Annotated in this window: 46 protein-coding genes and 1 pseudogene; 33 read left to right on the top strand and 14 right to left on the bottom strand. The window is 69.2% G+C overall.

Annotated elements, in window-relative coordinates; translation table 11 throughout:
• Positions 1–1778 (top strand): tetratricopeptide repeat protein (locus FB384_RS25545; RefSeq protein ID WP_183787403.1); only part of this gene is annotated, 1778 nt, incomplete at its 5' end.
• Between the two features lie 119 nt (positions 1779–1897).
• Here FB384_RS25545 and FB384_RS25540 read toward each other — a convergent pair.
• Both FB384_RS25540 and FB384_RS25535 read right to left on the bottom strand, forming a co-directional pair.
• A complete protein-coding gene (locus FB384_RS25540) occupies positions 1898–2185 on the bottom strand; it encodes a putative quinol monooxygenase (protein ID WP_183787402.1) in 288 nt (95 codons plus the stop codon).
• Positions 2182–2739: a dihydrofolate reductase family protein gene (locus FB384_RS25535; protein WP_183787401.1), complete on the bottom strand. Its 558-nt coding sequence runs from the start codon at positions 2737–2739 to the stop codon at positions 2182–2184. Before FB384_RS25535 ends, FB384_RS25540 begins: the two co-directional genes overlap by 4 nt.
• Positions 2740–2864: 125 nt before the next feature.
• Between FB384_RS25535 and FB384_RS25530 the strand changes: the two genes are divergently transcribed.
• Together FB384_RS25530 and FB384_RS25525 are read left to right on the top strand one after the other, a co-directional pair.
• The gene (locus FB384_RS25530; protein WP_183787400.1) at positions 2865–3455 is read left to right on the top strand and encodes a TetR/AcrR family transcriptional regulator; all 591 of its coding nucleotides are present in this window, start codon (positions 2865–2867) and stop codon (positions 3453–3455) included.
• Positions 3456–3972: 517 nt separating this feature from the next.
• Entirely contained in the window at positions 3973–4320 is a 348-nt protein-coding gene (locus FB384_RS25525; protein ID WP_183787399.1) for a hypothetical protein, read from the top strand.
• A 78-nt stretch (positions 4321–4398) separates the two neighbouring features.
• Here the strand turns inward: FB384_RS25525 and FB384_RS25520 are convergent, their stop codons facing one another.
• Entirely contained in the window at positions 4399–5037 is a 639-nt protein-coding gene (locus FB384_RS25520; RefSeq protein ID WP_183787398.1) for a prepilin peptidase, read from the bottom strand.
• 423 nt (positions 5038–5460) lie between these two features.
• On the opposite strand from FB384_RS25520, the gene FB384_RS25515 reads away from it, so the two are divergent.
• The 21 genes from FB384_RS25515 to FB384_RS25415 all read left to right on the top strand — a co-directional run bounded on the left by FB384_RS25515 (position 5461) and on the right by FB384_RS25415 (position 23738).
• Complete coding sequence (locus FB384_RS25515; RefSeq protein WP_323985434.1) at positions 5461–5847, top strand: hypothetical protein; 387 nt, start codon at positions 5461–5463, stop codon at positions 5845–5847.
• Positions 5841–6893, top strand: a complete 1053-nt coding sequence (locus FB384_RS25510) for a hypothetical protein (protein ID WP_183787397.1) — start codon at positions 5841–5843, stop codon at positions 6891–6893. Before FB384_RS25515 ends, FB384_RS25510 begins: the two co-directional genes overlap by 7 nt.
• 117 nt (positions 6894–7010) lie before the next feature.
• Positions 7011–7709, top strand: a complete 699-nt coding sequence (locus FB384_RS25505) for an SAF domain-containing protein (protein WP_183787396.1) — start codon at positions 7011–7013, stop codon at positions 7707–7709.
• Positions 7709–8629 (top strand): carbon monoxide dehydrogenase maturation protein, encoded by a 921-nt coding sequence (locus tag FB384_RS25500; protein WP_183787395.1) that lies wholly within the window; start codon positions 7709–7711, stop codon positions 8627–8629. Before FB384_RS25505 ends, FB384_RS25500 begins: the two co-directional genes overlap by 1 nt.
• On the top strand, positions 8626–10011 hold the full coding sequence (locus FB384_RS25495) for a CpaF family protein (RefSeq protein WP_183787394.1): 1386 nt from the start codon (positions 8626–8628) through the stop codon (positions 10009–10011). The genes FB384_RS25500 and FB384_RS25495 overlap by 4 nt, the downstream gene beginning before the upstream one ends.
• Positions 10008–10910 carry a type II secretion system F family protein gene (locus tag FB384_RS25490; RefSeq protein ID WP_183787393.1) on the top strand — a complete coding sequence of 301 codons (903 nt, stop codon included), beginning with the start codon at positions 10008–10010 and terminating at the stop codon, positions 10908–10910. Before FB384_RS25495 ends, FB384_RS25490 begins: the two co-directional genes overlap by 4 nt.
• Positions 10907–11800 (top strand): type II secretion system F family protein, encoded by an 894-nt coding sequence (locus tag FB384_RS25485; protein WP_323985433.1) that lies wholly within the window; start codon positions 10907–10909, stop codon positions 11798–11800. The genes FB384_RS25490 and FB384_RS25485 overlap by 4 nt, the downstream gene beginning before the upstream one ends.
• A 56-nt stretch (positions 11801–11856) precedes the next feature.
• The gene (locus FB384_RS25480) at positions 11857–12048 is read left to right on the top strand and encodes a hypothetical protein (RefSeq protein ID WP_183787391.1); all 192 of its coding nucleotides are present in this window, start codon (positions 11857–11859) and stop codon (positions 12046–12048) included.
• Position 12049: 1 nt separating this feature from the next.
• Positions 12050–12514 carry a TadE/TadG family type IV pilus assembly protein gene (locus FB384_RS25475; RefSeq protein ID WP_183787390.1) on the top strand — a complete coding sequence of 155 codons (465 nt, stop codon included), beginning with the start codon at positions 12050–12052 and terminating at the stop codon, positions 12512–12514.
• Positions 12515–12541: 27 nt separating this feature from the next.
• Positions 12542–13441: a hypothetical protein gene (locus FB384_RS25470; protein ID WP_183787389.1), complete on the top strand. Its 900-nt coding sequence runs from the start codon at positions 12542–12544 to the stop codon at positions 13439–13441.
• On the top strand, positions 13438–13911 hold the full coding sequence (locus tag FB384_RS25465) for a TadE/TadG family type IV pilus assembly protein (protein ID WP_183787388.1): 474 nt from the start codon (positions 13438–13440) through the stop codon (positions 13909–13911). Before FB384_RS25470 ends, FB384_RS25465 begins: the two co-directional genes overlap by 4 nt.
• On the top strand, positions 13908–14357 hold the full coding sequence (locus FB384_RS25460) for a pilus assembly protein TadG-related protein (protein ID WP_183787387.1): 450 nt from the start codon (positions 13908–13910) through the stop codon (positions 14355–14357). Before FB384_RS25465 ends, FB384_RS25460 begins: the two co-directional genes overlap by 4 nt.
• A 39-nt stretch (positions 14358–14396) precedes the next feature.
• On the top strand, positions 14397–14837 hold the full coding sequence (locus FB384_RS25455) for a hypothetical protein (protein ID WP_183787386.1): 441 nt from the start codon (positions 14397–14399) through the stop codon (positions 14835–14837).
• Entirely contained in the window at positions 14834–17647 is a 2814-nt protein-coding gene (locus FB384_RS25450; RefSeq protein WP_183787385.1) for a BTAD domain-containing putative transcriptional regulator, read from the top strand. The genes FB384_RS25455 and FB384_RS25450 overlap by 4 nt, the downstream gene beginning before the upstream one ends.
• Before the next feature lie 895 nt (positions 17648–18542).
• A complete protein-coding gene (locus tag FB384_RS25445; protein ID WP_183787384.1) occupies positions 18543–18695 on the top strand; it encodes a hypothetical protein in 153 nt (50 codons plus the stop codon).
• Positions 18696–18730: 35 nt separating this feature from the next.
• A complete protein-coding gene (locus FB384_RS25440) occupies positions 18731–19057 on the top strand; it encodes a hypothetical protein (RefSeq protein ID WP_228726694.1) in 327 nt (108 codons plus the stop codon).
• Positions 19058–19131: 74 nt separating this feature from the next.
• A complete protein-coding gene (locus FB384_RS25435; protein ID WP_183787383.1) occupies positions 19132–20298 on the top strand; it encodes an AAA family ATPase in 1167 nt (388 codons plus the stop codon).
• Between the two features lie 39 nt (positions 20299–20337).
• Positions 20338–22107 (top strand): VWA domain-containing protein, encoded by a 1770-nt coding sequence (locus FB384_RS25430; RefSeq protein ID WP_183787382.1) that lies wholly within the window; start codon positions 20338–20340, stop codon positions 22105–22107.
• A 99-nt stretch (positions 22108–22206) separates the two neighbouring features.
• The gene (locus FB384_RS25425) at positions 22207–22533 is read left to right on the top strand and encodes a hypothetical protein (RefSeq protein WP_183787381.1); all 327 of its coding nucleotides are present in this window, start codon (positions 22207–22209) and stop codon (positions 22531–22533) included.
• Between the two features lie 80 nt (positions 22534–22613).
• Positions 22614–22796: a hypothetical protein gene (locus tag FB384_RS25420; protein ID WP_183787380.1), complete on the top strand. Its 183-nt coding sequence runs from the start codon at positions 22614–22616 to the stop codon at positions 22794–22796.
• 204 nt (positions 22797–23000) lie between these two features.
• Positions 23001–23738: a hypothetical protein gene (locus FB384_RS25415; RefSeq protein WP_183787379.1), complete on the top strand. Its 738-nt coding sequence runs from the start codon at positions 23001–23003 to the stop codon at positions 23736–23738.
• A gap of 100 nt (positions 23739–23838) precedes the next feature.
• On the opposite strand, the gene FB384_RS25410 is transcribed toward FB384_RS25415, so the two are convergent.
• The 8 genes from FB384_RS25410 to FB384_RS25375 all read right to left on the bottom strand — a co-directional run bounded on the left by FB384_RS25410 (position 23839) and on the right by FB384_RS25375 (position 35583).
• The gene (locus FB384_RS25410; RefSeq protein WP_183787408.1) at positions 23839–24819 is read right to left on the bottom strand and encodes a C40 family peptidase; all 981 of its coding nucleotides are present in this window, start codon (positions 24817–24819) and stop codon (positions 23839–23841) included.
• 36 nt (positions 24820–24855) lie between these two features.
• Positions 24856–25938 carry a replication-relaxation family protein gene (locus tag FB384_RS25405; RefSeq protein ID WP_183787378.1) on the bottom strand — a complete coding sequence of 361 codons (1083 nt, stop codon included), beginning with the start codon at positions 25936–25938 and terminating at the stop codon, positions 24856–24858.
• Between the two features lie 109 nt (positions 25939–26047).
• Positions 26048–28606 (bottom strand): type IV secretory system conjugative DNA transfer family protein, encoded by a 2559-nt coding sequence (locus FB384_RS25400; protein WP_183787377.1) that lies wholly within the window; start codon positions 28604–28606, stop codon positions 26048–26050.
• Positions 28607–28685: 79 nt separating this feature from the next.
• Positions 28686–30650, bottom strand: coding sequence for a VirB4 family type IV secretion system protein (locus tag FB384_RS25395; protein WP_183787376.1), 1965 nt, complete (start codon positions 30648–30650; stop codon positions 28686–28688).
• 4 nt (positions 30651–30654) lie between these two features.
• Positions 30655–31866 (bottom strand): PrgI family protein, encoded by a 1212-nt coding sequence (locus FB384_RS25390; protein WP_183787375.1) that lies wholly within the window; start codon positions 31864–31866, stop codon positions 30655–30657.
• A 13-nt stretch (positions 31867–31879) separates the two neighbouring features.
• Positions 31880–34150 (bottom strand): hypothetical protein, encoded by a 2271-nt coding sequence (locus tag FB384_RS25385; RefSeq protein ID WP_228726692.1) that lies wholly within the window; start codon positions 34148–34150, stop codon positions 31880–31882.
• Positions 34151–34153: 3 nt separating this feature from the next.
• Entirely contained in the window at positions 34154–34459 is a 306-nt protein-coding gene (locus FB384_RS25380) for a pilin (protein WP_183787374.1), read from the bottom strand.
• Positions 34460–34545: 86 nt separating this feature from the next.
• The gene (locus tag FB384_RS25375; protein WP_183787373.1) at positions 34546–35583 is read right to left on the bottom strand and encodes a sigma-70 family RNA polymerase sigma factor; all 1038 of its coding nucleotides are present in this window, start codon (positions 35581–35583) and stop codon (positions 34546–34548) included.
• 830 nt (positions 35584–36413) lie between these two features.
• Here FB384_RS25375 and FB384_RS25370 point away from each other — a divergent pair.
• From FB384_RS25370 to FB384_RS25360, 3 genes are all read left to right on the top strand, one after another.
• Positions 36414–37187 (top strand): hypothetical protein, encoded by a 774-nt coding sequence (locus FB384_RS25370; RefSeq protein WP_183787372.1) that lies wholly within the window; start codon positions 36414–36416, stop codon positions 37185–37187.
• Between the two features lie 71 nt (positions 37188–37258).
• Complete coding sequence (locus tag FB384_RS25365; RefSeq protein WP_183787371.1) at positions 37259–38293, top strand: TRM11 family SAM-dependent methyltransferase; 1035 nt, start codon at positions 37259–37261, stop codon at positions 38291–38293.
• Positions 38294–38728: 435 nt separating this feature from the next.
• Entirely contained in the window at positions 38729–39847 is a 1119-nt protein-coding gene (locus tag FB384_RS25360) for a tyrosine-type recombinase/integrase (RefSeq protein WP_183787370.1), read from the top strand.
• Positions 39848–40074: 227 nt separating this feature from the next.
• On the opposite strand, the gene FB384_RS27580 is transcribed toward FB384_RS25360, so the two are convergent.
• A complete protein-coding gene (locus FB384_RS27580) occupies positions 40075–40278 on the bottom strand; it encodes a hypothetical protein (RefSeq protein WP_407676115.1) in 204 nt (67 codons plus the stop codon).
• Between the two features lie 1119 nt (positions 40279–41397).
• Here FB384_RS27580 and FB384_RS25350 point away from each other — a divergent pair.
• Complete coding sequence (locus FB384_RS25350) at positions 41398–41589, top strand: hypothetical protein (protein WP_228726691.1); 192 nt, start codon at positions 41398–41400, stop codon at positions 41587–41589.
• A gap of 251 nt (positions 41590–41840) precedes the next feature.
• On the opposite strand, the gene FB384_RS26595 is transcribed toward FB384_RS25350, so the two are convergent.
• Positions 41841–42743: an MOSC domain-containing protein gene (locus FB384_RS26595; RefSeq protein ID WP_221213669.1), complete on the bottom strand. Its 903-nt coding sequence runs from the start codon at positions 42741–42743 to the stop codon at positions 41841–41843.
• Between the two features lie 201 nt (positions 42744–42944).
• A pseudogene (locus FB384_RS25340) lies at positions 42945–44115 on the bottom strand (IS3 family transposase).
• Between the two features lie 527 nt (positions 44116–44642).
• Here FB384_RS25340 and FB384_RS25335 point away from each other — a divergent pair.
• The 5 genes from FB384_RS25335 to FB384_RS27410 all read left to right on the top strand — a co-directional run.
• Entirely contained in the window at positions 44643–45260 is a 618-nt protein-coding gene (locus tag FB384_RS25335) for a helix-turn-helix domain-containing protein (protein ID WP_221213668.1), read from the top strand.
• The gene (locus FB384_RS25330) at positions 45253–45975 is read left to right on the top strand and encodes a B3/B4 domain-containing protein (RefSeq protein WP_183787369.1); all 723 of its coding nucleotides are present in this window, start codon (positions 45253–45255) and stop codon (positions 45973–45975) included. Before FB384_RS25335 ends, FB384_RS25330 begins: the two co-directional genes overlap by 8 nt.
• Positions 45969–46877 carry an EamA family transporter gene (locus FB384_RS25325; RefSeq protein WP_228726690.1) on the top strand — a complete coding sequence of 303 codons (909 nt, stop codon included), beginning with the start codon at positions 45969–45971 and terminating at the stop codon, positions 46875–46877. The genes FB384_RS25330 and FB384_RS25325 overlap by 7 nt, the downstream gene beginning before the upstream one ends.
• Positions 46874–47113: a hypothetical protein gene (locus FB384_RS25320; protein WP_221213667.1), complete on the top strand. Its 240-nt coding sequence runs from the start codon at positions 46874–46876 to the stop codon at positions 47111–47113. The genes FB384_RS25325 and FB384_RS25320 overlap by 4 nt, the downstream gene beginning before the upstream one ends.
• A gap of 125 nt (positions 47114–47238) precedes the next feature.
• A partial coding sequence (locus FB384_RS27410) for a PhzF family phenazine biosynthesis protein (protein WP_183787368.1) occupies positions 47239–47385 on the top strand: 147 nt, incomplete at its 3' end.

The following is a 47385-nucleotide window of genomic DNA, read 5'->3' as shown; positions in this document are numbered from 1 at the left end:
GCACCCTCGCCGAACGGGCCGCGCACTACCGGTCGCTGCTGGCCCAGCGCCCGGCCGTGGTCGTACTCGACAACATCGCCAGCTACGACCAGGTAGCCGATCTACTGCCAGGCGCGGGCAGCGTCGTGGTGCTGACCAGTCGGGAACGCCAATCCTCGCTACTTCTGCGCACCGGTGGCGTGCACATCACCCTCCCGCCCCTGACCGCCCACGAAGCATTGACCCTGCTACGCATGCGAGCGGGCCACGCCCGCATCGACGTCGAGCGCGATGCCGCCATCAGGATCGCCTCCCGCTGTGGACACCTGCCCATGGCGATCCTCATCGCAGCCGAACGCATCCAGCAACACCCCCGCGAAGCCCTACAGACGCTGGCCGAACGCCTCGACAGCGATACCCGACGTCTCGACGTCTTCACCTCATCCGACCCCGCGGTGAACGTGCATGCCGTCATCGACCTGTCCTACCTCGCGCTCACACCCCAAACCCGCCGGGTCTTCCGCCTTGCCGGCATCATTCCGGCCAGCCTGATCAGCGCCGACGCCGTCGCTGTCCAATGCGGGCTGCCTGCCACCACAGCCCTCGACTCACTCGACGAACTCCGTCGCGCCCACCTGGTTGACGACGCCCCGGATCATTCCGACCAGGTACAGATGAACGATCTCCTGCGTTCCTACGCCGCTGGGCGGGCCATCGTGGACGACCCGTTGTCGGAGATCGAACATGCTCATGACCGACTCCTGCAGTGGTACGCCGCCACGGCATGGCGAGCAGCAAACGCGTTGGCGCCCGGATGGGCCGACCCCGTCCTCGAATGCCCGTCCCCAGTCAGTCCGCCGTTTCCCGCCGGCGACTACGAGGCCGCTCTCGCGTGGTGTGACAAGGAAGCACACACCATCATCGACATCGCCCGTCACGCCCGATCCCACAACGCGAAGGACGCAGCCTGGATGCTGCCCACGCTCTTGCAGCCCTACTTCCAGCTCACCGACACCTGGACGACGTGGCTCACCGCTGCCGCGGAAGGCCTCGCTGCCGCTCGCGATCTCGAAACCGACCTCGGCATCGGCCGCTGCACCCAAAGTCTCGGATGGGCACTACATCACGCCGGGCACACCGACCATGCACTCGACCACCTTCGCCGAGCCGCGGATCTGCAGGCATCATCGGGTGACAGAGCAGGACTGGCGTGGAGCGAGTTCGCGACCGCTACTGCCTACTCTTCAGCCGGACACCATGTCGAGGCGCGAACCGCCTACGAACATGCCGCTCAGTTGTTCGACCAGACCGAGTTCCCGCTCGGCGCCGCGATAGTCAGAGCCCTGCTCGCCGCCACGCACGAAGCCCTCGGCAACGACGATCGCGCTCGTGCCTACGCCAACGATGCGCTCGCTTGCGTGTTGACCATCGCTCCTCGACACCCCGCAGCCGCCCTGGCCCATCACCAGCTCGGAATCGTTCTGTCAGCACAACAGCAACCACGTGCGGCGCTCACGCATTTCGACGCAGCACTGACCATTCATCGCCACAGCCACCAGCCACGTTTTCATGCCGAGACTCTGGAAGCGCGGGGCAATGCTCTACTGGCACTCGGGCTCGTCGACGCCGCGCGAGCTTCCTATCGGGACGCGATGGAACTCTGGCAGAAGCTCCACGACCGTCGCGGATACGAACTCCACGCCAGGATGGCCACGCTGAGCCCACGCGACGGCGAGGCACGCGCGGCAGCCACCATCTCGCCCGATGGCGCTGACATCAGACCAACCGCCGGGCCGTAGGTGCGGCAAGCACACCCCGGCCGCGGCAGGCGGACGCCCGTGGCCCCAGCGCCCGGGCACACAGTTGGAGGAATCGTCACGGTCCTTCTGGACCGAGGGAGTATCACGGCAGTCGGTGTTCATCCTCGCGCATCTGATGGAACCGTTGTGAACTCTTGGATCTCGGCGTTGGCGATCAGTGCTGCGATGTCGTCGCTGGGACCGTCACCGCGGAATGCTTCCAATGTGTCGCGGTCCGCCCAGCGTTCGTAGATGTTCACGCGGTCGTCGTCGACGGGATCGGCGGAGACGGCGAAGTCGTGGGATCCGGCGGTCGTGCGTGCCGCCGAGACGGCGGGACGGGACAGCTCCAGGAAGCGGTCGCGGTCGTGCGGGTGAACGCGGAGGTGGCCGGAAACGATGATCATCGGGTTCTCCGTTCGTAGGTGAGTACCGTTGCACCAGAGGCGAACGGGCGGTTTGAGGTCAAGCGCCAGGTGCTGATCGGGTACGAGCCGGCGAACAGTCGTGTTCCTCCGCCGATCAGGATTGGATTGAGGACGAGGCGGACTTCGGCCAGCAGCTCGGCCTCTAGGAGCGAGGTTGCAGCGGATCCACCGGCGAATACGGCGATGCCGCGTCCGGGTTGCATTGTGAGCCGACGGATCTCGGTGAGTGGCTCCTCGCCGAGCAAGTGGGTGTTGTACCAGTCGGCCGCTGTCAGTGTCCGGGACAGGACGTATTTGGGCAGCTCACGCATTCTGGACCGCTGAACGATCGATACCTCGTCTCCCGCCGTCGGCCAGTAGGCAGCGAGCTGTTCGTAGGCCACACGACCGAACACCATGCCGTCGATCGATTCCAGCAAGCCGTCCAAATACTGCTGGAACTCCTCATCCGAGAAGTGCCAGTCGATATGGCCCGCCGTGTCGCAGATGAAGCCGTCCAGCGAGACGTTGGTGTGTAAGAACAGCGGCTGCATTAGTTGCTCCTCCCAGTGGCGTGCTGGCCGCTATACGGCCGTTTGGCACCAAATTTATGAACGCATGACCAAGAAGACTCTGGCACTTCTTGGCCGAAGGGTCAAGAAGTCGTACGATGCACGTTGTGACACGAACCGGCCGGCCCCGCGGCTTCGACGAACGGCACGTCGTCAGTGGTGCGAAGGACATGTTCTGGCGACGCGGCTATGCCGCCGTGTCGCTGCGAGAGCTGGCGACCGAGCTCGGTGTGTTGCCCGGGAGTCTGTACGCCGCCCTCGGCAACAAGCACGACCTGTACCTGCGCGCCCTGCACGACTACGTCGAAGACACCCGTGCCGCCGCGGCAGCGCTCGCGTCGCAACGGTCACCGCTCGCGGCTGTGCGCACGCTGCTCGGCAATGTGCTGGATGCCGCGGTCACCGACCCCGGCCGGGGCTGCATGCTGGGCAACACCGCGGCCGAGCTCCTGCCGAACGACGAATCCGCCCGAAAGATCGTCCGGTCCGGACTGCACGTCCTCGAAACGGGAATCGAACAGGCGCTCCGTGAGGCCCAACGCGCCGGCGAGATTCGTGACGACATCGACTGCGCAGCCCGGGCGGATCTGCTCGTCGTCCTCCTCCAGGGCCTGCACATCACTGCGAGGGCCGAGTCCGAGCCGCATCGGCTCCACCAGGTCATCGACACCATGCTGGACTCGATGACGTCGTCGTAGAGCGAGTCCGACCGTTGAGGCGATGCGGCGGTTCAGGTCGTCAACTCCTGAACCGCAATAACCAGCGTTGTCAACGGGTGGTCACCAGTGAAGCTGGAGACAGCGGACTATCGGTCCCGTCGAGAGTTTAGCTCCCCGCGGGCCGGCCGTCGACTCTTGTCCAGATGACAATGATGTTCATCTAGACAGAATGGACACAGGATGAGCACCCAAAGTGCACACCATTGTCCATTGTGAACCGTGGCCGTGGGGCTGGTTCACGGTCACAGTGGACTCATGGGAAATCGTTCACCTCCGGCGTTGATGCGCTGCAACTGACCGGTTGTTACGTGACAGGTGCCTTGCCCTCCCCAGGTGGCCACGTGTCCACTCAATCAAGGCGCTCCGCGTGCTGCGGTGGCGTGGGTTGATGTGCCCCCAGAGCCTACGCAGCTCACCGCAGCACGCGGAGCGCCCTCCCTCCTCCCCATCAGTACGCACTCGTGATGCTGGTTCATGTCCTGATTGGAGGAGGGTGATGGCGTATTTCCTGTTGCAGTGCGGCCATACGCACTCGTTGGACGAGGTCGCTGAGCACGATATCGCCGAGCTGATCGCCCAGCCCGACATGATTCCCCGCCTGTCTTGGTGCGAGGGCTGTCGCCAGTGGGGCCGGGTCCACGAACTGGTTCCCACATCGCGACCTGGTATCGCCGCTGACATGCCCCCCGAAGCGGCCCTGCCAGGAGATGCCGGGCCTGGAGGCGATGTCGCGGTCCCCGGCCCCCGCAGCGAACCATCATCCGTACCTGCTGCGGGCGGGTCCTTCTCCGACGAGCTTGACCACGAGCTGGCCGGTCCGACTGGCAAGCAGGTCGGCGAATGAGTGCCCCCCGTGACGCGATCGGAGCACACTGAGATGACGGCGAGGACCACCGAGCCAGCATTGGCTAGCCCGGCGGCGTCAGGCGCCGACGAGCACCATGAGCAGGGCCCCGCAGAACAGGAACGGCCCGAAGGGCACCGTCGCTGGTCCCGGGTGAGTCCGGTGTTGGCGGGCCGGCACGGCTACCACCAACGCCAACACCGACGCCGCGATCAGCGCGCCGGCGACGTGGGGCCAGTCGATCCACCCGGTGACGAGTCCGACCAGTCCGGCCGCGGGCAGATCCCCTGCCCCGACCCCGCCGCCGCTGGCCAGCGCGAGGAGCAGAAAGAAGACCATGGCAGCGGCCGCCGCAGCAAGCGCTCGCAGCCCGGGTTCGGGAGTGTTACGCACCAGCGCCACCGATGCCAGTGCGAGGGCTGTAGCGCCCAGCTGTGGCCAGGCCAGCACGCGCGGCAGGCGGTGCTCGCACCAGTCGATGATTCCCAACGGAATCGCCACCCCCGCGGCGAGGCCGAACGCGACCAGCTCACCACGCCCGGCCAGTCGCCAGGCCAGCACCGCGAATACGACGCCGGTGAGCGCGGCGCCGAACCACCCCGAACGCGCCCAACGCCGCTTGAGGCTGACGAAGCTGCGAGTTGCCGTGCTCGCCGCCGCCCCCACACCGAGGCCGGCCGCGGCGGCGGCGACCACCCACCACCCACTCGCGACCATGCCACCTCCGTGTCCCGCGGCGCGTACGTGCTCATCCTGACCGCGGTCGCTGTGGGCTCGCGGCGCCGGCGGGACAGTCTCCACCCAACGGGTGAACTTCCTGGCAGTCGCGTCGTCGGTGAGGAAGTACGCGCGAAAGTCGTTTTCTGGGCCGGTGCCGGCGCGGGGGAGTGGTGCCCCGGTGTGCGGGGCCGGTGTGGACAGCGATCGTTGATGCTTTGGGGGACCGTGATGACTCATTACCGCACCACCCGCTTCGTCGTGGCCGTCCTCGTCGGAGTCGTGGTGAGCGCATGCAGCTCGGCCACCGGCGGGAACGCGCCGTCCTCACCCCCGCCGCCATCGGGGCCGGCTTCGACGAGCACCCCGCCGACCACGGCTACCCCCGTGCCCGCTGAAACTGCTGGTCGCCAGGCCATCCGGGTGTATCTGGGCATGTGGCGCGACATGGCCGCAGCTGCGAAGACCTCGGACTGGCGCTCACCAAAGCTGGCGCGCAATGCCACAGGGAAGGCGTTGTCGCGGATCTCGCGTGGCTTGTATGCCGACCACTACAACGGACTGGTCACCAAGGGCGAGCCCCGCAACAGCCCTGAAGTGGACGCCGTCACACCGCCCGACAAGCCGACCACAGTGGACATCGTCGACTGCGGCGACGACAGCGACTGGGTGAAATACCAGGCCGACAGCGGCAAACCAGCCAATGACGGCCCGGGTGGGCGGCGGCACATCACAGCGCGGGTCGAAAAGGCCGTCGATGGCTCGTGGAAGGTCACCGACTTCGCCATTCAGGACGTGGGCACATGTTAGCCCGCACGATCGGTATCGCCGGGGTGACTGCGACGTTGGTGTGGTGCGCAGCCAGCCCCGCATGGGCAGGCGGGTGGGGCAGTGTGGATTGCAACAGCGATCCCACGCCCTACTGTGACCTCGGCGCCGGCAGTGCCCCCAATCCGCCCTCGGCACCTGATCCTGCGCCGCCGCGCCCGCAGGTCGCACCGCAGCCGGAAGGCGGCGGTGGGACGGCGCCCGAGCAGGAGCAGCCGCAGGGGGACCGGATCGTCGGCGGCAGCGACACCGAGGCCGACTGCTCCTACGTGCTCAGCGACTACCAACCACCAACGGGCGGTGTCCAGACCATCACTGTCCCCCGCTCGTCCGGGCCACCGGGCGATGTCCGCCCGATTGCCCACACCACTGGCACCGCCGTCGCCGAAGCAGGATCTCGCGGCCGGGACGTGGTGTTGGCGCAGGACGGGGACAGGGGCGGTGGCTGGTATGTCTACCGGTGCAGCAGCGAGGGCACTCGCGACAGCCTGTACCGGGCGCCGGTATGGATCCCGGCGAACCAGGCTCCGGCCGACGCGGAGCCGCCGGCACCGTCACCACAGAATCTGGCCCGCCAAGCCCGCTCACAGCTACGCCTGCCCAATCCGACGATCGGCTCGAACCCGGCCGGTACCCAGCTGGTGCGAGTGCCCACCTGGCTGTGGATCGACAGCAGGCTGTGGCGCCCGCATACCGCCACAGCCTCCGTCCCAGGCGTATCGGTCACCGCTACCGCCCGGCCGACATCGGTGTCGTGGTCAATGGGAGATGGCACCACCCTCACCTGCCGTGACCCCGGAACCGAATTCCCACCGGAGGGCAATCCGGACAGCGCGTCGCCGGATTGCGGCCACACCTACCAACGTTCCTCGGCCGGTGCCGCTGAAGCACGGTTTCCGGTCACGGCCACCGTGTCGTGGCAGATCACCTGGTCGGGCGCCGGCGAGCAAGGCCGCTTTCCGAACATGACCACCGACGACGAGACCTCGTTCCGCGTCGCCGAAGCCCAAGCACTCGGCACCGGATAAACCGCCACCCGAATTCGTCGACAACTTCGCACAATCTGTCCCTTTGCTGACTGCGTTGCCGCGGCTGACCAGCACCGGCATACGCGGTGCGGACGAGCTATGCCTGGAGAACCCGCGATGACCAGCACGACGACCCCCACGCACGGGGAACACGCGGCGCAGGCCGGAGCCTGGGCCGATCCGTCCGGCACAGCCAGTTACCGGTCTAGGTCCGCGCCGGGTCGGCGCATTCCGCACCTGGTGACCGGGGCGCTGTTGGTCGTGGCCTGTGTGGCCGGCGCGCTGTGGTGGAGCACCGCCGCCGCAGCGCGCACACCGGTGGTAGCGCTGGCCCACCCGGTCACCGTCGGGCAGGTACTGACGCGCGCCGACCTGCGCACTGTCGAGGTGTCCACCGACGCCGACCTCGATCTGATTCCCGCCGATCGCGCCCACAGCCTCGTGGGACGGCCGTTGGCCACGAACCTGCCGGCGGGCGCTCTGCTCAATGGCGAGGTCGTCGGCCCGACCGCCCTGCCGGGCGAGGGCCGTTCGGTGGTCGCCGTCGCCCTCGCGCCCGGCCGATACCCACCGGAACTCGCCGCAGGCCACCCGGTGCGCGTGCTGGTCACCACGTCAGAAGGTGGTCCTGCTGTCACCGAAGGGCCCGAGCCCGGGGCTGCGTGGTCTGCCACCGTACTCAGCCTGGCCCCGGCCGAGACGGACCAGACCACGGTCGTCTCGCTCGAAATGTCGGCCGAACAGGCCGGGCAGCTTGCGCAAGTTCCGGCCGGGCGGATCGCCCTGGTCCTGCAGTCGGGCGGGGGTGATCGCTGATGCTCATCGCCGTGGGCTCGGTCAAAGGCGCACCAGGCGTGACCACTGTGACCACCGCCCTGGCAGCGCTGTGGCCTGAGGCGCAGCACACCCGCCGTCTGGTGGCCGAACTCGATCCCTCCGGTGGGGATCTGGCTGTCCGCTATGGCCTACCCGCCACGCCGGGCTTGGCCAGCTTCGCCGCCGCCACCCGTCGCACCCGCGAGCCTGCGGCCGTGTGGGACCACACCCACCTCGTGGTGGGAGGCAGCCATGTCCTGCCCGCCCCACCGGCTGCCGCTCAGGCCCACGCGGCGCTGACCATTCTGGCCAGCGGACCGGGCCGTTCACTTCTCCGTGGTGCGGCGGCCAACCCCGGCGTGGTGCTGCTCGCGGACTGCGGACGACTCGGCCCGGCCACACCCGCCGAGGCGATCGCTCGCCAGGCCGATGTTCTGCTCCTGGTCAGTGGCACCCGCCCGGACGAGTTGGCGCACACCGCCGCCCGCCTTGGCGAGCTGGCCGCGTGGACCCCGCGGCCCTGCCTGCTACTCACCGGCACCGGCCATTCCACCCGGGACGTTGAACGCGCCCTCGGCATTCCCACGATCGGGCGTCTGCCCCATGACCCGACCGGCGCCGCCGCCCTCACCAGGATCACGCCGCCTGCGCAGCGTCGCCGTGGTTTGGCTCGCCGCATCGCCGCGCTAGCCCGCGCCCTCACCGCCCCGAGCGCTACGCCACGACCGACGCCAGACGGCGGCCTGCCTGCGGCCGTGCCCGGAGTGCCGCCGCAACAGGTGCGGACTGCTGGCCCGAGCCTGCCCGGCCCGCCCTCGCCCTCAGCGCCGGCGTCGCCGCCATCGCCGCCATCGGCGGGAGAGCAGGTCCGTCGCGACGTCCAGCACTCCACCTCGGCCGGACAGGAGCCCCTGTCATGACCTTCATCCACCACACCACCGCTGCGCCGGCCGGGGAGCCTGGCGAGCCGCGTCACCGGTTGCGTGCGCGCTTACGCGAGGCGTTGGCCACCGAGATGCCCGACCGCGTCGAGGCCGCTGGCGAGGGCGCCACCGCCGGCGGCGGGCCGATGCTCCCGAACTCGCGGCGCCGCCACATCGGCCGCGAGATCGTCGAAACCGCCCTGGCGGCCCATAGCGAAGCCGAACTCCTCGCCGGGCGCGCATTGCTCGACTCGGCCACCGAAAGCGTCGTTGTCGAGCAGGTGTTGGACGAGGTGTTCGGACTGGGCCGACTGCAACCACTGCTGGACGACCCATCGGTCGAGACCATCGTGGTCAACCGCTTCGATCGGGTGGTCGTGCACTACGCCGACGGGCGCCGCGCGCCAGCTGCACCCGTGGCCGAGTCCAACGACGAACTCACCGACCTGATCCGCACACTGGCCGCGCGGGCCTCGTCGGAGGAACGCCGGTTCGACCGCGGCTCGCCAGCATTGAACCTACAACTGCCCGGCGGCGAGCGGCTGTTCGCAGTGCTGGGTCTGACCGCCAGCGGGGTCACCGCATGCACGATCCGCCGGCACGGCTATCGCACGACCACCCTCGCCCAGCTGCGCCGGGGAGGCACCCTCGACGGGGAACTGGAACAGTTTTTGCGTGCCCTGGTGCGAGCGCGCAAGAACGTTCTGATCACCGGCGGCACCGGGGCAGGCAAGACCACGCTGCTGCGTGCTCTGGCCTCGGAGATGGACCCGTTCGAGCGGATCGTCACGATCGAAGACGCCTTCGAACTCGGTTTGGACCTCGACCCGTCCCTGCACGCTGACGTGACCGCGTTGCAGGCACGCCAGCCCAACGTCGAAGGCGAGGGTGCGATCGATCAGGCCGAGCTCGTGCGCTGGGGACTGCGCATGTCCCCGGACCGGGTCATCGTCGGCGAGATCCGCGGCGCCGAAGTCATCCCGATGTGCAACGCCATGAGCCAGGGCAACGACGGGTCGATGGCCACGCTGCACGCCTCTAGCTCGAAGATCGCGTTCACGCGCCTGGCCTCCTACGCCGCGCAAGGCCCGGAGCGGTTGTCGCTGGAGGCCACCGCCCTATTGGTGGCCAGTGCCGTGCATTTCGTGGTGCATCTCGACCGTGCCTGCGACCGCACCATCCGCGTGATCGCGTCCATCCGTGAGGTCGTCGATGCCGAGGCCGGGGCGGTGATCTCCAACGAAGTTGCCCGCCGCGGTCCCGATCGGCGCGCCGTCCTCCTGCCCGGCGCCCTGCGCACCGACACCCTCGACGACCTCGTCGCCGTCGGCTACACGCCCGATCGGTGCACCCGAGCCGGCCAGGAGCGGCGGCCATGACCACCGCGGCGAGCGTCCTCATCGCCGCCGGGGTGGGCCTGGGTGTGGCCGGCGGCATCGGACTGATCATCACCGCACTACGCCCCACGACGGTGATTCGACCGCGCCACGACGGGGGATGGGTGCGTCGAGTGCGCGCTGCGGCGGGGCGGCCGGGCGCGGGGATACGCGTGGCCCTGGTCGCCGCGATCGGCGTCCTCTCCGCGGTCGGGACGGGATGGATCGTCGGCGGGGTATTGGCCGCGGCTGCGGTGTGGTTCCTGCCCCGCTTGCTCGGCCCCGATCGCGCTCACGCCCGCCGGCTTGCTCGCATCGAGGCGATCGCCGCGTGGGCAGAGATGCTGCGCGATGTGCTCTCGGCAGCCGCCGGCCTCGAACAGGCGATCCTCGCCACGGCCCCGATCGCCCCGCAGGCGATCCGTCCCGAGATCACTGCCCTGGCCGCGCGACTGGAAAGCGGGGTTCGCCTCGCGCCGGCCCTGCGGCGCCTCGCGCGTGAACTCGACGACCCGACCGCGGACCTGGTGCTGGCCGCGCTGGTGCTGGCCGCCGAGCACCAGGCACGGCACTTGACCGAACTGCTCGGCTCGCTGGCCACCACTGCGCGCGAGCAGGCGGCGATGCGGATGCGCGTGGAGACCGGGCGCGCCCGCACCCGAACCTCGGTACGGGTCATTGTGGCCACCACCGGTGCGTTCGCTGCTGGCGTCGTGGTGTTCAACCGCGCCTACCTCGACGTCTACAACACCCCGGCCGGACAACTCGTGCTCGCCGTGATCGGTGCGAGCTTCGCTGCGGGCTTTGCCTGGCTGGCCCGCATCGGCGGCGGCCGGCGCACGGCGCGCCTTATCGACCTGGAGCCGCCCACCACCGCCGTGGCCGGAGGTGAGCGGCCGTGATGCCGGCGCTGGTGTTCGGCGGCGGCACCGGGCTGGGCCTGTGGCTGCTGCTGGTGTGGGCCGCCCCGGCCCGCCCGCGCCTGAGCGACCAATGGGCACCGCTGGCGCGCCCCGACAGCGCCCCACCGCTGACCGACGCGGCCGAAGCCCCGTGGGTCGCGCGTTGGGGCCGCCACGTCACGCCCGTACTGCGCCGGTTCGGACTCCCCGGGGCGGGCATCGCCGCCGAGCTGCGCATCACCGGCCGCGGCCCCGCGACTCACCTGGCCACCCAGGTACTGCTGGCCGCGGCAGCGTTGCTCACACCCGGACTGGCCGCCGTGTTGCTGGCTCTCACCGGCGCGCCGATCGCGGTCGAGGTCCCGGTGCTGGCCGGTCTCGCCGGCGCGGCTGCCGGCTTCCTCGTGCCCGATCTGCACGTGCGTGGCCGGGCCAGACGGCTGCGCCGCGAGTTCCGGGACGCCCTGTCGGCATACCTGGACCTGGTGTGGATCACTCTGGCCGGCGGAGCCGGCATCGAAGCCGCCCTCGCCGATGCTGCCGACGTCGGTACCGGACCCGCCTTCACCGCGATCCGCCGATCCCTCGGCGCCGCGCACCTGACTCGTACGACCCCGTGGGAGAGCCTGCGCCGCCTTGGCGAGGAACTCGAGATCACCGAACTGTCCGAACTGGCCGCTGCCATCTCCCTGGCCGGTACCGAAGGCGCCCGCGTACGTACCTCACTGGCGGCTAAGGCTCGCGCCCTCCGCACCCACCAGATCACCGACGCCGAGCGCGAGGCTCAAGCCGCCACTGAACGCATGGCCCTGCCGGTGACGCTGTTGTTCGTCGGATTCCTCGGGTTCATCGCCTACCCGGCCGTCCTGAGTGTCCTCAATGGACTTTAGGGATGCGCGCTCGGATTCGTGAATCCGTCGACATGTCAAGGAAGGAAGGTCACATCATGAAGAGTCAGATCCGCGTCGTGTGGGCCCTGATGTGGAGCCGCGCGGCGGTGCTGCGCAGCGATCCCGAGCGTGGCGAGATCACGACCACGGTGATCGTGACCGCTCTGATGGCCATCGCGGCGATCGCCATCATCGGCATCATCGTGGCCAAACTGACCCAGAAGGCCAACTCGATCGACCTCGGCTGACATGACCGCCGCAGGCCGACACCGAACACGCGCCGCCGGGCCGGTGATGCGGGTGCGCGCGGCGGCGCGCGGTGACCGGGGCGAGGTCACTGTGGAGCTGGTGCTCGCGACACCGCTGTTGCTGCTGACGCTCCTGCTGATCATCCAGTTTGCCCTGTGGTCGCACGCCACCCACGTCGCCCAAGCCGCAGCGTCCCAAGCCCTGGCCGCCGCCCGCACCCACCGCGGGACCATCGCCGCCGGACAGGACGCCGGCAGCCACGTGCTCACCGCCCTGGCCCCAGGGCCCCTGCGCGAGGCCGAGCTGACGGTATCCCGCGGTCCGCGCGGGGCGTCGGCGCGCGTGAGCGGCCACGCCACCCCGGTCCTGCCCGGCCTGCACCTGGCCGTCACGGCGGAGGCATCCGGCCCGCGGGAGAGGTTCGTGCCCGACACCTCCACGGCGAAACCGTGGTCAGGGCGGTGAATCCGTGCCATGCCCCAGGAGACGCTGATGCACAGCACCGACGCCACCCCTACGCCCAGTCCGGTGCAGACGGCCCGGTTCGCCGACGGCCCCGATTGCGTGCTGATCAATCCCGACCTCACTCCGCGGGACTGGCGCGCCGCGCGCCTACGTGCGGCGCTGCACCCAGCCACTGTGCTGTGTGGACTCGCCGGTGTTGCGCTGGCTGCGGTGGCGATCCTGGCGGGCGCCGGGACCGGGTTCGTCGGCGCCTCCGCCTGCGCCGCCGGGATTTTGATGGCCGTGACGGCCGTGCTGGTCGGTCGCCGCCGCGCCTGCCGCCCCCTGATCCACGTCGCGGCCACTGCTGAAGGCCGTGCGGCCGGGATGTTCCTGCGCAGTCGCGCGCTCACCAGCGACAAGGCACAGCAGCGCACCGTGCGCAGCCTCATGCAGGCGGTCGCTGAGGTGCACGCCAGCCCGGCACGCCCCTGGCTCGACCCGGCCATGCCCGTCCAGCTGCATCGCGTGGCATGGCACGTCCTCACGTTCCTGCACCGCACGGCCCCCGCCCGTGCCCTGCTGGACGAACTCGCCGGCCTCCACGAACAGGAGCCGGCCGAGATTGCCGCCGCCCGCCGGGCGGTGACTGCCGCCGACGCCGCCCTCGACGACGTCTCCTGCCACGCCCACGCCTGCGCGAGCCTGGTGCGGGCATGGGAGGCCAAGCTACGCCACGCGGACCTCGCCACACGCGCCGCAGCCACCACGGACACGCTGCCGCGCACCGAGGAGCTCGCACTCGCCTGTTCGGCGGCCGCGGAGCTGCCACCGGCGGTGTTCGCCTCGATCACTGCCGCCCGCGATCTCACCAGCGCCGGCGCATTCGTCTGGGAACACCCACCTCACACCTGGCCCTCCAGCAGTACTCGGGGAGGACTCTCATGACTCCCGTCATCACCCGGTCCAGACGCCGTGTCCGGTGGCGTGCCTGGTGGGCCGCCGAGCGCGGATCGGCCACCACCGAAGCCGTACTGATCGCACCTCTCCTGGTGCTGCTCCTGGTGTTTGTCGCCGTGCTCGTGCATCGCGGAGTCGAGGCACGTCTGCGCATCGACGACGTAGCCCACCAAGCCGCCCGCGCCGCTACCTTGCACCGCACCACTCCCGCCGCCGCCACCGCAGCCAGCCAGACCGCCACGGCCGCGCTGGCTCGCGCCGGACTCGTGTGCCGCAACCCCAGCACGCGTCTGTCCGGCCGGCCGGCTCCGGGCCAGACGGTCACCGTGCGCGTGAGCTGCACCGTGGACCTCGGGCAAGCGCTCCTGCTCGGCACGCCGGGCGAGCGCACGTTGTCCTCCACCGCTTCCGAGGTCGTCGACGTTCACCGCTCCCAACCGTCCGGGGCCCGGCCATGAGCGCGGCCGAGCCCCGCGACGGGTGGCCGCGGTGGTGGCGCGAGGAGGCGGGTCAAGTCACCGCCTTCGTCCTCGCCGCCTGCATCGGACTGCTCGCCCTCATCGGGTTGAGCCTGGATGGCGGACTCGCGCTGGCGGCCACCGTCCGCGCGAACGGGCACGCCGAATCCGCCGCCCGCGCCGGAGCGCAAGCCCTCGACCTGGCCACCTACCGCGCGACCGGCGAGGTGCAGATCGACCCGGCCCGTGCGCGGCTGCTGGCCCAGCGCTACCTGGCCAGCGTCGGCGCCACCGGCACCGTCACCACCAGCGGGCGAATCGTCACCGTGGCCGTGTCGGCCACCTACCAGCCGCAACTGCTGTCGCTGGCCGGCATCGACGACATCCACACCCGCGCGCACGCCTCGGCCCAGCCCCACCGAGGAGTCCGCGGCATCGAACCCTGAGAACCCCCGCGCGACCGATGTGAGGAAGGAACACCTGCCATGGTGAATTCACACGACGAGATCACTCGCCGACTCGACGAAGTGGATGCCGCCCGCACGGCCCGCCGCGCCGAGGCGGCCACCACTATCGGCGAACTGGCACGGCGGCACAGCACGGTGTCCGGTCAGCTCGCCGACCTGGAGCGCGAACTGTCCACCGCGGTCGCCAGTGCCGCCGACGTCATCGACATTGCCGAGCTGGCCCAGGTCACCGACGTCCCGGCCGCAGACCTGACGCGGTGGAAAGAAAAGGCCGCCAAACCACGCGGACGGCCCCGCAAACGTCCCGCCACCGATAACGCCCGCACCCGCCGCTCACGGCCACGCCCTTCCCACACCGAAGCCGCATCCACACCACAGACCGCCGAACCGGACAGCCCCGACAGCGGCGGCAGTGACGACACGTACGCGGCATCCCCACCCGCTGCGAGCACCGGATGAGCCGACCACTCCGTCCCCCGCACCGGGCCGGGCTACTCAGCCGCGTCGGGTCGGCAGTGCTCGCCGGGGTCGTGCTGCTCGGACTGCTGGCAGGGGTACCCGGAATGCTGATCGGCGGGGTCGGCTGGCCCCTGCCGGACCACGTGCCCAGCCTCAGCGAACTACGCGCCGTGGTGACGACGCCGATGTCGACCGCCTTCCTGCTCGATGCGCTGGCCTGCGCGGCCTGGGTGATCTGGGCGGTGTTCGCCGTCGACGTCGCCGTGTGCGCCCGTGACGCTGCACGCGGCTCCCGTCGGCCGCCACGCGGACCGCTGCGGCGCGTGGCCGGAGTCCTCGTGGGAGCCCTGTTGGTGACCGTTCTCGGGCGCTCCGCCCTGGCCATGCCGGCCAGCCCGGGCCTACCTGCCGCGACAGTTGGGCCGAGTACGCCCGCAGCCACCGCACCGCCCACGACAAACCAGCCCTTCCACACACCGGCCGACACACGCACCGATGGACTGGAGCGGGTGCGGCCCCCGTCCGAGGGCGTACACGACTCGCTGTGGCGGATCGCCCAGCGACGCCTCGGCGACGGCGACCGCTGGCCCGAAATCTGGGCGCTCAACCGCGGCAGCACCCAGCGCGGACCGCGCGTCTTGACCGACCCGAACCTCATCCACCCCGGAGACCTCCTGCGCCTACCTGCCGACCACACCACCCCGACACGCGACACCACGACCGACGCTGCTGCCCCACCGACGCAGCCCACACCGCCCACCACACCACCACCGTCCGCGACTGCCACACCCACACCCACGCCGGACGGGGCAGCCGACACAACGGAGGAGGATGATCCCTCCGCCGGCGTCGTCACATGGGGCGGCGAAGCATTCGTCGGGCTGGGCCTGGCGGCGGCGGTCAGCGCCCTGCTGCTGCGCGCGCGACGCCGCCACCACGCCCGCTACCGTCCCGGCAGCCTCGAGCGCGGCGACGACCCACCACAAGCTCCGGTGGTCTATCAGCTGCGCCTGTCCCATCTACACGCCCAGCACGACGACCCCCCACCCGTACTCGAACTCGTCCCCGACGACACCGACACCAGCGACACGGCTGTTGTCGACGGCCAGACCCCCGCCCCCTCGAACTCGAACCCGGCAAATCCCCACCCTGCGCGAGTACTGGCGGTGCCCGGACGCCACGTGGTCACCGACGACACCACCGCAGCCGCAGCCCCCGCGCTCCCGGTGGACGTATCCATCGCCGGCCCAGTAGGGGAGAGGGTCACCAGTACCCGAATCGCGCTGGACCTGGCCCGCACCCACGGACTGGGCATGGTCGGACCCGGTGGCGACTCCGCACTCCGCGCGCTGCTGCTCACCCTCCTGGCCCCGCCGACAGGCAGCCCACCCGCGCCGACGGTCCTGATACCGGACGGCGACCTGACCCGTTTGCTCGGCACCACCACCTCGCCCGAGGATGTTCCCGAACCGCTCACGGTCGTAGCCGATCTCGACACCGCGTTGTCCACGCTGGAATCAGCCACCGGCCACGACCGGAGGCCGACCGTTCTGGTTGCCTCGCCACCAGTTCAGACCGCCGCCCAGGCACGGCTCCAACACCTCCTGGACAACCACGCCTCCCGCGGGGTCACGGCGCTCCTGCTCGGCCCATGGCGGCCCGGGGTGACCGCCTACGTCACACCGAACGGCACCATCTCAGCCACCGGCCCCGGCCTCGGCCAGCCCTTGCGCGGCACCCGCGCCCTGCGCCTGCCGCCCGCCGACGCCCGTGACCTCCTCACGTTCCTCGCCCGAACCCACCCGCCTCAAGGAAGCGACCGGACCGCAGAAGCCGAAGACGAGATCTCGCCGCATCTCACCAAGACTGCGTCGGCAGAGGAGGGCCGCGGCGAGTTGGAAATCACCGCGCACCCCACCTCACCAGCCCCGCCGCCGCACCCCGAACCCGACCACCCCGACGCACCGTGCCCGCCCGCCACGAGCCGGGACGGGCCCGCCGGGCCGGATGCGACGCCGCTGCGGTTCACGGTGCTGGGGAGTCCCGCCCTGCACTGGCGATCCCACCCCGAGGGTGCGGAGGAGGACCTCACCGGCCGGTTGAGCGCACGGCCGTTGGAAGTCCTGACCTATCTTGCGGTGCATCCCGACGGAGTCTCGCGCGACCGTCTCGTCGATGCCCTCTGGCCCGAGACCCCGCCCCGCAACCCGGCCAGTGCGATCCGCACCGTCCTGGCCCGGCTCCGCCGAGTCCTGTCCGAGGCCACCGGCGCTACCGCAACCAACCTGATCCTGGCCGAACGCGGCCACTACCGTCTCAACTTCGCCTTGGTTACCGTCGACTACCGGGACTTCGCCGCCGCCGTTGCCCGCCGCCGCTACGCCGCCACCCCCGACGAACGCACCGCCGCGACCGAAGCGATCGTGACCGGCTACACCGGAACCCTGGCCGACGGGCTGGACGCCGAATGGCTCGTCCCCGTCCGCGAAGCCACCCGCCGCGACGCCCTCGACGCCGTGGCAGCACTGGCCCGTGCCCGCGTTGCTGACGACCCATCATCCACATTGGACCTTCTGGAAACCGCCCGAAGTTTCGATCCGCACAACGAACTTCTGTACCGCGACATCATGCGCCTGCAACACACCCTCGGACGCCACACGGCGATCGCCGGCACCCTCACCCTGCTCCGCACCCACCTGGCCGACCTCGACACCACCCCCACTGCAGACACCATCGAACTGGCCCACCGTCTCCAGCAACAGCACACGGGAATCCCCACCCGCGAAACGACCGCCGATCGCCATTCCTGACGGCCATTCCATGACCCGATCGCCACGGCGGCGTACGGAATTTCGAGTCGTCGGAATCGACACCGACGTCGTCGCTCGATATCGCCACAAAGAGACTCGTGTGAACCATCGCGCCCGGTCGGCGGCCGATGCTAGCGTCACGACACATCGCCTCGCATCGGATGGCGTCGACAACGACAGTCGCAGGCGGGTCTGGCTATTTGCGAAAACTGTGACCACATCATTCCGACCTCGTCCTCGCGCATGCTGTCCGAGACATGCTGCACCATCTCAACCAGGTGCGACCGGCCCCGCGCCGTGTCTGAACCCGCCGTCGCGTGCGTCGGGCAGCACACTTCACCGACACCGTGGACGAAACTTGCGCCGCTGCACGCGCCTTTGCACCTGCCACTGCACCCGCCGCCGCGCAATCCGTCTAAAGCGGAACCCCTCACGGCCACTATCGTCACAGCTCAGGGCGCTTCCCGGGGGTTCCAGCGGTGTCCCCGACTCGCTTGGGAACAAGCAGGTCAGCACATCAGGCCGAGCAGGAACGCGAGGCAGGTCGAGGTGGGGGTCGTCGGGGAGTCCAAGCGCGTTGCCCCTGTCTCACCGTTCAATCTTTCTCCTCCTGGCTCATTTCTCATTCTCTATTTATTTGGGTATTTCTATTGTCACCCTTTCGTTGTTCGGTGTGGTGGAAAATGGCCGTCGGTGATCGAATCTGCATTAGTGTAATGTTTAATGTTGCAATCAGTAAACGTGAACGAAATTATTTGAAATTGACCCCGGAAAACTGTTGCGGGGCGCACGGTTTCGGGTTATGTTTGTTGTGTCACCGGGAAAGCCGGAAGCCGCGCAGAATTGTTCGGCCGCACGGTTTAACCATCATCCGAAACCGCGAACGGGGAACGCTATGTGTTATGCCGACATCACCACCCACGCCGACGGCACCGCCACCGCGTTGTGTTACTGCGGGTGGACCGAACAACACGCCAGCGCCGACGCGGCCGGTGCAGCGGCCGCCGCCCACCAGTACGCCACCGAATTCGACGCCGCGGACCACTGACCCACCCAGCCACCGACCGAAAGGGGCCCCACGCCATGAACCACACCCCCGCCCGGGACCCGCACGCGTTGCGCCGCGTGGACCCCGCCGCCGACCCGGCCCCGCTGCCGGACATCGTGACGCGCCGATTCACCGCCCACGGGTGCACCGTCACCGCCGTGATGATCGATCCGGCCGATGCGCAACAACTGTTGTACGGGGCGGTGACGCGGCCCGACGGTCGATTGGTCGGAACGTATTACCCGGCCGACCGGGTGCGCGGTGATCACTGGCGCGTGGTGACCGCCGACGGCGCCCACTACCACGCCACCAGCGAACACCACGCCGTGGAAGCGCTCACCACCGAACTTACCGCCGACTAGCCGTCCCGCGTCCCGCGCCCGTTTCCGTCACCGCTGGACCACACCGCCCCGCCACTTGAAAGGACACCACCGCCATGACCACGCCCACCACGACGACCACGGCACCGACCGGATCGGGCGCCGCGCCCGCTGGCGCGGGTACGGCCGCCCGCTTACGCAACGGCGAACTACGCTGCATGGTCGCCCAGCACCTGGCCCAAGACCCGGGCGCCGCACTGACCCCCGGCCGGATCGCTGCCGCATTGGGCCGGTCATCCGGGGCCGTGGGTAACGCGCTGGCCACCCTGGCCACACGCGGCCAAGCCCAACAAGTCGGCACCAACCCCGTGACCTACCAGGCCACCGACACCACCGGCGACGCGGCGGGCGCCGCAGCCACTACGCGGCAAACCGCCGCAGCGGCTGCCCGCCCCCAGCCCACGGGTGCCGCCGGGTCCGCGATCGTGACCGGCCCCGTTCGGCGACCGAACGGGCAGATGTACCACCCGCGCAAACTGTCGGGCCTGTCGGATGTGACCGCGTTGCGACGGCTACGCGAGGCAGGCGTGCCCGCGTTGATGTACGGACCGCCCGGAACCGGGAAAACGTCGGTCGTGGAAGCCGCGTTCGACGACCTGATCACGGTGCCCGGCGACAGCGACACCGTGACCGACGATTTCGTCGGCTCCTACACCCAAACCCCCGACGGGCGCTACGAATTCGCCTACGGCCCGTTGGTCACGGCCATGCGCGAAGGGCGCGCATTGTTCATCGACGATGCCACGTTGATCCCGCCCACCGTGTTGGCCGTGGTCTATCCCGCCATGGACGGGCGGCGCCAAATCATCCTGAAAACGCACAAGAACGAAGTGATCGACGCTGAGCCCGGTTTCTACGTCGTGGCCGGACACAACCCCGGCGTGCACGGGGCCGTCCTCACCGACGCCCTGTCGTCCCGGTTCGCCGCCCAGATCCACGTTTCCACCGACTACGACCTCGCCGCGCAACTGAAGATCGACAGCAAAGCGGTTCGGGTCGCGCGGAACCTGGCCGCGCGGCTCGAGAAGGGCGAGATCGGGTGGGCGCCGCAACTGCGGGAACTGATCGCGTTCAACCGGATCGCCGAGGTACTGGGCACCGCCGCCGCTGCCGGAAACCTGGTCGGCATCGCACCGGAAGCCGACCGCGACGTGGTCGCCGAGACCGTGCGCAACGTCTTCGGCACCGATGTGGCCCCGCTGTCACTGGGACCGCAGTTCTGACCCCACCCGCTGTACCTCGCAGAAAGGGGCACGCCCGTCATGAGTACCCACATCGCCGCGCCCACCGCGCCACCGACTGCCGTGTTCCCCACCACGCCGGGATGGTTGACCTTGTCGGCCGCGTTCGGCGACGAGGTGCCCGCGATCGCCGACCGCGACGACCTCGTCGTGACCGTGGCGCCCGGGGCCGGACGCGGCGCCCCCGCCTGCTTCGTTCCGGACGTGGCGACGATCGAAGTCGACGGCTCGCACATCGACTCCCACGTCGACCCCGCCACCGTTGCCCCGCACCGCGTCGGTGACCGCAAACGCTACGGAGTCGCGTGGGGACTGCTCACCCACGAGTGCGCGCACGCCAAACATTCCCAATGGCGCGCCCCCACGACCGCACCACCCGGAGCGCGGGCAGCGGCCGAGCTGCTGGAGGAGTCCCGCATCGAGGCCGCCCACCTGCGCAGACGCCCGGCCGACCGGTACTGGCTGCGGGCCAGTGCCACCAACCTCATCCTCGCCGACACCGACGCCACCGCAGGACAAGGTCCGGCCATGACCGCCGACGACGCCGCACGCTGCGCGGCGCTGCTGCTGGCCCGAGTCGATGGTGGCGTGCTCACCACCGCCGAAACCGCCCCGGTGGCCACCGTGATCGACAGCCTTCTCGGCAGTACCACCCGCGAGGCCCTGCGTGAGATCTGGCAGCAGGCCCACACCACGGCCGACGACGACGCCGAGGCCATGATCGAACTCGGCCGACGCTGGTGCGTAGCAATGGGCACCGACCCCCACCAACAACCGCCCACCCCCGGCACATCCACCCCCACGCCCGGGTCGGCCGAGAGCGGCGCCCAGCCCAGTGGCGCGTCCCCGTCGCCGCTGACGGAAGCTGTGGCCGCGACAACCCAGGCGGTGCGCCGCGCCGTGGCCACCGCACCCGCGCCGAGTGATCCGGTCACCCGCAAGCTCGAGGCCCGCGCGGCCGACGACGAGGCCCGTGAGCGGGCCCGGTCCAGCGCCCGCGCCGTATTCAATGGAGGGCGTTCCGCGCGGCGCCGGGGTGCCCCGCTACGTGGCACCCGCACGCCAACCCAGGGTGAACTGAACGCCGCGCGACAGCTGGCCCGCGCCCTGACCACGGCCGGGACCTGCGAACGCACTCCCACCAAAACCCGCTCGGCCGCGCCCCCGGGACGACTGAGCATGCGCGGGGCCATGGCCGCCGATGCTCAACGTGCGGCCGGTGCCATCCCCACCGCCGAACCGTTCACCCGCACAACCCGTACTACCGTGCCCGCCCCGCCGCTGCGTATCGGGATCGCATGCGACGTGTCCGGGTCCATGGCCTCCTTCGCCGAGCCCACCGCGTCGGCCGCATGGATTCTGGCCGAAGCCACCCGCCACACCACCGTCGCAGCCACCAGCGCGGCCGTGATCTTCGGACACACCGTCCGCCCGGTCACCCACCCCGGCACCACACCGCCACACGTCACCGAGTTCGGCACCGGCGACCGGGCCCACCAGATCGACACCGCGATCAGCGCCCTCGACGGTGCCCTTAACCTGGGCCGACCCGACGCTGCGCGTCTGCTGGTGATCATCTCCGATGGGCGCTTCGAAACAGCCACCAAAGCTCCCGCCCAGCGCGACCTCGACCGTCTCCGCGCCAGCGGATGCGGCGTGCTGTGGCTCGAACCCCACACGGGCGGCAACGAGCCCATGCGCGGCGCGACCGTGCACACCCTCACCGACCCGACCACCACCGCCCGCGCGATCGGCCGCGCCGCCACCGCAGCCCTGCGCGCCGCCCACTAGCCCCGCATGCGACGACCGCGTAGCCGCGGCAGCGCGTGTGCGGTCCCTATCCCCACCGGCTGCGCCGCCCGACAGTCACACCGGAAAGGACCCGCAGCCATGATCGACCCACCCGCGCCCGTCTACATCACCCTCGACGACAACACCACCGGTACGCGGCAGCGCTACACCTACATCCGTATCGTGCGCAGCGGCGACCATCGCATCCGAGTACGCATCGATCGCGACACCTACCGCGCCCAATCGAGCGCGACCGCCGAGGTCCTCTCCGAGCATCTGACCGGGACTCACCTCGTCTCGGAAGATCCGAGCACCTGGCACGACCAGACCACCCCACCCGGGCACTGGTCGGTGAACTGCTCCCACGAACTCGCCGACCTCGCCGAACGCCTCCTTATCCGCGCGACGACCGTGCTCAACGGCTAACCGCCATGCGACCCCGCGCCTGCCACCACGACGCCGGACCAGCATCATCCGACCGAAGTCGGCGTCTTACCTGGGCTGTGGTGGCCGTACTGCTACCCGGCCCTTGGACCCCGGTGGTCGTGGCCGCCTACATTCTGCGCCGCACCATCGAACGCATGGGGGACACCGAGTCCCGCCCGCTGCCGGGCGGGACCACGCCGCACCATGCCTGCCCGTGCAGCGATGCCAGGGAACGCCGCAACCCCTACCGCTTGCGCCGGTGACGCGCCCGCACCCACCACAAACCCCACCGTGTCGCATATGTCCACACGAGACACACGTTCGTTGGTGACAGCGTTCTTGACATCAACGCCCGTATCGAGCGTCCATACACGTGTCGCCCACAACGCCGGATGCGCACCGGCGGGCACACACGCCCCGGCCGGGGCATGACCCCCAATCCCAACAACCTACTCAGGGAGTTCGTCATGTCCCACAACACAACCACCCCGCGGCACCTTCGGGTCGTCTCCAACTCCGACCCCGACCCGGCCGCGCTCACCGCCGAAGACAAGGTCCGCGTCGCCTTGGCCGCGAATCCCGGTGCCCGCACCGGCGCCCTGGCCAAGATCGCTGGAGTGGGCCGCTCGACTGCGGCGAGAATCCTCGTCGCTTGGGACCGTGACGGCACTGCCGTGCGTACCCCCGGTGACAGCCCCCAGAATCCCGACACCTGGACCCTGGCATCCACGCTCGACGACAACACCCACGCCGCGCCGCCCGTGCCCGGTGACACGGTGAGCTCTGCGACGTCGACCGCTGGCGCCAGCGACGCGCCCGCTCACGTGTCCGGTCGTGACAACACCCCACGCGACGACGCGGACACCGGCGCTCCTGCGGCCGCGACATCCACACCGGTCGGTGGTGACGTCACCGGTTCGACCGACGCCGCTACCCCGGCGAGCGGCGCCACCGCGGCCACGCCTGCCTCGTCAACGGCGCCGCGGCAGCGACTGGCCAAGGGCGGTCTGCGCGCGCTTGTCGCGGCCTACCTCGCGGACCACCCTGGCGAAAGTTTCGGACCCGCCCGTATCGGTACCGACCTCCAACGCTCAGGCGGTGCAGTCAACAACGCCCTCGAGAAACTGACTGCTGAGGGTTACGCCGTCAAAACCTGCCTCGCACCGAAACGCTTCGCCCTCAACTCCGCACACGTTGGGGAGTGAAGCACCGACGAGTCGGAGTGCCCGGAACGCTAGTCAGATAGCGTCGTGCCCGAACATGCGTCGTTTGTGTTCAGTCGTGGAACGGTAGATCCAATCAGTCCTATTTGGTCGGTCGGGTCGCGCCTGCGTATTCGTCGCCGGGGTAACGGTAGTTGCTGATCTTGACGACCTCGCCGAAGTCGGGGGCGTGGATCATCTTGCCGTTGCCGATGTAAAGGCCGACGTGGTGAATGTGGGCTGGGGTGCCGTAGTGGACGAGGTCTCCGGGGTGGAGTGGTTGTCCGTCCGGGACGAGGGTGCCCGAGTGGTACTGGGTGTGGGCGGTGCGAGGGAGGTCGATGCCTGCCGCGCGGTAGGCGGCCTTGGTCAGGCCGGAGCAATCGAATCCGGAGTGGCCGCCGTCGGGACCGTTTCCTCCCCACACGTAGGGAAGGCCGCGTTGTCCGCAGGCGTAGTTGATCGCGGTACGTGCGGCGGCGGTGGGCGCGTGGATGGTGGCGCAGTTGCCGGTGCCGGTCGTCGCGGAGACAGGCTGACAGCGAACGTCGGTCAAGGCGGCGACGATGGTGCGTGCGGTGGGTTCGTGCTGGGCGTAGGCGTTGGGGAATCCGGAGCGTTGGACGGCTTGCGCGGCGTCGGTGATGCTCATGTCCTGCCAGCCGGGGATGGCTTTGAGATGCGTGTAGAACTGGGTGGCTGCGTAGCTGGGAGTGGTGATCTGCTGCGGGGTTCCCCAACCCATGGACGGGCGTTGTTGGAAGAGGCCGAGGCTGTCGCGGTCGCCGTAGTCGAGGTTGCGGAGGCGGGATTCCTGGAGTGCGGCGGCGATCGCGACTACCCAGCCTCGGCGCGGTACGCCCTGTTGTCGGCCGACCGCGACGATGGTGGCGGCGTGGTCCATTTGCTCACCGCTCAACCCCGCAACCTGTTGGGCCGCTGTGGCGCCGGTGTGACAGCCAGCGGCGTCTGCAGAGGGCTCGGTATTGCCGAGGGCGCCGACGATTCCACCCGCTGCGGCGCCGACGAGGGCGATCACGGCCACGACCAGTACCCCGCCGCTGGTGCCGAGTTTCGTCGCCATCATGGGCATGCGCTCCCTTCGTGGCGGTTGTCGCGTTCAGTGGCGGGGCTGGCGGTTGGGTGTGGCGGGAGGTGGTGTGGGCCGCGGCGGTGGCAGGCGGTAGGGCGAGGCCGTCTGGGGGTCAACGGCGTCGCCGGTGGTGTCGATGTCGGTGGTGGGTGGGGCTAGCGAGGGCCAGGCGCCGGGAAGGTCGGTGAGGGAGTAGCGGGGCCCGGAGCGGTGGGCGTGGGCCGAGGTCAGGGGAAGCCAGACGTCTTGGGCGGGGCTGGGGTGCGGCGCGACCGGGTCGAGCAGGTCGGCAGCGGCGGTGGCGACGGGCACGGCGGCGGGGTGGTCGAGTTCGGCGTGAATGCGGGCGAGTGCGGTGCGCACGCCGGCCTCGCGGCGTGTGGTGGGCAGCCACAGCAGCACGGGGGTCGCGATGCCGGTGGATTCGGCCAGGCGGGCGTAGCCGAGTAGTTTGCGTGCGACTTTGGTCAGTGTTTCGGTGCCGGTGTCGAACTCGAGGAAGAACTCCACGTCGCTGGCGCGCTTGGTGGTGTGGGTGTGCCAGCGGCCGTAGCCGTCGGGGATCACGAGGTCACCGAAGTGGCGGGCGCACCGGGTTTCGGACCACCACGCCGTCAGCTCTATCCGTCCGCTGCCTGGTGGGGTGTGGCGGGTGTGGGCGATCAGTGAGGTGAAGAAGTCGTTGATGCCCGTGGTGTGGGCGAGGCGTTGGTTGTGGGCGATGGCCATGGCCCGGTCGTGGCGGTAGCCGAGTTCGGTTGGCTCGAGGCCGTGTTCGGCGGCCAGAACGGCGGCTCCGGCGGGTCCGAGGACGTAGTGCATGGGGGCCGAGCCGCGTTGCCGGAAGGGCTGGAATCGGCTGACCGCGCGCCACAGGTACAGCTCGCGCAGGCGTTGTCGGGTGGCGCGGCCGGAGGGGAAGGCGGCGTCCTGGATGTGGCTGCTGGTCAGCACTCGGTGCTCGTGCAGCATCGCCAGGATCCATTTGTCGCGGGCGGTCAGCCGCGTGGCGAGCATCGCGTGATGCTCGATTGAGCCCGCCGTCCGCGGGGTGCGACTCTGCGGGCGCGGGGTACGTAGCGCGTGTTGGCGGGTGGGCGTGGTGATCACGACGCGGCTCCCTTGCGTATCAACAGAGTGTGGATACCGGTGTGGGCAGATGACCCGAAGGGTCCAGGCCGATCGGCAGATGGCGCACCACTGGTTGCGGCGGTGAGGCTTACGGCCTGGTGCGGCGGGGATCGGGGGCCGGAGGGCGTTGCCCGCGCGCCGCCGATTGCGAGGGCGCCGCGGGGGCATTCGACGGGGCTGCGGCTGTGTCGGAGCTGGGATCGGGTTCGGTGGGGTTGTGGGCACGGCGTTGGGCTCGGAGGGCGGCGCGGATCGCTCGTGCGCGTCCGGGTACGGGGTCGGGTAGGGAGGTGGTGGCCATGGTGAACGGTTCGGTTTCTTCGCCGCCGACCACCAGGCGGGTCGCGGTGCGATAGACGCCGAGGTGGGACAGGTCGTGGTCGCTCAGGCGCGGCGCGGTGTGGCGCGCGAGTTCACGGGCGTCTTCGGGGCTGGCGGAGAAGAAGATCTTGTTGCGTGCGTTGGTCGAGATGCCCTCTTTGAGCTCGCGGGGAAGTTGGCCGAGGTGTTGGTGGGCCAGGGTCATGCCGACGCGAAATCCGCGGGCTTCGGCGAGCATGTCTTCCAGCGGGTAGGGCAGGTTCAGGAAGTTGTGGCACTCGTCGACAACGAGTGAGGCATCGGGGCGGAGGCGCTGCGGTGTGTGTGCGCGGGCAGTGGTGGCTTGCCAGGCACGCGCCACCACCAGCGAGCCGACCAGTCGCGTGGTTTCCTCGCCGAGCGATCCTTTGGGGATACGCACCAGGCAGATCCCGCCGTCGTCAAGAACGCTACTCATGTCCACTGTGGACCGGCCGCCGGCGATGGCTTCTTTGACGAACGGACGCAAGAGGAAGGCGCGCAGTTTGTTCATCAGCGGGGAGATCACCTGGGAGCGGGACGAATCGGTGAGGTCGTCGTACCACTGCCAGAACCCGGTCAGGACGGGATCGGTCAGGCCGCTGGTGATACGGGATCGGTAGGCCTCGCTCGCGAGTAGTTTCGGTAGGTCGGCCAGGGTGGGTACGCCTTCGGCTGCGCGGAGGGTCAGACAGGCGGCGCGCATCAGGTCATCGGTGCGCGGGCCCCAGAACGCCGAATACACCCGCCGAAACACCGATACGAGGTTGTCGACCTCGCGGTCGGTTTCGCCGCCTTCGAGGGGGTTGAGGATCGGTGGTCGGTGTCGTGAGTCGGCGTCGAAGAGCACCACGCGTGCGGCCGCGTCGAGAGGGATCCGGTTGAGGATGTCCGTGACCAGGTCGCCCTTCGGATCGATGAGGACCATGCCGCGGCCGGTCTCGATGTCGTCGAGGATCATGTTGCCCAGCAGCGTCGATTTGCCCGAGCCGGTGGCGCCGAGGACGTGCACGTGGTGGCGGGCATCGGGCACGTACAGACCCACGGCGCGGGCGTGACCGGTGTCGGAGTGTCCGAGTGGTTTGACCCCGGCGCCGGGTACGGCGACGCCGGGTGGCGGGGCGACGGCTTTGGCTCCGGCGCGTTCGATGCCGGGGATGTCGGCGTCGGCGGGCAGGTGGGCGAGTGCGGCCAGTTCGGGCACCGACAACAGATCACCGGAACCCAGACGCCGCTGGGCCAACACGGCGGCGGCCGAGCGCAACCGGGTGCGGGTGTAGTGGTTGTGCTCGGTGTAGGCGGCGAACGCTGCGGCGAGGGCGTGCGCCCGTCCGCGCGCAGTCTGGTGCGCCTGACGGGCGAGGTCCCCGTCACCGTTGACCTCGCCCGTCAGGTCGCTGATCACGGCGTAGCGGATGGTCGTCTCGTACTGCGGGCCACGGTGTTTGCCGACGATGGCCTTGTTCTGTGCGGAGTATTCAAGTGAGACTTGCGGGTCGGGGCTGATGCGCCGCGTATCGGGCGTGCGCCGTCGGCAGGTGGCGTTCGTACCGGGAGTGAGGGCGTCGAGGAGGGCCGATCTGAACTGCCCGGAACGGCCGTGGTGCACCCGGCGCGCGGCGCGGCGGGCGCGGGCCACGCGTCTGCCCGTGACAGGTCGGGCGAGGATCTGCACGCATGCCCGTTCACCCGGTCCGAGCCCGACGGGGGCGCCGAGGAGGCCGCGGATCGGGTCGGCCTCGAAATCGGTGCGGATCGGCAGGGCTTCGGACCGGCCCAGGCGCAGCGTGCCGGCCACGGTGATCCGGTGGTGGCCGGGTTCGAGTGCGGGAAACGGCGGTGCGGCCGGGTGGGTGCGGGTATGCGCGCCTGGCCATGCAGCCTCGATCGCCCGCTCGACCAGCGCGGGCGGGATGGTTCCGGCGACCCAGAATTGCACCGCCACCCCGTGTTCGGTGAACACGTACTCCATCGCCAGATGGGGTTGTCCGAACCAGAGCCGTCGCCACGTCGGGCGCAGCAGCCCGGCGAGGTTGGACCATAGCGCGGTGCCCCCGCCAGGATCGACGGTCGGTGGGGCGAGCACGGTGACGCACCGGGCATCGGTCTGCAGCCGCGCGCGCAGTCGCCCACGCCGCGCCAGGGTCGCCGCTGTTGCCACGGTTCCGGCCACCGCGACGAACGCCGCGGCCACGAGGCCCCAGCTGCGGGCCCAGTCGCCGAGCGCGGCGAGCATGTCCAGCGCGGTGCCGCCGGGATCGCGCAGGTAATCACCCACCCAGCCACCGGTAGCGATCGACGAAGGCATGGCACAACTCCTCTGGTCAGAAAACAACGGGTGAACACGCACGCGCGGAGATCGCGCCGTTGCTGTTACGCAGCGGGTGTTAGCCAGGTTCGAGGTCGACGTGGGCGGCCGGCTCGTCGTCCTCGTCGAACGGGTTGCCGGCGACCGCCGTGGCCCGTGGCGCCTGGGGCTCGAGGTCGATGTAGGCGTCGGCCAGGCTCGGGTCGATGGCGTCGTCGTGTGCGGCGAGGTGGGCGAGTTCGGCGGGGTCGGTGGTGATCAGGACGTTCTCGGTCGGGGAGGCCACGGTGTGGAAGGCGACCCGGTGGGTGCCGGAGCTGAGGAGTCCTTGGCCCTTTTCGGCTGAGAGGAGGAAGTGGCGTTCACCGGCCGACAGGTCGAAGGTCGTGGCGATCTCGTCGATGGCTTGCGGGGCTTGACGCAACAGCACCTGGGTGGCGGCGTTGGCCACGATCGCCTTGCCGAGTTCACTGCCGAGCACGTCCGCGGTGTCCTGGGTGGCGACGGTGAGTCCGGCCCAGTGTTTGCGCGCGGCTTTGGCCATGCGGAACAGGAATTGGGCGCCTTCGGGCTGTTGCATCAGCTGCCAGGCCTCGTCGACCACGACGAGCCGGGGGCGCCGGTGGGTAGGGTTCGACACGCGCCGCCAGATCGGATCCAGAGCGAGCAGCGTGCCTAAGGGGCGGACCTCGTCAGGTAGGTCGCGCAGGGAGAACACGACCAGATGCCCGTCCGGGGTGGTGGAGGTGGGCCCGTCGAACAGGGCGCTGTAGGCCCCGTCGACCAGCGGGTGTAATTGGGCCGCCAGGTCGGCGGCGACGTGGTCGCCCTCCTCGCCCCGGGCGGCCAGGACCGCGCGCAGATCACGTAGTAGTGGGGCGGGGCGGGTCCACGTGCGCGCCTCGTCGGTGATGCCAGCCTGGCGGTAGGTTTCGGCGATCGCGGTGTCGAGGACGGCCCGCTGCTCGGCGCTGACTGCCGCGCCGAAGGCGACCGCGAGGACGGTGTGCAGAAGCAGCGTCTGTCGCCGCAGCGCGTCGGCGGGCGCGGTGCGGCGCCCGCCCGCGCTGGTGTGGATCGGCAGGTCGAAGGGGTTCAGATGCACGCCCGCGGCGCCCAGATGCACGTAGGTACCGCCGATCTCGGCGGCGAGGCGGGCGTATTCGTCCTCGGGGTCGACGACGAAGGCTTGCACCCCTTCCGCCGCGGCGGGGTCGGCGGCCTCCGGGGCCAGGGTGCGGTAGAGCGAGCGCAGGGTCTCGAGCTTGACGAAGTACGACTTGCCCGCCCCTGACCGTCCGAGCACGACGGTGTTGTAGTTGTCGCAGGCGAAACGGTCCCAGTGCACCAGCCCGGCAGAGCCGATGTTGTACCCGTACAGCACACCGGTCGGTGTGGTGCTGGTCGGGTCGGTCGGCGGCAGATCCGGTGAGGTGAAGGGAAACGCCGCCGCCACGGCGGCGGTGTCGAACGTGCGGGTCAACCCGAGCCCGTCGATCCCGACCGGCAGGGTGGTGACCCAGCCTTGCAATGCCCGGTAGGTGGCCGGTTTGGCATCCAGGAGCAACGAGGCACACAGCGAACGCAACGCGGCGACCTGGTCGGCCAGCGAGTCGGGGTCCGGGGCGTGCACCGTCAGATACAGCCCGAACCGGAACAACCGCCCCTCACCGCGGGCGACGCGCTGCGAGAGATCGGCGGCGTCTTCGGCCGCAGCATCGAGTTCGGGATCGTCGAGCCGGTCGTGCCGGGCGTTGTGACGGCGGGAGGATTCCAGTTTGGCCCGCTGCGTACGGAGCCGGGTGGCGGCGGTGGCCGGGTCGATCGGGCACAGGTGTACCGAGACATCCAAGCGTGCCGGGTAGGTCAGCAAGGGCGCGAGCCAGCCGGGATAGACCTCTTGTGGATACCCGGTGACTCCGAATGAGGCGACGTACTCGTTGCCCACTTCCAGATGGCGGGCGGCCACGGACAACGCATCCGGAGTGAAGACACTGGCCGAGCCCGTCCGCGCAGGTCTGCGGCGATGTGGAGCGTGTGCCATGGCGTTACCTGCTTTCGATCTCATCGTCGTAGTCCCAGTCCTGGTCCGGCTCCAACCACGGCCCCGTTGCCGTGGACTCCCGCGCCGTCGACGTCGCTGGCGCAGCCGTTCCTGGGCGGGCAGGTGGGTGGTCCGGTTCGTGGTCCGAGCCGGTGTCGTAGAGGTCGGTGACGGTGGTGGTGGCAGTGACGATGTCGTCGGCGGCGGCGAGCTCGGCTGAGGCCGGTAGGAAGGTGTCGGGATTGCAGGCCGCAGCCAGCACTCCGGTCGCGGCCGCCGCGTCCAACGGGCTCACCACGATCCCCGCGGTCGACAACAGGTCGCTGGCTTCGCCCAACCGACGGGCCAGCCGTTGCTCGGCCGCTTGCCGCGCGCCGTCGGCGTTGCCGGACTCCTCATCTCGGTGACGCCGCCGCCATGGCCATCGGCCGGATGCCTCCGAGCCGGGCGCGGTCGGCAGTGGCTCGCGCAGCACGAGCAGTACCTGGCGGCGCAGCAGATCGGTTTGCGTAGTCAGCTCGGCCAGGTAGTCGGCGTGATCGCGGGCGGCGGCTTCCAAGGCCGGGTGCGGAAGCCCACCGGCCCGCGCCCGCAGCTGATCGATCTGCCGGGTGAGGTCGAGCCGTTCTGCCCGCACGAGAATCTGGACCGGGGCCGACAGCGAATGCAGAAACCGCGCGAACGCGGCGACCAACGCATCTTGTTCGCCCGGAGTGCGCAGGCTGAAATTCACCGTGGAACACGCAGCGATGAGCGCGAGTCCGTCACTGCCCAAATCAACGATCCCCGCCTGGCCACCGTGATCAGCGATGCCGGTCGCGGGAAGCTGCACGGGCACCGCAGACACCTCCTCGTCGACCCCGCCGCTGGTGTGCTGCGACGAGGCGTGGGCGGCCAACCACGGCGGGGCGGGCCGTACTCCTTCGGGGGCGGCCACGCGGTGGCGCGGCGATAGGCGCCATCGCAGGGCGGACAGCGCCAGCCGATCGAGGCTCACCCCGTCCCGCCGCCCCATGGCCAGCACCACGACGGCAACCGCGATCGGCACGGCGGCGACGAGGAACACGGCGAGCGGAACCACGGAGCGCACGGCCAGGTAGAGGCCATACATCAGCAGGCCGGCGGTGCCGAGAATCGCTAGTTGTCGGGCCGACAGTGGTCCGAGGACGCGGTCGGGCCGGTCCACATCGGCGGGGACACGCACAGGACTGGTCATGGTGGAAGGCACCTCACTTCGCAGGCTTTCCCCGCCTGCGTCGCGGCAGGTCCAGGGGCAAGGCCAGTTGACGAGCCCGCGGCGCAGGCCGCGGTGTGGACGGCGGCGTCGGCGCCGGGGACTGAGCGTCGGCCCGCGGCGTCGGCTGGCGCCGCACGCCGAGTGGTAACGGGTACTGGCCCGAGGCCAAGGGACGGTTGCCGGTGTAGGCATCGCGCGTCGGGCGGGGCCGACGTGGTCGGGCCGCGCGGTTGATCTGCCCGGACGGTGTGATCAGCCCGGGCCCTCGTTGCCGGATCGGCGGGGTGTCGGCGGGTGCGGCTCTGCGTTCATCGGCCAGGGTGTGGCGCGTCGGTGCGGTCGGGGCCGGCTGGAGGTGGATGGGCAGCATCCCGGTTTGCGGGGCGATCAACGCGCCGGGCAGACGTGCGTGTGGGCGGGCGTTGCGGTTGATCCGCCCGTCCGGGGTCAGCAGGCCCGACTGCGGCACCGGTGGTGGCATGCTCGGGCGCCGTGTGGCGTGCTCGTCGGCCACCGTGCGGCGCGGCGTCGCGTCGGGGGATCGGCGGGTGGTGATCGGCAAACCGCGCTGCTCGGTCGGGAGCGCCCCGGGGAGTTCATCGGGCGGCAACGCCCGCGGATTCGGCCGCACGTCGTGCGTACCCGCGGCGCCGGTCACCGACAGCAGCGACAGCTGGCCCGGCCCCGGCCGCCGATCTCCCGGCTCGCCCGTGGCCGCGGCGGTATCGCCGAGTCGGGGGCTGCGGTGGGAGGAGGGGCGGGTGCGGCGCAGCCGCATCGGCAGCATGAACTGCCCCGAGCGCGTCGCCGCCGGATCACCGCCACCAGAGGCGCGGTCGGTGGTGTGCGCGCGCGGCCCGCGGCGCGACGACCGTTTCCCGCCGAGTATCGATCCGGCGCCGCCGAGCAGCCCCATCGTCTTGTAAGCGATCGCCCCGCGTGCCAACGAGCCGACCATCGACCGTCCGCCGCTGGAGAGGGGACGCAGGCACCAGAACGGGATCTTGATCAGCACCCACATCAGCGCCAGCGACACCAGCAGGTTCACCAGTCCGTCGGCGGTGGGTCCGAACATCGACAGTCCGCCCGGGGTGAAAAACACCCGTAGCGCCACGACCATCGTCAGCGACTGGCCCACCTGGATGGCCAGCACGCCGCCGAACGCTTTCCACCACGCGCGGGCGATACCTTCGGTGTGGGGCAGGGCGTGCCACATCAGCGCGAGCGGTGCCGCGGCGATCAGCAGGATCGTCAGCATCACCCGCACGATGAAGGTGATCAGCAGCACGATGACCATGACCGCCAGGGCCAGGCCGATGAACACGATCCACAGCCCGCCGCCGTTCAGTGCGCCGAGCACCATCGTGGTCAGCGCGGTGCTCGCGGTGTCGGCATTCACCCCTTCGCCGAGCACGGCCTGGGCGAGGGCGTTGGCGATCTGGATCGCCTTGGTCGCCAGAAACAGCGACAGCGTGCCCGCCAGAAACCCCGCCGCGAGGCGAGGTGCGATCTCTTTGATCGAGTAGTGGGTCTGCAGCGACTGATAGCTCATCACCACCATGCCGGCGATGAGCACGAGCCCCACATAGGCCGACAGCAGGATGTGCCACGACTGGGTCCACAGCTGTCCGATACTCGGCAGGTCACTCGGCTCGGGTGTGGTCAGCAGGGTCTGGCCCAGCAAGTCGAGAAGCGGGTTCAGCGCCTCGGTCACCACACCGCGGAACAGGCTGTCGATGCCGTCGGTGACACACGCAACCGGGTCGGTGATCCCGCAGTCGCTGGCCTCCTCGTCGCCGTCCTCGTTCGACTCGGGCGGCCTGTCGGGCTGTCCCGGTTCCACCGGGGCGGGCTGGGGAATGCAATTCGGCCCGGTGCACGGCTCCGGCGTCGTTGAACCGTCCGGGTCGTCGGAACCGGTGGGCCCGTCGCATCCGGGGGCGAGTGAACCGGGAAAACACGACGGCGGCGGAGGTAGTTCCGTGACCGGCGGCAGGTGCGATTCCGGGGGCGGTGCGGTGCTGCTGGGCGCGTCGGGCAGCGTGCACCGTGGATCAGTCGACCCCGGCCGGCAGTCCAGCTCGTCGACCGGCGGTAGCGGGAACGGCGGCTCGGTCTGGGCCGGTGCCGCAACCGGTGTGGCCGGCGGGGCGGGGGTGGCCGCGATCGAGGTCGCCGCCGTCGCGGCGAATGTGGCCAGCAGGGCCGCGGTCGCGGCGAGCGCGCCTGCCCACCGCCGCAACCGGGCGCTCGTGGGAGCCATGGGCTACACACCGCCCACGATGCCAGTCAGGATCTCGACGACCAACGGGGCCAGCGCGGCCAGACCGAACCCGATACCGGCGGCCTTAAACGCCCCCTTGGCCTTCTCGACCTCCCCTGGGTCGCCGGAGGCCATCAGATAGCGCAGACCGCCGATGGTCAGGAACACCACCGCGACCGCCGCCAGGATCCCCATAATCCAGTCGCGGATGTTGCTCAACACCTCATCGACCGTGCGCGCCAACGCGACCACCTGGCCGACGTCGGCCAGGGCCGTTGCTGGCGTGCACACGAACACGGCCAGTGCCACCGCGGCGACTACCCCGCCCGCGCGGACCCGCGAGAAGGCACCAGCAGTGCGGGGACGGCGAGTGCGGCGGTGAGGGCGTGGGGGCGTCAGTCGCATGAGCGGACCTCCCGACGAGTCGGCGCGGCCGGACCGGAACGGGCGGGACGGGCGCGAGAACTGGGTCGTGCGGGAGAAGGAGCCCCGCGTGAGGCAATGCGGGATTTGGCGGCGTTGTGCGACATCGGTTGCCGTGTTTTCTGCCCACGCCCGCGGTCACGTGCCGTCTCGGGTCGCCTGCCGCGGGTGCCTCCGGCGTTCTTGTCGCGGCTCGTCCCCGCGGGCGTGGGATGTGGTTCGTGTGCGTTCGCATCGGTGTCGACCGGCTCGTCGGTCAGGTAGGTACGGAGGCGTGCTTCGGCGCGCTCCCGCGCTTTCGCCGTCGCCTTGTACGAACTGCCGCGCTCGGCGGCCGCCTCGGCCAGTGACGTGTCGCCGAGGCGCGTGACGGAGATCAGATCGGCTTCGGCCGTGGTGATGGCACCAGCGGCGACCGCGCGGGCCAACACCAAGTCGGGATGCCCCTCCGGTTGCGGCGTCGCGGCGGCCTCCGACACCCGTTCCCCGGCCGGTATCGGACTGCCGACGATCTCGTCCCGCGCCGCCAAGCCCGCGCGGTATGCCGCGTAATACAGGCGCGCCAGAATCGCCGGACGCGCCAGGTCGACGGTCGGCAGGGCGGCAAGGAAACCGGTGAAGACCGCGGCGTTGATGTCATGCGTGTCACCGGAAACTCGGCGCGTCACCAACGACGCGGCCCGCAGCACGCTCGGCAGCGCCAGCCCCACACACGCCACAGTCCACGTACCACCTTCGGCCCGCGACCGGGTGATGAGATAGGCCCACGCGCCGTCGCGCGTAACCTGCGGGCAGGTCCGCGCCAACAGTCGCGTGCCCAGCTCATCCAACGGCACCGGACGTGGCGGCAACCCCGGGACGGCGCGTCCGTCCACGCTGACCGGATCCGGGCCGGCAACCAACCAGGCGAACGCCGAACGCGCCATCGCGAACACGTCCGAGTCGGCGACGAAATCCGGCTTGCTACTCACGTCATAGATTCGCGCACGGTCCTTCTTCCCACTGGTCATCACGACCCCCTTGCGAGTGCGGCTGAGCGAATTGCCATCAGCACGCCACACCGAGGGCCTCACACCCGTGTCGTCGCCGCCTCAACACCGCCTCACTAGCGCGACAACACCGCCTCACACCGCCCGACGACCACGGGACAGGCGGACCCCGCCGACCACGTGAATCACACTGCTGACACGCCCCGCATCAACGCTGTGACCTGCTGATTCGCCGTTGGCGACGACGAGCGTGAATGCGGCTGCCGCAGCCACGAAAAGGGCCGGCGCCGTGCTGCCGAAAGCCGGGGAAATCACCTCTTCCAAGGTCTGTGCTGCGGCGCACCCGTGAGCCGAGGTGCAGGCACGTGCAGCAAGCGGGAGGGCAGCGGAACGGTTCGCTCCGCGCGCGGCGCGGAGGGTGCGCGGGACGGCGTCTCGGGCGGGTGTGGACGGCGCGTCATTTCACGCTGAGACGTGTCGCAAATCCGGGTCGTGGTGAGTATTGCCTGACGACAGCGCCCCAGCCGGTTCCGTTATCGCCAGCTCAGTCCGGCCCTCTGGGAGGAGCACTCATGGCCTCATCCTCGTCGTCGCACGCCGATGGTCACCGACGTCGCAACAATGCCCCCACCTCGTCGCGTTCGTCCCGTGTCGAGACCCGCCCGGCATACCCCGGAGCCACCCCGCGTTCCCGCCCAAGCACACCCCGCAGCGCCGCCGGTACGCGCCCGAAAACCCCGGCCGCGTCGCGCCGGAACACCACCGGTGCCCCGGCGACACCGACACCGGCCACCGTGTGGACCTGCGGACCCGAACCCGTCGATGCACGCGCGCCCTGGCCCACACCCATCGTGGAAACCCTCGTTGCCGCGTTCACCGACCCCGGCGCACACGTCACGCTGCTCACCCCGGACCCGGTTGGCACCCGCACCGACGCCCCCTCCGCCGATGTGGGTGAGACCGACGGGCAACCCGAGTGCTCTGTGCTCGACGTGGTGCACGCCCTGAACCGCAGCGCCGACGTCGCGACCCTCATCCCGCATGCGTCCAGCGAGTCGGGCGGCGCCCGTCCGTTCTGGGCGAGCCTGCCCACCAGCCACGCCAACCCCGCCGCAGCGCTGGCCGCCACCGCACCCACCCACGGCCACACAGATTCCGGCTGTACGCGCCGTCCGGCCCGCGCCGACCTCGTCCTCGCCTCGCTGCCCGCCCACGCGACGGACACGCTGCCCCTGGACCGCATCGCCCATGCCGCGGCCACGCAGCTACGCGCCGGAGGAATTTTCGCCGTCTACACCCACAGCGATTCCCACCGCGAACGACTGGTCGATCCGACCGGGGACATCGTGGCGGCCTGTCAACACGCCGACCTGCTCTACCTCCAGCACATCGTCGCCCTCCACACCCCGATCCGCGACGGCCATCTCCACTCCGATCCGAGCCCCGCCCACACCACCGACCACGACCGCGCCCGCCACCACGCCCACGCGCGCGGACTGCCCGCGCCGCACCTGCGCGTCCACAGCGACATCCTCGTGTTCGCGCAACCATCCGAAACAGATGTCACGCCGCCTGACACGGCCGCGACCGATCCCGCCACGCCCACCAGCGGCGACCCCTCGTGAGCCGGACCTGCATCGCCGCCCTGAACGGGCTACTCACCCGCTGACCGGAACCGTGAAAGGTGCCTGCCGCCATGACCCCACAGCCGCCGAACGAACGCGCCCAGCACTGCGACGCGCACACCGACGAGGCGACCATGCCAATCCCACGCACCCTCATCGACACACTCGACGCCAACCCCGCCGACAACGATGCACCCGGCGTAGGTGAGCTGCCCGTGTCCGTGTGGACGACCGCGCAAACCTCGCCAGCGAACCAGCGGAAAGGCCGCTACGTGGCCGGAACCACGGCACACCCTGCCAAGATGCTTCCCGCCGTCGCCGCCCACGCCATCGAGCACTACACCCGTCCGGGCGAGCTCGTGTTCGACCCCATGGCCGGAGCCGGCACCACCCTCGTCGAAGCCCTCCACGCCGGACGGCGCGCCCTAGCCGTCGAATACGAACCCCACTGGGCCGCCATCGCCCAAGCCAACCTCGAACTCGCCCGCGAACGCGGACACAACGCCGACGCCCAGGTGGTACACGGCGACGCCCGGCAACTCCCGCACCTGCTGCCCGCGGAGTATCACGGGCAAGCTGCGCTCGTCGTCACCTCACCGCCCTACGGGCCCTCCACCCACGGCCGCGTCGCCACTGCGAGCACCGACTCGGCCGACGGAAAAGTCCACAAGTACTACCACCGCTACGGCAACACCCTCGACCGTGGAAACCTTGCCAACGTTGGACACCACCGACTCCTGTCCGGCTTCACACGCATCCTGGCCGGAGCTGCGAACATCCTGCGTCCAGGAGGGCACGTCGCCATCACCGTGCGCCCCTGGCGCGAGCATGCCGAACTGATCGACCTGCCATCACAAATCATCGCCTGCGGACACGCCGCCGGACTTGAACCCGTCGAACGGTGCGTCGCGCTCCTTGCCCGCGTCGCCAACGACACGCTCATCGCCCGGGGCAGCTTCTTCCAACGCGACTTCATCCGCAAACAACGCGAACAAGGCCTTCCCCTCCACCTCATCACGCACGAAGACGTCGTCATCCTGCGTCGTTCCCTGACACTCGATGGCGCCGCAGGTCTGGGTGAGGGACGCGAGAGCGGCCGTTCGTGATGACTTCCCGTCGAACCCCACGGCCCGCGCACGGCGACGTTCGCGATGTACGGGCGGTACAACCAGCTGACAGCAGCGTGCAGAACGGCGGCGACGGTGGCTCTGCATCGCGACTGTATACGCCCGCCGAAGCGGCGCATCGCCTAACGGTGAAGGAATCATGGTTGCGTCGGCAGGCCGGCCGACGTGCGGTTCCGTGCACGTTCCTCGGAAAACATCTGCGCTTCTCTGACGCCGACCTGCGCGACATCGTCCGGAACGGACGTCGAACGCCCCGGTGAAGGGCTATCGGGAGCACACGGTGTCCGGGCTGTCGAGGGGGATGTGGCGGGCCGCGGTGGGGCACTTGCTCTCTACGGGATATGGAGCGTCGATGGACGTGGCCCCGTCGCAGCGACGGGCGCTCCAAACATCAGGGTTACGAGGAGGGGCTCGATGGCGTGGATCGAACAGCACGGCGGTGGTTGGCGTGTGCGGTACCAACGTCCCGACGGCAGCATTGGCAGCGAATCCGGGTTCGCCGATCCGGAACGGGCACGCGGCCGCGCTAGCGACATTAAGTACGAGCTGCGAAACCAGCTGTTCCAGGATCCGAAGAAGGGACAGATCACACTCGGGGAGTGGATCGAGATATGGAGCGAGGCGCACGACGTGTCGGCTGGGACATGGGCGAAGTATCGATGCCATCTCGACAATCACATCCTGCCGAAGTTCGGTGATGTCCCGCTGGCCGAGATGAGTCGGATCCGTATCAAGGCGTGGGTGAAGAACCTCAACCGTCACCTCGCCGACGCCACCACCACCGACGTGATGGTCCTGTTGTCGATGATCCTGCGGGAAGCCGTTGATGAGGGACTCATTGCCAACAACCCATGCAGCCGACTCGGAGTGCGCCTGTCGGCTCCAAAACAGCGAGTGGTTGCGGCACCGTGGGAGGTCGACCGGATCAGCCAGCGGTGCGGAACAGACGGACGTGTACTCGTCGTCACGGCCGCGTATACGGGGATGCGGTGGGGTGAACTCGCCGGCCTGCAGTGGCACAACGTCGACCTGAAGGCTGGCACGATCAACATCGACGCCGACAAGGGTGCGCTGCACGAACACGGGGGAGTGCTGGAACTCGGGCCCCCAAAAACCCCGGCTAGCGTCCGTACCATCCATATCCCCACGTCGTTGACTGCGCTTCTGACCGAGCACGCCGGTCGGCAGGTTGGCGACCACGTCTTCACCGGCCGCCACGGCGGCCTCCTGAGGCGCGCGAACTTCGGCAAGCGCTTCTGGAAGCCTGCGGTCGAGGGCGACAAGGAACGTGGCCGGGCGGCGCTGAAACCGGGTTTAACTTTCCACGATCTTCGCCACACGCAGCGCACCTGGCTCATCGAAGACGGCGTGCCGGAAGTCCTGATTCACGACCGCCTCGGCCACCGCCTCCCCGGCGTCCGCGGCATCTACTCCCACGTCACGGAGCCAATGATTGCCGCTATGTGCGCCGGATTGGAACGCCGCTGGAGAAACTCCATCTCAGAGGTGCTACTAGAACCTGTGCCTGATTGACTGGCCTGCAGTAGGATTGCGTCGAGTGTTGGGGAGCGGTGGCCTTGACCGGCTTCAGCGCGGACGCGTACGAGGCTTGTGGACGGAAGACTGGTGCTGCGCTTCCAACAGTGGTTCGTCCTTGTCCACAGTGAAGCCGCCCTGCTTGAGCCGGTGGTGAACAGGACCTCGGTCACGCTCTCGCCGAGCGCGGGCATTTCGACGCGAGAGGTCATGGCCAGCTTTCCTTACTGTACTTCCAGGCATTTTCGGTCGGACAGGTCGACCGCCGCGTGGACTATGCTCTCGGCGTCGAGCCCATGGTAGCGATAGACGTCCTCAAGCGAGCCTGACTGGCCAAAGAGGGTTACCCCCAGCGCGGTCGTGGCGACGCGATTGACGGTGGCCAGGAACGTCAGCGTGTCCGGGTGGCCGTCGAGGACGGTGACCATGGGTGTAGCGCGGTCCCAGGGGAGCACCTGGTCCAGAATCCATGACTCAGCCTCTTCGTGCCTTGCCGGGCCCGTACTGCCCGGTACAGTAGATCCGGGCTGGTTACGCACACGACGTCAGTACCGACACCGAGCTGTTCGAGCCGTTCCGCCGCAAGCCGGACTGCCGGCACTACGGCCCCCTGAACCGTCACGGGTTGGGGGCCGCTTCCTGTCTTGAGGGAAGATGGTCGTCATCATGTCGAAGCGTTACCCGCGTGAGGTTCGTGAGAAGGCTGTTCGTCTGGTCTTGGAGCGGCTGGATGAGTTCGAGTCGCCGTATGCCGCAGCGCGGGCGATCGCCCCGTTGGTCGATGTGCATCACGAGTCTCTGCGGGTGTGGGTGAAGAAGGCGCTGGAGGAGGGCTCTCAAGGGCTCTCGACTCGAGTGCTAGTGCTAAGGGTCGCTTGTCGTGGCCCCACAGTGCACCGCGATGGTCGCGCTGGGCAGCGGCCGCAGTTGCAGCGCAGTGAACACCACGGTGAGGTGGGCACCGATCCCGTCGGGGTGAGGTGGAAGATCGATGGTGCCCGCAGGTCGGTCTTGGACATCCGGAAGGACTGCCCGACGTGCCACAGGTCGTGGTACTTCGAGTCACCTCGCCGGCGGACATGAGGGGCGACCGGAATGTTGGCGACATAGTCCTTCAGCCGGACCAGACGATGCTCCCGCGCCAGGGAAGCCTCGTCCGGGCTCGTGGGTCGGAGGCTGCTCGCGCGATTTCGACATAGGACGGCAGGTACGGGTAGGAGGTTTCGGCGATCGGATCATGCCCGCAGACCTGGACCTCACGGTGCCTCGGGAAGACGGACGACGACCCTTCCGCATCCGCATCCGCATCCGCATCCGCACCGATAGCGATGAGTCCGCGTGGGCAGGGCTCGACCGCACCACCGGCTCGTTCAGGTCAATGGCCCTGGCGTTCATGTGCTGTGACCGCCAGACCGAACTGCGGTGCTGCGAGGTGCCGATGTGCCGTAACCACCTACCCATGCCTATCGCAGTGCAGATGCCGGCTACACCACCGAGTAGGTTGAACTAGCACTCATTGAGCACTAGTACTGCAGCATTCGCTGCAGATGGTCGAGGACGACATTCCCGAGACGAGCCACGACTTCAGCGTCGACGTGATCGTCACGACCGACGAGGTCATCACTTGCGCACCGCCGCGCCGCCCCAGCGGACTCGACTGGGACGATCTGAGCGCAGACCAGATCGCGGCAATGCCAGTCCTCCAGTCATTGCAGAACAGCCGCCGACGAACGCCATGATCGACGAGCATGAATCAGTGTCGTTGCGTGCGCATCTTGGTGGCAGTGTCGCCGGCTCCGATGAGGTCGTCCTGATCATCAGCTCCTTGTGGGCCCATCACCTGTACCTCGCCCGCGACCCGGCGGTGTGGTGGAAGCCGCGAAATCGACGTGCTGCGCTGCGGCCCTTGCGCGACCCAACAAGCATGACGACGTGCGATGCCGGTTGGTGCGGAAGGGGTCCGCTTGCGGATGCTGTGCTGGGCCCGTAGTTAGTCGATGGTCTCGATATCACTGTCGGTGGTGATCTTGCCGTCGGTGAGGACGTCGGCGCGGAGGCCGCCTCGGTGGATCAGCCCGCGCAGCGCGCCAGCGGAGGTGAGGTGTTCGAGGTGTGCGCACGGTTCGCAGAGGCGTTGGCCCAGGCACTCGACCTTGCCGACGCGGAAGCGTCGGCCTACGAGGGCGTTGAGCTCCAACCCGCGCGTGACGATATTGCGGCGTGCCTCGGCGTAGCCGAGCGTGCCGCCGTCGGACAGCCGTAGCTCGTCGAGGACTTCGGCCTCGACGAGGGTGAGGTCGTATCCGCGCACGGTGTCGTCGGCCGGGGTGAAGGTGCCGGCCTTGGCGGCATAGCGGTCACCGTCCAGTCCGCGCCCGGCACAGGCGAGCGCCTGGCTGACGAGGCGCATCGGCTCGGTCGCTTCCGCAGTCACTGCGATCGCTTCGACTGTTCCGGAGAGCCGGGCAGACGAGGCAGCACTCGGTACGGGCACGGACGGGTCGAGTCCCGAGATGACGTAGCCTTCGCGAACTGGCAGTGTGCTCGCTGCCGCCCCCACCAGGTCACCGTCCTGGGGGCTGAGGACGACCCCAGAAGGCGTGCCGAACATCAATACCGCGATCCCGTCCCGCTCGTGGCGTTTGCCAACCTTGCCGTCGAGGATGGCCAGCCAGTAGCCGGGCCAGTTAAACCGCGCGGGGTTGGCGATCGGGACGAGTCCGGCGCCCCGGCCGGCCAGCCAGCTTCGCCAGTGAGCGAGCGTGCCCTGTAAGTCAGCAGGAGGCTGCGGAACTTCGGAGGGGGACGTTTCGATCACCGACGCGAGGCAGGCCGCGAACGACCGAACTATCGGGGGGATCGTCTCTGTATTGGGCAGGTCAACGTCGAACACGGTAGAAATCCTCCTACGTCCTTCACCCGGCGCGGGCCAGGTCCAGGTGGGCGGCCGGGAGTGCGACCCCGGGCGGTGAGTGCGCCGCCGCGCGTGTGCTCCGGTGCGGCGATACTTGGGGCGGGAACTCGGCAGCGCCGCCGCTCCACCCTGGGGTGTCGGTGGGTTAGTGGGGTTGCTGAACGGTTCTGTGACAGTGGTTTAGGCCGCAGTTGTGGCGGCCTGGCTCATGATGGTTTCGTACTCGATGGGGGTCAAACGGCCGAGTCGGGTTGGTGGCGTCTGCGGTGGTAGGTGGGTTCGATCCAGGTCACGATCGCGATCCGTAGTTCTTCCCGGGTGTCCCACCGGCGACGATCGAGAACATTGCGTTGTAGAAGACTGAGGAAGCTCTCCATTGCGGCGTTGTCACCGGCAGCGCCGACGTGGCCCATGGATCCACGCATGTGGTGCCGCCACAACGCTTGTTGCAGCTTCCTACTGCGAAATTGGCCTCCACGATCGCTGTGCAACGTGCAGCTGGCGACGCTGCCGCCGCGACGGACGACGGCTGATTCCAGCGCGTCGAGGGCGAGCTGGGAGGTCATGCGGTCGGCGATGGAGTAGCCCACGATCCGGCCCGACCACACGTCCTTGACAGCGCAGATGTAGAGCTTGCCCTCGCTGGTGGGAGATGTCGGTCAGCCACAGCTGGTTCGGATCATCAGCGATGAACTCACGGCACACCAGGTCCTCGTGCGCCGGAGTGCCAGGCCGGGCCTTGCGGGAACGGCGTTTCTTGCCGAACACGCACCACCACTCGTTGCTCGAGCAGAGCTTCCACACCGTGCATTCCGACACATTGTGCCCGGTGGCGGTGATCTCATCGTGCAACAGGCGGTAGCCGAACTCAGGATCGTCACTGTGGGCGTCGAACAGCGCGTTCGCCACGTAGGCTTCGTCGTGCTCGGCATCGGTGACCGGCTGGGCGAGCCAGGCGTAGTAGTGCTGGCGATGGAGCTTCCATACCCGGAACGACACCGCCACCGGCACCCGGATCGGGGCGCCAGCGGCGGCCAGCTCCGTCACGAGCGGGTAGAGCCTTTCCCGGCAGGTTGCCCTGCGACAAATACGCCGCCGCCCGGCGCAAGACCTCGTTCTCCTGCTCCAACTGCCGATTACGGCGCTTGAGCTCGCGCAGCTCAGCCGCCGCATCCGAGGTGATACCGGGTTTGACCCCATCCTCGGTATCGGCCTGACGCAGCCACTTCTGCAACGTCATCGGGTGAGCACCGAAGTCACTGGCAACCTGCTCGATCGTCACACCCGACTCACGGTTACGCGCGACCCGGACGACGTCCTCCCGGAACTCACGGGGGTACGGCTTGGGCACAACAACATCCTTCCACGCCTGCACATCAGCAAGCGATCTCATATGTCACAGATTCCTCCAGCGGCCCCTCCGCGTGTTGATGGGAACTGTCTTCCAGGTGCCTTGGGCCCGAATAGATCCGTGGCCGAGCGGCGTCGATCAGCTCAAGGCGACTGGCTACGTCATTGCAGGCATGACGCTTGGGGATGATGCGATCTCGCTGGACGAGCTGGTCGCCGAGGGCCACTAGAGGTTTGCCTTGGTGTTCGGGTCTGTGGGGCACGGGCTGGCCCCCGGCGACTGAACGGATACTCGATCGGAGGGTGACGACCCCGATGATGGGCGGCGTCGACTCCCTCAACGTCGCTGCCTCGTCAGTTGTCGCGTACTACGCGACGCGGTGACAGAGACGAAGCCGTGGTGGATCAGTCGAGTCTCGATGCTCTGTACATGGCTGACTTCGTTGAAAAGGCATCCCGATGCCCGCGAGCACGGCGGTGGGGGTGACACCCGTGCCCCACGGCAGGAAGCTGCGCATACAGTGCACTATGATGCATTACATGGATGAAGGTGCAGAGTCGCTGGCGCGCGCGATCGGTGCGCGGGTGAGGCAGGAGCGGAATGCGCGCGGCTGGACGCTCGACCAGCTCGCCAAGAGCGCCGGGGTGAGTCGGCGCATGGTCGTCAACGTGGAGCAGGGCTTGGTCAACCCGAGCGTCGGCAGCCTTCTGCGGCTCTCCGATGCGCTCGGGGTTGGCTTGCCTTCTCTCGTGGAACCTCCCGTCTCGAAGGTCGCGAAGGTGACTCGGAGCGAGGACGGCGCGGTGCTCTGGACGGGCGCTGCCGGTGGCCGCGGTGTGTTGGTTGCCGGTACGGAGCCGCCGGACGTGGTCGAGCTGTGGGATTGGACGCTTGCGCCGAGCGAGCACCACGTGAGCGAGGCTCATGCAGCCGGCACGCGTGAGCTGCTCCAGGTCCAGCGGGGCACCGTCACGGTCGAAGTCGACGGACACGTCCACGTGCTCGAAGCCGGAGATGCCCTGACATTCTTCGGCGACGCCGAGCACTCGTATTCCAACCCGAGCCATGCGCCCGCCCGCTTCTCGCTCGCGGTGTACGAGCCCGGGGTGGGGCACGCTCACAGGACGCAGGCTCCCGATGCCTGAATTCCAGTCCCCAGAGGCGTTCCTCGCCGCGTGCACTGTAGATCCTGCCGTGTTCGAGCTGCGGCCGGACTACTGCACTCTTCTGCTCGTCGTCGACGGGCTTGACCCGGAGGTCGCGGCCTCGTCGGCTGATGAGCTGATCGACCGGGCTGAGGCCCATGCCCGGGCGCTGCTCGCCGCGTCGCCCGTGGAGGACCTGCCGCACATTGCAGCCTGGCGGGAGGCGTACCGGACATTCGGCGCGAAGCCCCAACGTACCCGCAACAGCTTGGAAGCTCTCACCCGCCGCGCGGAGAAAGGTCTTCCTCGGGTGAACGCCCTCGCTGACGTCTACAACGCAGTCTCGGTGCTGCATCAGGTCCCGTTCGGCGGCGAGGACTTCCACAGGTACGAAGGCCCCGCCCGATTGGTGCGCGCCGTTGGCGAGGAAGCCTTTGACACGGTCGCCGGAGGCGAGAGCGTGATCGAGCACCCTGAGGTCGGCGAGGTCGTCTGGCGCGACGACGTCGCGGTGACGTGCAGACGGTGGAACTGGCGGCAGGGCCGCCGCACCGCGCTCGCTGACGACACGGTGGCGGCGTTCTTCATCCTCGACGCCCTCGCCCCAATCACCCACTTGGAGCTCACCGCGGCCGCCGACGCTCTGACCCAGGCGCTCTCCGCCCTCGGTTCCGACGTCCGTGTATCGCGGCGGTCGGTGAGTGCGCCATGGTAGGCAGGCCCAGCAGCCGGGGGATCCCGCCCTGGTCGATGGCGGTGGCGGCGATGCTCGCGGTGCAGCTCTCGAACTCCCTCTCGGTCCGGGTGATCGAGCAAGTCGGGGCCGGTGGCACGGCCTGGCTGCGAATGTGCTTCGGGGTGGCCTTCCTCTGGATCATCGCCCGTCCGGCCGTCCGTTCTCTTCGTCGCAAGGATCTACCGGCTCTGCTCGCGCTCGGCGTGGTCACGGGGTTCATGACGACCTTCTTCCTCGCCGGCGTCGAGCGGATCCCGCTGGGCACTGCGGTCGCGATCGAGTTCCTCGGCCCGCTGACCGTGGCGGGTCTGATGAGCAAGCAGCGCAAGGTGCTCATCTGGCCGCTGCTCGCCTTCGTCGGGGTCGTGCTGCTCACCGAGCCCTGGCACGGAAACATCGATCTCGCTGGCGTCGGATTCGCTCTGGCCGCGGGTGCGTGCTGGGGACTGTACAACGTGTTCACGCAACATGTCGGCGACCGATTCTCCGGCATCAGCGGACTCTCGCTCACGATCCCGATCGCGGCGTTGGCCACACTGCCGGTCGGGCTGCCGCAGGTCATCGGCGGTGATCTCACATGGTGGGTGCTGCCCGCGGCCGCCGGGATCGCGCTGATCACCCCGGTGATCGCATTCGGGCTCGAGATGCTCGCCCTGCGCCGCATGACCCACGCCGCGTTCGGCACGCTGCTGTCCGTCGAGCCCGCCTTCGGCATCCTCATCGGACTGCTGGTGCTCGCTCAGACGCCCACGTTAATGCAAATGCTCGGCATCGCCATCGTGATCGTCGCCGGAGGTGCAGCACAGCGCGGCGGTGTTCGAACGGCCGACCCCGTCACCACCACCGACCTGCCCGCCACGGCGACGAAGGAGACCCCATGACGGCAGCACCGAGACACTCCTCGACGTTCATCTTCGAAGTCGGTGCGCTCGACGACGACTTCCACCGCATCAACGACGGTGTCGCCCAACGCACACGCCAGATACCCGGGTTCTTCGGGGAAGAGGCATGGCACAACGAAGACACCGGCCTGCACGCTGAGGTGTACTACTGGACCGACATGGACGCTCTCCGGCAGCTCGTTGGCATGGCCCCCCGGCTCGCGAAGCCGCGGTAGGACGAACGGCTCGGTACATACCGGGTCGTGATCTCCGAGGTGCAGTCCGTCTACGGAGACCCGGCGCTCGGCCTGGAGCACACTCCCGACGATGCGGCGCGCGAGCAAGAGAGGGGATTCGGGACATGAGGCGCAGATTCAGCCAGGTCGATGTGTTTGGTGAGGGGCCCTGTACAGGGAATTCGGTCGCAGTGCTCCTCGGCGCCGAGGGGCTCGAGGAGGAGACGATGCGGCAGTTCTCGGTCTGGTCGAACCTGTCTGAGTGCACCTTC

It is taken from the genome of Prauserella sediminis (assembly GCF_014195435.1).
Classification (GTDB): domain Bacteria; phylum Actinomycetota; class Actinomycetes; order Mycobacteriales; family Pseudonocardiaceae; genus Prauserella; species Prauserella salsuginis.
The sequence above is the reverse complement of the archived record's forward strand: the minus strand, read 5'-3'. Positions and strand labels throughout refer to the sequence as shown.

What these genes read in the sequence shown, in the direction of transcription:
- FB384_RS25500 (WP_183787395.1), top strand. Translation starts at nt 7,709, where the DNA reads ATGCTCATCGCCGTGGGCTCGGTCAAAGGCGCACCAGGCGTGACCACT.
- FB384_RS25450 (WP_183787385.1), top strand. Translation starts at nt 14,834, where the DNA reads ATGAGCCGACCACTCCGTCCCCCGCACCGGGCCGGGCTACTCAGCCGC.
- FB384_RS25525 (WP_183787399.1), top strand. Translation starts at nt 3,973, where the DNA reads ATGGCGTATTTCCTGTTGCAGTGCGGCCATACGCACTCGTTGGACGAG.
- FB384_RS25385 (WP_228726692.1), bottom strand. Translation starts at nt 34,150, where the DNA reads ATGGCTCCCACGAGCGCCCGGTTGCGGCGGTGGGCAGGCGCGCTCGCC.
- FB384_RS25395 (WP_183787376.1), bottom strand. Translation starts at nt 30,650, where the DNA reads ATGGCACACGCTCCACATCGCCGCAGACCTGCGCGGACGGGCTCGGCC.
- FB384_RS25510 (WP_183787397.1), top strand. Translation starts at nt 5,841, where the DNA reads ATGTTAGCCCGCACGATCGGTATCGCCGGGGTGACTGCGACGTTGGTG.
- FB384_RS25445 (WP_183787384.1), top strand. Translation starts at nt 18,543, where the DNA reads ATGTGTTATGCCGACATCACCACCCACGCCGACGGCACCGCCACCGCG.
- FB384_RS25460 (WP_183787387.1), top strand. Translation starts at nt 13,908, where the DNA reads ATGAGCGCGGCCGAGCCCCGCGACGGGTGGCCGCGGTGGTGGCGCGAG.
- FB384_RS25440 (WP_228726694.1), top strand. Translation starts at nt 18,731, where the DNA reads ATGAACCACACCCCCGCCCGGGACCCGCACGCGTTGCGCCGCGTGGAC.
- FB384_RS25490 (WP_183787393.1), top strand. Translation starts at nt 10,008, where the DNA reads ATGACCACCGCGGCGAGCGTCCTCATCGCCGCCGGGGTGGGCCTGGGT.
- FB384_RS25350 (WP_228726691.1), top strand. Translation starts at nt 41,398, where the DNA reads ATGGTCGAGGACGACATTCCCGAGACGAGCCACGACTTCAGCGTCGAC.
- FB384_RS25435 (WP_183787383.1), top strand. Translation starts at nt 19,132, where the DNA reads ATGACCACGCCCACCACGACGACCACGGCACCGACCGGATCGGGCGCC.
- FB384_RS25390 (WP_183787375.1), bottom strand. Translation starts at nt 31,866, where the DNA reads ATGACCAGTCCTGTGCGTGTCCCCGCCGATGTGGACCGGCCCGACCGC.
- FB384_RS25415 (WP_183787379.1), top strand. Translation starts at nt 23,001, where the DNA reads ATGTCCCACAACACAACCACCCCGCGGCACCTTCGGGTCGTCTCCAAC.
- FB384_RS25455 (WP_183787386.1), top strand. Translation starts at nt 14,397, where the DNA reads ATGGTGAATTCACACGACGAGATCACTCGCCGACTCGACGAAGTGGAT.
- FB384_RS25330 (WP_183787369.1), top strand. Translation starts at nt 45,253, where the DNA reads ATGCCTGAATTCCAGTCCCCAGAGGCGTTCCTCGCCGCGTGCACTGTA.
- FB384_RS25425 (WP_183787381.1), top strand. Translation starts at nt 22,207, where the DNA reads ATGATCGACCCACCCGCGCCCGTCTACATCACCCTCGACGACAACACC.
- FB384_RS25520 (WP_183787398.1), bottom strand. Translation starts at nt 5,037, where the DNA reads ATGGTCGCGAGTGGGTGGTGGGTGGTCGCCGCCGCCGCGGCCGGCCTC.
- FB384_RS25505 (WP_183787396.1), top strand. Translation starts at nt 7,011, where the DNA reads ATGACCAGCACGACGACCCCCACGCACGGGGAACACGCGGCGCAGGCC.
- FB384_RS25400 (WP_183787377.1), bottom strand. Translation starts at nt 28,606, where the DNA reads ATGCCTTCGTCGATCGCTACCGGTGGCTGGGTGGGTGATTACCTGCGC.
- FB384_RS25475 (WP_183787390.1), top strand. Translation starts at nt 12,050, where the DNA reads ATGACCGCCGCAGGCCGACACCGAACACGCGCCGCCGGGCCGGTGATG.
- FB384_RS25540 (WP_183787402.1), bottom strand. Translation starts at nt 2,185, where the DNA reads ATGATCATCGTTTCCGGCCACCTCCGCGTTCACCCGCACGACCGCGAC.
- FB384_RS25495 (WP_183787394.1), top strand. Translation starts at nt 8,626, where the DNA reads ATGACCTTCATCCACCACACCACCGCTGCGCCGGCCGGGGAGCCTGGC.
- FB384_RS25480 (WP_183787391.1), top strand. Translation starts at nt 11,857, where the DNA reads ATGAAGAGTCAGATCCGCGTCGTGTGGGCCCTGATGTGGAGCCGCGCG.
- FB384_RS25465 (WP_183787388.1), top strand. Translation starts at nt 13,438, where the DNA reads ATGACTCCCGTCATCACCCGGTCCAGACGCCGTGTCCGGTGGCGTGCC.
- FB384_RS27580 (WP_407676115.1), bottom strand. Translation starts at nt 40,278, where the DNA reads ATGGTCACCGTCCTCGACGGCCACCCGGACACGCTGACGTTCCTGGCC.
- FB384_RS25535 (WP_183787401.1), bottom strand. Translation starts at nt 2,739, where the DNA reads ATGCAGCCGCTGTTCTTACACACCAACGTCTCGCTGGACGGCTTCATC.
- FB384_RS25325 (WP_228726690.1), top strand. Translation starts at nt 45,969, where the DNA reads ATGGTAGGCAGGCCCAGCAGCCGGGGGATCCCGCCCTGGTCGATGGCG.
- FB384_RS25320 (WP_221213667.1), top strand. Translation starts at nt 46,874, where the DNA reads ATGACGGCAGCACCGAGACACTCCTCGACGTTCATCTTCGAAGTCGGT.
- FB384_RS25470 (WP_183787389.1), top strand. Translation starts at nt 12,542, where the DNA reads ATGCACAGCACCGACGCCACCCCTACGCCCAGTCCGGTGCAGACGGCC.
- FB384_RS25410 (WP_183787408.1), bottom strand. Translation starts at nt 24,819, where the DNA reads ATGGCGACGAAACTCGGCACCAGCGGCGGGGTACTGGTCGTGGCCGTG.
- FB384_RS25430 (WP_183787382.1), top strand. Translation starts at nt 20,338, where the DNA reads ATGAGTACCCACATCGCCGCGCCCACCGCGCCACCGACTGCCGTGTTC.
- FB384_RS25375 (WP_183787373.1), bottom strand. Translation starts at nt 35,583, where the DNA reads ATGACCAGTGGGAAGAAGGACCGTGCGCGAATCTATGACGTGAGTAGC.
- FB384_RS25335 (WP_221213668.1), top strand. Translation starts at nt 44,643, where the DNA reads ATGATGCATTACATGGATGAAGGTGCAGAGTCGCTGGCGCGCGCGATC.
- FB384_RS25360 (WP_183787370.1), top strand. Translation starts at nt 38,729, where the DNA reads ATGGCGTGGATCGAACAGCACGGCGGTGGTTGGCGTGTGCGGTACCAA.
- FB384_RS25365 (WP_183787371.1), top strand. Translation starts at nt 37,259, where the DNA reads ATGACCCCACAGCCGCCGAACGAACGCGCCCAGCACTGCGACGCGCAC.